Here is a 43,732-nt window from a genome sequence, read left to right as displayed (position 1 = left end):
TGATGCCAGCGGACAGCGCCCCCGTCCCCGTTGAGTCCGCGGGGGTTCCGTGCAGGGGCAGACCGTGACCGGACTGCCCGTCAGCTTCAGTGCCGGCGGGGGTAAATGGGCAATGGGCAGCGGCGGCCACGGTGTCCCCAACCACTCTGTGCCGGCTGCCCAAAGCCCATTTAACATAATGCAGGGAGATTATGCGAAATTCGCCGTGCCGCCCCGCTGTTCCGCCAACCGCCGAAGAGCGGCTCACATCGCATAATCTGCATTATGTCTTCGCCCCCACTTATCGGCCTCGCGGGGTGCACCGCACAAGGCTGGCGCCTTCTGCTGTCAGCTACTGAGCACCAGTCTTAAGCCGCGTGCCCCGTTCCGGCAAAAACAGCGTCTTCTTTAGCGGCCTTGAGTGGCTCAGGCAAAGACCCCTGTAGGCAGGTCGGCCTGCGGCCTCCGCTGGTTTACCTCCCCCGCCCCGACCCCGCTGCATTGTCTGCGCGCGGCTCGCAGTCGCTGCGCTCCTTGCTCCCCCAGGCTCCTGTGCCGCCCCGCACCCCGCAGAACGGCCGCCCGCCGCCCAAGCCAGTTGGGCGACGTTCGCCCGTTACCGTGAAAAATCGCACAAAATCAGGCTGTTCAGCCCATCACAGGGGAAAAAAGGGCGCTATACTGCACATCGGAGCAAGCGTAAAAACAGGCCAAAAGTGCACTTCGGCCTTTTAGGTTCGCGGGAATGGGCGGAACGGGTAAAAGGGGTTCTTTAACAAGCTGATAGTCAAGGAAAAAATCGCTTAAAACTGTATAACCGCACCGGAACCTGCCCTAAGACCCCATCGGGCTGATGGGCGGGTTTAACCCGTATTCGTATGTGCATAACCCATCGAAGTGGGTAGATCCGTATGGGCTGGCAGGCGGGGTAGGCAATAAAGGAGATGCTGGATTATCTAAAAATTCAGGAATCAAACCCAAAAAGGCACTTCCACATAAAGTTGTCAATGATCTGAGATCATTTAGGAGTAAAGATTATCATTTTGGCAACCAAACTTTTAAATTAGATAGAGCAGGAATGAAACATTTCCTTGAACGTCACCATCCTGAATACTGGGATGGTTCAATTAAAGCTAAGCAAAGTTTCTTCTCTCGTGATATGTCAATAAATGATATGTCTAATGCCATTGAAAGTGTAATGAAGCAAAACAGAGATACGATGGTAAGTAAAGGTACTATTGGTAAATATCAAATTACCGGTTCATATAATGGTCAAAATTATGTCGTTGGCTTTAATAAAGGAAGAATTGGTCAATTTTATCCGGGTAACTTATGATAAATGTAAACACGTATATTAAAATTAAAGAAGAATATATTGATTTCTTTCAATATGATGGAGATATTAAACGTATTGATTACATTGATGGCGCACTAGAGTTGACTATTAATGGTATCAACCTTATCGATAAATCAATGTATGACTATATAGATGATCTCTGGAGTTATCTTTCAGAAGGATTAGCGTTACTTTATGATAATAAAGAATTTAAATGTTATTTTCCTGACCAACCAATAGAGGTTAAGTTTATACCATCAAAAGGCAATAGAGTACTTGTTAGTGTCAATTGCCATTCAGAAGTGAAAACCTCTGTTGATAAAAATTATTTTTTAATTGCCATGCGTGATCATGCGAAAAAATTCTTTAAAAGATTAGAATATCTAAAGCCTAGCTCTATGGGGGAGTGCAAAGCAGCCATGAAATATTTAGAAGTAATTAAGTTATGATAATAAACATATTATTAATTAAATAAAAGCCAAAGCCGGAAATATCCCCGTGATCTTCCGGCTTTGTTCTTTTTAAGAGCTGCTCATTCCCTGCCCTTAGCGGCTTTTGTAGTCACCAATCAGTTCCCGCATTTTCAGCTTAATTTCGCTGATTTGCTCTCGCTGGCGCTGGTATTGCTGTTTGAGGCTGTTAGTCTCGTCACTGTCGGGGATCAGCACCAGACAGCCCTCCATAATCTTGACGGTGAGTGTGCCACCAATATCAAACCCCGCAGCCTTAAGCCACTGCCCCTTAAGATGGATTGCCGGCGGGGCACTGGCCTTGTCATTTTGCGGCACGTATCCCACGGTGTAATAACGCTCTGTTTTTGTGGCTTTATTTACTGCACGGTTTTGCTTAGAATGCGCCTTAGCCATCATTCAACTCCTAGATAGTTGGTTGTGGTGAGCGGCGTTGGTGTGTTGCTGCACATCAGCGCCGTGTTAAAAATGCTTTACCTTTTTTAGTTGCCCTTCTCCTGCTCAACCGGACGCATCGCAGACTCAACCCGATGCTTCATAATCACGGCATCAATCAGCTTAATCACGGTTTCCTGCTCTTCCGGCTGGCACTCCTCAAGTGCCTTAAATCGTTCGATTAACCGCGTATTACTCAGCGGTAATTGCTCGTCAGACGAGCCTAATAACAAATAATCAATCGAGGTGGTAAATAGCTCAGCCAGTTGGATTAATTTATCCGCGGGCGGAATGTGCATCCCGGACTCATATTTGTTGTACTGCGAAAGCTGCAAGCCAATCAGGCCAGCCACTTCCTTCTGGGTTCTTCGTTGTTGATTACGTAATACCTTGAGTCGTTTACCAAATGCCCGGCGCTGTTCTTCGGTCTGCATAATTTCATCTGTCATATCAGCCATAAAATGCTCCAGAGTATAAGGCGTATTCTTAAAACGACTTGCTTTACTATCGTGTTACGATTATATAATATATCGCATAGCGAAGCAAAATAAATCTTGACAGGTTTTTAAAGGAATACCGATATGGCTCGCATTCCCGACGCAGAATTACAGCACCTGAAAACCGCCGTGCCCTTAGTTGCCATCATCGAGCAGCAGGGGCGGCAACTTTTTAAACGCGGCAAAGACATGACCGTGCTGTGCCCGTTCCATGAGGAGAAAACGCCTTCGATGGTCATCACGCCAGCGAAAAATCTCTACCACTGTTTTGGCTGTGATGCGGGCGGGTCGGTGCTGGACTGGGTCATGCACACCGAGGGTCTGAGCCTGCGCCATGCCGTGGAGCGCCTGCGTGCCGTGCTGGGGCACAATCCGGCGGTTGAGCCACTGGTGCAGCCGGAAGAGCTGACCAGTGATGCCATCGGGCAACAGGTGTTGCTGTCACGGGTGGTTGCGTTTTATCACCATACACTTTTGAATGCCCCGGAAGCACAGGCCTATCTGGCGAAGCGGCGGCTCAACCATCCTGAATTAGTCGCGCAGTTTAAGCTGGGCTTTGCCAACCGCACGCTGGGCTACCGTCTGCCACCGAAAAAAGTCAAAGCCGGCGAGGAGATCCGCCGCCGCCTGATAGCGGCCGGGGTGTTGCGGGAGAACGGGCGTGAGCATCTGCGTGGCTCGCTGGTTATCCCTGTTATCAGCGCTGAGGGGCAAGTTCACGAACTGTACGGACGCAAAATCGGCGAGCGGCGGCGCGGTGATACGGTCTCGCATCTTTACCTGCCGGGCGCGCACCGCGGGGTCTGGAATGCGCAGGCACTGGGGGCTGCAAAATCGCTGATCCTGTGCGAATCGCTGATTGATGCGCTGTCGTTCTGGGTGACGGGGCAGCGCAATGTGACAGCCGCTTACGGGGTGAACGGCGTCACCGCGGATCACTGGCAGGCGTTCGAACAGCATGGCATTAAGCAGGTGCTGATCGCCTTTGATAATGATACCGCCGGCAATGATGCCGCCGTCAAACTGGCGGCAGCACTGGTTGCCAAAGGCATCACGCCGCTGCGTATAGTGTTCCCGCCAGATCAGGATGCCAACGGGTATCTGTGTCAGATGGCCGAACCCGAATCGGCCTTTGCCCTGCTGATTGAGAGTGCTGTACCGATGCAGGAGGCAGCGGATATGGTCGCCCTTGAGCGCCAGACGCCTGAGCCGGACACCGCGCCTGAGCCCGCTTCCCCTTTAGCCGCTGGACCCGTACCCCGCGTGACGCCGAATGTCGTCTGTGAATCCGGTGAGCATGGCGAGCGGCTTATCTCGATCGGCACACTGCAATGGTGCTTACGGGGCATGGGCGCAGTCAAAGCCGGCGCTGCCACGATGAAACTCAATGCGCAGGTGTTGGACACACAAAGCGGCGTCCTGTTCGCCGACGGGGTTGACCTGATGAGTGCCCGCAGCCGGAACAGCTATGCCAGACTGGCCGCCACCGAACTGGGGCTGGGAGAGGCTGAGTTGCGGCGTTCGCTGGGGCAGGTGTTACTGGCCGTCGAACAGGGGCAACAGCAACCCACCTCAGGCACCGAACCCCGCGTACCGGCGATGGGGATCGCTGAACGGGAAGCGGCACTGGCGTTACTGCAAGATCCCTACCTGACGGCACGTATTACCGCTGACTTAGCCGCCTGTGGCGTGGTTGGTGAATCCACCAATCTGCTTGCGGGCTATCTGGCAGCAGTGAGCCGAAAGTTACCCAAACCGTTAGCGGTACTTATCCAGAGCAGCAGCGCCGCCGGCAAATCCTCGCTGATGGAGGCGGTACTGAACCTGATCCCGGAGGAAGAGCGCATCCAGTACAGCGCTATGACCGGGCAAAGCCTGTTCTATCTCGGTGAAACTAATCTCCAGCACAAGATATTAGCTATCGCCGAAGAAGAAGGGGTACGGCAGGCCGCCTATGCGCTGAAGCTGTTGCAAAGTGATGGCGAACTGACGATGGCGAGCACGGGCAAGGATGAGGCAACCGGCAACCTCGTCACTAAAAGCTATACCGTGAAAGGCCCGGTGATGCTGATGCTCACCACGACCGCCATTGATGTGGATGAAGAGCTGCTCAACCGTTGTCTGGTGCTGACGGTCAACGAATCCCGCGAACAGACCGAAGCTATCCATGCGGTGCAGCGCCAGAAGCAGACGCTCGAAGGCTTGCTGGCCGGGAACGAGCGGGACTATCTGATGCAACTTCACCAGAACGCCCAGCGGCTGCTTAAGCCGTTGAATGTGGTCAATCCGTATGCGTCACAACTGACGTTCCTGTCAGACAAAACCCGTACCCGCCGTGACCATATGAAATACCTGACCCTCATTCAGAGCATAGCGTTGCTGCACCAGTACCAGCGGGACATCAAAACGGCAGAGCATCGCGGCAAGACACTGGAATACATCGAAGTGAGCAAAGACGATATCCGGCTCGCCAATCAGTTGGCGCATGAAATCTTAGGCCGGACACTGGACGAAATGCCGCCGCAGACGCGCAAGCTGTTATTGCTGATACAGGGCTGGGTAAAAGAAAGCGGCCAGCCCCGCCACGAAATGCGGTTTACCCGCAAACAGTTGAGGGATGCGGTGCAGTGGGGTGATACCCAGCTTAAGGTGCATCTCTCACGACTGGTCGAAATGGAATACCTGCTGTTGCACCGTCGTGGCCTGACGTTCATCTATGAACTGCTGTTCGACGGGGCAGACAGCGATACCGCCCACCTGAGTGGCCTTATTGTTCCCTGAGCGAGCAGTATAACGTTATCCGGTCGGGGTTAAAGCCCAGTTGGTCGCCTGTCAGTCGGCTTGTTGTCGGCAGGTAGTCGGGATGGTTAAATCCCGGCAAAGGCAGATACAGCAAGGCTTCCCCTCAAAGTGGTCGGCATCAGCCAAAAAACACTGTTCCGCCCGTACAGCTCTCTTCGCTACCCATACAACAAAAAAGAAGGAGAATCCGCATGACAAGCCCACCTAATCCCCTGCACGCCACCTTACGCCAGCAACTGGACGCGTACCTCGATACGCTGGCCGCACAGGGAAAAAGCCCGCGCACACGGGAAAGCTACCGGGAACGGCTGTTACCGTTCGTGGACTGGTGCGAACAGCGCACCGTGCAGTATCCGGCACAGGTGACGCTGGTATTGCTGGAAAGCTGGCAGCGCTATCTGCGGGCTTACCGCAAGGCCGATGGCCAGCCTTACAGCCATAACGGCCAGCGTGAACGGTTAATCGCCCTGCGCTTGTGGTTCCGCTGGCTACTGCAACGGCATCACATCCTCTACAACCCGGCCGAACAGGTGGTGTTGCCGAAAGAAGAGAAACGGCTGCCTGCCCAGATACTGAGTGAACGGGAAACCGCACAGGTGCTGGACAGCCTTGACGACCAGAGCGTGCTGGGGCTGCGCAATCGGGTGATGCTGGAAGTGCTGTGGAGCAGCGGCCTCCGGCGCATGGAGCTGCGCCAGCTCCGGCGGGGTGATATCGACTTCGAACGCGGGGCGGTTGTGGTTAATCAGGGCAAAGGCCATAAAGACCGGGTGGTGCCTATCGGCGAGCGGGCACTGGGCTGGCTGACACGCTATCTGGTGCAGGTTCGGCCACAGTTGGCAGACAGCCATGACAGCGGTTACCTGTTTATCTCGCAAAAAGGCAGGCCGCTCAGTCCGGGACACCTGACGCACATCGCCGCAAAGGCCATCCGTCATCAGGCTCGACTGGACAAACCGGGCGCCTGCCACCTGTTCCGGCATTCAATGGCGACGCAGATGCTGGACAACGGTGCCGATATCCGCCATATCCAGGCGATGCTGGGACATGAGAAGCTCAACACCACCCAGGTCTATACGCGGGTTGCCATCAAACAGCTCAAACAGGTGCACAGCCAGACCCATCCGGCCGAGCGGGCAGATAATCAGCCGCCAAACGCTGACACCGAACCCCCGAAGAGCCGCCCATGCCCTGAATCCGCGGAAAGTAGCGTGCCAGACAGCCACCCTGATGCCAGCGGACAGCGCCCCCGTCCCCGTTGAGTCCGCGGGGTTCCGTGCAGGGGCAGACCGTGACCGGACTGCCCGTCAGCTTCAGTGCCGGCGGGGGTAAATGGGCAATGGGCAGCGGCGGCCACGGTGTCCCCAACCACTCTGTGCCGGCTGCCCAAAGCCCATTTAACATAATGCAGGGAGATTATGCGAAATTCGCCGTGCCGCCCCGCTGTTCCGCCAACCGCCGAAGAGCGGCTCACATCGCATAATCTGCATTATGTCTTCGCCCCCACTTATCGGCCTCGCGGGGTGCACCGCACAAGGCTGGCGCCTTCTGCTGTCAGCTACTGAGCACCAGTCTTAAGCCGCGTGCCCCGTTCCGGCAAAAACAGCGTCTTCTTTAGCGGCCTTGAGTGGCTCAGGCAAAGACCCCTGTAGGCAGGTCGGCCTGCGGCCTCCGCTGGTTTACCTCCCCCGCCCCGACCCCGCTGCATTGTCTGCGCGCGGCTCGCAGTCGCTGCGCTCCTTGCTCGTTGCCGTGCTCGCCATCTCCGCCCCGTGCAGCCCCCTGAGGGGGCTTCCCTTGAGTAAAGTGCCCTCAGCAAAACCGAGCACAATCTTCGGCTTCCGTGCCTGGGAGCGTCGCAGGGCGCCGCTTGCGGGTTCTGTGCCACCCGCCCCCGCAGAACGGCCGCCCGCCGCCCAAGCAAGTTGGGCGACGTTCGCCCGTTGCCGTGAAAAATCGCACAAAATCAGGCTGTTCAGCCCATCACAGGGGAAAAAAGGGCGCTATACTGCACATCGGAGCAAGCGTAAAAACAGGGCAAAAGTGCACTTCGGCCTTTTAGGTTCGCGGGAATGGGCGGAACGGGTAAAAGGGGTTCTTTAACAAGGTGATAAATAAGGAAAAAATCGCTTAAAACTGTATAACCGCACCGGAACCTGCCCTAAGACCCGATTGGGCTGCTGGGCGGATTTAATCCGTATTCTTACGTCCATAATCCCACCAAATGGGTTGATCCGTTCGGGTTAGCGAGTTGTCCTGTCGATATATTAAAGAATGCCAGAAAAAATAATCATGCCATTTCAGCAGAACAAAGGCAGCAAATAATAGATTCAATAGAGAATCCTAAGCTGCAAAAAATGTTTGAAGAACTATATCGGCCAGGTGCAAATATTCCTGATGGAGGTACAGCAGCTTCTATTCTGCATACAAAGAATACTGGACAATTAGTCGGCGGTTCAGACCATGTAAATAAAGGTAAGGATTATTTAACAGCATTGAAAAATTTATCTAGTGGTAATGGAAGGTATAAAAATGAGGCTCTAAGCCCATCGGATAGAAGCTTAGCAAGCTACATGATAAATGATTTAAGGAACGCATTGGGGCATTTATGACGAATGATGAATTAATTGATAAACTAAACAATTTTTTTCCTGTGTTTCGAGAAATACATGGCGAGCATGATGGTATCTATCTAATATTTGGAGGTTTTGGTACGTTTTTTGCTGATCTGATAAATCTATATGGCTCTGGTAAAGTAGAGGAGAAAAGCTATTTTTCTCAAAACATCGCATCTATTTACAAAGATGAAGATATATTAATAAAAGAAATAAAGAACATATTTAGTTTTGTCGATGACTTATTTCTTTATCAAGGTGATGACGTAAAAGACATATTAAATACGTGTATCTTTGAAGCAATAATGGGAAGTGATTATAGTTACAATTTGGCTAGAAAATATCTTAGCAAAGAAACTTATAATCACTATTTGGAAATAACTAAAAGAGTTATTTAGTTCAAAGCCGGAAAGATCTCCATGATCTTCCGGCCTTATCTCTTTTTTAGAGCGGCTCACTCCCTGCCCTTAGCGGCTTGTGTAGTCGCCAAGCAGTTCCCGCATCTTGAGCTTAATCTCACTGAGCTGGTCTTGCTGGCGCTGGTACTGTTGCTTAATCGTGCGGGTCTCATCGCTGTCAGGGATTAACACCAGACAGCCATCCAGTATTTTGACGGTGAGTGTGCCACCAATATCAAATCCCGCAGCCTTAAGCCATCTTCCCGTTAAATTTATCGCGGGTCTGGGGTTCGGCCTGCCGTTTTGCGGCACGTATCCCACGGTGTAATAACGTTCTGTTTTTGTCGCTTTATTTACTGCACGGTTTTGCCTAGAATGCGCCTTAGCCATCATTCAACTCCTCTTTAGTTGCTTGTGGTGAGCAGGGTTTAAAGGTGCCAGCCTTTAAACCCTGCGTTATTTATCAGTCTGTTACTCTCGCCTGTGCTATCAGAGCACTTAACATCTCTGATATCATCTTCTGCTTTGTCTTAGGTAAATTATCAATCTCTTCAATCTGCTGCTGCCACTTAGGTGCTGGGCCTCGTTTACGGTTGCTTTTTTCCGATTCCTCACCAAACAAATTTTCCAATGAAACTGAAAATATTCCTGCCACAATAGGTAGTGAAGATACCTTTATCCTTCGTCGACCTGCTTCCCATGCCTGCACCGTCTGTTGTGAAACGTTGAGCTTCTGTGCCAGTTCAGCCTGAGTTATTCCACGCTCTTTACGTAGCAGGGTGATCCGTTCGCCTAATGCAATGAAAAAATCGCGCTCTTCGTTACTGATAGCCATAGCTGTTACCGTTTTTGAATGTAATAAGACAGCCATAACTTACCTCATGTTTTACTACTATATGTTGTATATACTACAATATGTGGTATATTGGTGTCGAGTTATTTTTATCCAAACCCTATTGACACGTTTTTGAAGGATTATCGTATGGCTCGCATCCCGGAAGCAGAATTACAGCACCTGAAAGCCGCTGTCTCTTTAGTTGCCATCATTGAGCAACAAGGCCGGCAGTTGTTTAAGCGCGGCAAAGACATGACCGTGCTGTGCCCGTTCCATGAGGAGAAAACGCCTTCGATGGTCATTACCCCGGCGAAAAATCTCTACCACTGTTTTGGCTGTGATGCGGGCGGGTCGGTGCTGGACTGGGTCATGCAAACCGAGGGCCTGAGCCTGCGCCATGCCGTGGAGCGCCTGCGTGCCGTGCTGGGGCACAATCCGGCGGTCGAGCCGCTGGTGCAGCCGGAAGAGCTGACCAGTGATGCCATCGGGCAACAGGTGTTGCTGTCACGGGTGGTTGCGTTTTATCACCATACACTTTTGAATGCGCCGGAAGCACAGGCCTATCTGGCGAAGCGGCGGCTCAATCATCCTGAATTAGTCGCGCAGTTTAAGCTGGGCTTTGCCAACCGCACGCTGGGCTACCGTCTGCCACCGAAAAAAGTCAAAGCCGGCGAGGAGATCCGCCGCCGCCTGATAGCGGCCGGGGTGTTGCGGGAGAACGGGCGTGAGCATCTGCGTGGCTCGCTGGTTATCCCTGTTATCAGCGCTGAGGGGCAGGTTCACGAACTGTACGGACGCAAAATCGGCGAGCGGCGGCGCGGTGATACGGTCTCGCATCTTTACCTGCCGGGCGCGCACCGCGGGGTCTGGAATGCGCAGGCACTGGGGGCTGCAAAATCGCTGATCCTGTGCGAATCGCTGATTGATGCGCTGTCGTTCTGGGTGACGGGGCAGCGCAATGTGACAGCCGCTTACGGGGTGAACGGCGTCACCGCGGATCACTGGCAGGCGTTCGAACAGCACGGCATTAAGCAGGTGCTGATCGCCTTTGATAATGATACCGCCGGCAATGATGCCGCCGTCAAACTGGCGGCAGCACTGGTTGCCAAAGGCATCACGCCGCTGCGTATAGTGTTCCCGCCAGATCAGGATGCCAACGGGTATCTGTGTCAGATGGCCGAACCCGAATCGGCCTTTGCCCTGCTGATTGAGAGTGCTGTACCGATGCAGGAGGCAGCGGATATGGTCGCCCTTGAGCGCCAGACGCCTGAGCCGGACACCGCGCCAGAGCCCGCTTCCCCTTTAGCCGCTGGACCCGTACCCCGCGTGACGCCGAATGTCGTCTGTGAATCCGGTGAGCATGGCGAACTGCTTATCTCGATCGGCACATTGCAATGGTGCTTACGGGGCATGGGCGCAGTCAAAGCCGGCGCTGCCACGATGAAACTCAATGCGCAGGTGCTGGACACACAAAGCGGCGTCCTGTTCGCCGACGGGGTTGACCTGATGAGTGCCCGCAGCCGGAACAGCTATGCCAGACTGGCCGCCACCGAACTGGGGCTGGGAGAGGCTGAGTTGCGGCGTTCGCTGGGGCAGGTGTTACTGGCCGTCGAACAGGGGCAACAGCACCCCACCTCAGGCACCGAACCCCGCGTACCGGCGATGGGGATCGCTGAACGGGAAGCGGCACTGGCGTTACTGCAAGATCCCTACCTGACGGCACGTATTACCGCTGACTTAGCCGCCTGTGGCGTGGTTGGTGAATCCACCAATCTGCTTGCGGGCTATCTGGCAGCAGTGAGCCGAAAGTTACCCAAACCGTTAGCGGTACTTATCCAGAGCAGCAGCGCCGCCGGAAAATCCTCGCTGATGGAGGCGGTACTGAACCTGATCCCGGAGGAAGAGCGCATCCAGTACAGCGCTATGACCGGGCAAAGCCTGTTCTATCTCGGTGAAACTAATCTCCAGCACAAGATATTAGCTATCGCCGAAGAAGAAGGGGTACGGCAGGCCGCCTATGCGCTGAAGCTGTTGCAAAGTGATGGCGAACTGACGATGGCGAGCACGGGCAAGGATGAGGCAACCGGCAACCTCGTCACTAAAAGCTATACCGTGAAAGGCCCGGTGATGCTGATGCTCACCACGACCGCCATTGATGTGGATGAAGAATTACTGAACCGTTGTCTGGTGCTGACGGTCAATGAATCCCGCGAACAAACGGAAGCCATCCATGCGTTGCAGCGCCAGAAGCAGACGCTCGAAGGCTTGCTGGCCGGGAACGAGCGGGACTCTCTGATGCAGCTTCACCAGAACGCCCAGCGGCTGCTTAAGCCGTTGAATGTGGTCAATCCGTATGCGTCGCAACTGACGTTCCTGTCAGACAAAACCCGCACGCGGCGAGACCATATGAAATACCTGACCCTCATTCAGAGCATAGCGTTGTTGCACCAGTACCAGCGGGACATCAAAACGGCAGAGCATCGCGGCAAGCGGCTTGAATATATCGAAGTGAGCAAAGACGATATCCGGCTCGCCAATCAGTTGGCGCATGAAATCTTAGGCCGGACACTGGACGAAATGCCGCCGCAGACGCGCAAGCTGTTATTGCTGATACAGGGCTGGGTAAAAGAAAGCGGCCAGCCCCGCCACGAAATGCGGTTTACCCGCAAACAGTTGAGGGATGCGGTGCAGTGGGGTGATACCCAGCTTAAGGTGCATCTCTCACGACTGGTCGAAATGGAATACCTGCTGTTGCACCGTCGTGGCCTGACGTTCATCTATGAACTGCTGTTCGACGGGGCAGACAGCGATACCGCCCACCTGAGTGGCCTTATTGTTCCCTGAGCGGGCAGTATAACGTTATCCGGTCGGGGTTAAAGCCCAGTTGGTCGCCTGTCAGTCGGCTTGTTGTCGGCAGGTAGTCGGGATGGTTAAATCCCGGCAAAGGCAGATACAGCAAGGCTTCCCCTCAAAGTGGTCGGCATCAGCCAAAAAACACTGTTCCGCCCGTACAGCTCTCTTCGCTACCCATACAACAAAAAAGAAGGAGAATCCGCATGACAAGCCCACCTAATCCCCTGCACGCCACCTTACGCCAGCAACTGGACGCGTACCTCGATACACAGGCTGCACAGGGAAAAAGCCCGCGCACGCGGGAAAGCTACCGGGAACGGCTGTTACCGTTCGTCGACTGGTGCGAGCAGCGCACCGTGCAGTATCCGGCACAGGTGACGCTGGTATTGCTGGAAAGCTGGCAGCGCTATCTGCGGGCTTACCGCAAGGCCGATGGCCAGCCTTACAGCCATAACGGCCAGCGTGAACGTCTGGGCACACTGCGGTTGTGGTTCCGCTGGTTACTGCAACGCCATCACATCCTCTACAACCCGGCCGAGCAGATGGTGTTGCCAAAAGAAGAGAAACGGTTGCCCGCCCAGATACTGAGTGAACGGGAAACCACTCAGGTGCTGGATAGCCTTGATGATCAGAGTGTGTTGGGACTGCGCAACCGGGTGATGCTGGAAATCCTCTGGAGCAGTGGCCTCCGGCGTATGGAGCTGCGCCAGCTCCGGCAGGGAGATATCGATGTCGAACGCGGGGCCGTGGTGGTCAATCAGGGCAAAGGCCATAAAGACCGGGTGGTGCCTATCGGCGAGCGGGCACTGGGCTGGCTGACACGCTATCTGGTGCAGGTCCGGCCACAGTTGGCAGACAGCCATGACAGCGGTTACCTGTTTATCTCGCAAAAGGGCAAGCCGCTCAGTCTGGGGCACCTGACCCAAATCGCGGGCAAGGCCATCCGCCATCAGGCGCAGCTAGACAAGCCGGGTGCCTGTCACCTGTTCCGGCATTCAATGGCGACGCAGATGCTGGACAATGGCGCGGATATCCGCCATATCCAGGCGATGCTGGGGCATGAGAAACTCAACACTACTCAGGTGTATACGCGGGTCGCCATCAAACAGCTCAAGCAGGTGCACAGCCAGACCCATCCGGCCGAGCGTGCCCCCCAAACCCAACCGGACGCAGACAACCATACCGAACCGCCAGAGAGCAGCTCAGGCGGTGCCCGCGGAGAACCTGGCACAGACCCGAAACCCCAGCGTACCGGACAGCCCGATAATCCCCGTTGAGTCCGCGGGGTTCCGTGCAGGGGCAGACCGTGACCGGCCTGCCCGTCAGCTTCAGTACCGGCGGGGGTAAATGGGCAATGGGCAGCGGCGGCCACGGTGTCCCCAACCACTCTGTGCCGGCTGCCCAAAGCCCATTTAACATAATGCAGGGAGATTGTGCGAAATTCGCCGTGCGGCCCTGCCGTCGCGCCCAGCCCCGAAGAGCGGCTCACATCGCACAATCTGCATTATGTCTGGCGCCCCCGCTATCAGCATCGCGGGGTGCACCGCACAAGGCTGACGCCTTCTGCTGTCAGCGACTGAGCACCTGCCTGGCAAACTCAGCGCCAATCTTAAGCAGCGTGCCCCGTTCCGGTAAAAACAGTTTCTTCTTTAGCGGCCTTGCCCCCGTCCGGCAACCCCCCTGAAAGCAGGTCGGCCTGCGGCCTCCGCGGTTTTACCTCCCCCGCCCCGACCCTGCTGCATTGTCTGCGCGCGGCTCGCAGGCCTGCGGTTTGGCTTTGACGTGATGACAGGAATGTGCACAGGGGAATAAGTGCTCTTTTTTTCAACGTAAGCATACGGGTATAACTGACTACCCCCGGGAATTCCTTGTGCAGATAAAGGGATAAAGGGTGACATGCTCAAGATAAAAGCCTTTAAAATTCCGGTAATGGCTCATATGAAATAAAATGAGGATCGTCATGACCTCGCTGAGAGAAAGGGAAGAGGAGCGCTTACGTTGACGTCATCCATTCTCGATAAGTTGTTGATGCCAGAGAGGGATAAATTTTTGGCAGAAGTCATCGACACAGCAATAAAGTTCTTCTAAGTTACCTTTACCGTGCTGTGGATTCAGACGGCGATGCGTCAGCATGGACAACCCGACGTGGTGACGATGGATAAAAGTGGCGCCAATAAAGCCGCAGTGGACGAGTAAAATCAGGGAAAACCTAAGGATAACGACATCATTATCCGGCAAAACAAATACCTTAATAATCTGATTGAACAGGATCACCGCAACATCAAACGGCGAACACGTCCTATGCTGGGGTTCAAAAACTTCAGACGGACCCAGACCGTGTTGGCAGGGATTGAATTGGTCTGTATGTTGCGCAAAGGACAATACCGACAAAAAGAAGGGTGTCCGATTTCACCCGCGGCATTTTCCTATCAATTAGCTGAGTAAAAATCAATCACCTCATCTTCAATCGTACTTTCTTTGTTAATGCGACAGAACCAGATAGTCTTTATATAGTCACTCAATCAGGATGAAGTGACTAAATCTGATGTTTGTTTAGGAAGTGTTGATGTTTTGTGAGGGATTATTAGACAGCATGATGATTTGGTATAATTACTTTCGCCAAAAAACAACCAGACCTCACCATCATGCCACGAACTATGTTAACAGATCCCCAATGGAATAAGCGATCTGCGTTAATGCAACATGCGGGTTGGATTTATCACAAACCTGAACACCGTTTGACCTTTGAAGGCATTCTTTACCGAATGAGAACGAGCGTTCCCTGGCGCGATTTACCGCCAGAATTCGGCAAAGGGAATAGCATCTTTCAACGTTTCAATGCTTGGTCAAAGAAAGGGGTTTTACAGCTCATTTTCAAGTGGTTATCTGTGTTTGCTGATAGGGAATGATTTATTGATGGCAGTATTGTTCGAGCGCATCAGCACAGTGCCGGAGCGGCTTCAGATGATGATGAGGCTATTGGCAAAAGTTGTGGTGGACGTTCAACCAAAATCCATTTGGCCGTCGATAGTTACGGCTTACCTGTTCATTTTGAATTGTCCAGGGGACAAGTGCATGACATTGTTCATGCTAAAAGTTTAGTCGAACAATCGCCCCCTTCGGACTTTGTGATAGCTGACAAAGGGTACGACAGTCAGGTTTTCAGAAATCATATTGAACAACAAGGAACAACGCCGATTATTCCCTACCGAAAAAATAGCCGAAAATCGGATAAACAGATTGATAAATGTTTATATCGTTATCGTCATTTGGTGAAGAATGCGTTCGCCAGAGTTAAACATTTTCGTGCAATAGCAACAAGATACGATAAGCTTAAACGGAATTACGCCAGTATGTTGGCTCTGGTGTTTATCATTGTCTGGTTGCCCATGTGGGCTGATGAATTATGACCTTAAAACATCAACAGCCCCTAAATGCGACACCAAACCCCAGCTATACAAGCAAGGGGTTTTTCTAAAAACACTGTATTTAATCTTGTATGCTTCAGATATTACCTTAGATAATTTTTATTGAACAATTAGGAGAGTGAAAATGCCTTTTAATCAAGGGTTTGTGCTATAAATCTGAATAAATGTTAATGTTATCTAGTGGTTACTTATGCATACTTATGTCGAAAATAAGCTGAAAGAAGCACTGGAACACTACTATTTTTTCTGCTGAATAAGCTTCCCCTATGTGGATATCGACTTAGTGTGGTTGTGTAATATTTTGCATGGCGTTCAAGGTATGATGTGAAGCTGTCCTGATAGAAATGTCTTGACTTCCTTTGCGGCGTTATAGGTTGGGTATATCGCTTCTCGCTCACCTTGAACGACAAACTCATCTATGGTGTGAGGTCTGACTTTGTACTTAATCCTGCTAAGCTCAACTAATGTAAATGGCCCATTTTCCATTCCAGTGTATTTTATCCTGGCGCCATCTAACCCATAAATGATGTCATCAAGAGCAACTTTTTCCCTAAAAGGTTCCTATAATATAAAAATAATCAGAAATTATTAAATTTAAATCACTAGACCTACTGAAGGGAGAAATATCACATTAACTCAGCATAAAACACCAACATAATTAAAATTTAATCATAAAAAACAACATAATGATATAAGGATAAAAAAATGCCATTCAATGCACCGTTTAGGCAAAAAATTCATCCCAATGATCTTATTTATGGACTAAAGGATCAAAGAATAAACTACACTAAAGAATTTCCTGAATTTAAACTCCTTGAACTAGAAATGAGTAAGTACAGAGTACGACCTCGAATAATAGATGAATATGTGATTCCCGTAGATGCTGAGATGAGGAGTGACGGTCAGGAACGAAAAAACAGAATGACCTTAGGGAGAAAACAGCGTTTCCAAAGTAACTTTATGTCATATCTTAGTCAGCATCCTAAATATTACACTACCCAAAAATCCTTGGCAGACATAAAAAAAGAAGAAGAAAGGGAAAAAACAAATGTTGACATAATGTCACAATTTGGTAGGAAATGCAAGGGAGGATTATCTTGGATAACCAGAAACGATGACGAAATGACCAAAGATATGCATGTACATTTTATTCTTGATAAGATAGACATGGAATATATAGTGCAAAAAAAAGAATATCCTGGTTCTCGGGGCTCGTCAGATATAACTGCGCGTGAGTTAAGATGGATTTATAGAAATAGACATTTTTTTCGGGTTCAACAAAAAATACAATTTTGGTTGAACGGTAAACCTACTACTCCACCTTGGGAGAGTAAGGAAGGCGAGGCATTATGGAATCAATACATACCCCAAAATGAGCCATTTTGATGGTCAGTCTCCCCCAAATAGGCTTAACCATTATATGGGAGTATGGCATTCCTATACATGACTACCAACGCTAGCTGTTTATTGAGAAATTATAGTTCCCCTCTATACTGCCATGAAATACACAGAATGAGGTTATTTTATGGCAGATACTCTCGCTTCGGTTCTGTCGCATTAACAAAGAAAGTACGAGTGAAGATGAGATGATTGATTGTTCGCCGGGTGCTCCTGTTCAATCAGATTATTAAGGTATTTGTTTTGCCGGATAATGATGTCGCTATCCTTAGGTTTTCCCTGATTTTACTCGTCCACTGTGGCTTTATTGGCGCCACTTTTATCCATCGTCACCACGTCGGGTTGTCCATGCTGACGCATCGCCTTTTTAAAGATTTCCCTTTGATTTTGATATAGGTTTCGTCCATTCGCCACCGACGCCCAACAGCAGGCTTGCTCCGCCGATAGCGTTTGACCCTCAACGGGATCAGACGATGAACCCAGCGGGAGAGCGTGGAATGATCGACGGTTATCCCCCGCTCAGCTAGCATTTCCTCCAGGTCACGCAGGCTCAGTGCATAGGCCAGATACCAGCGAACACACTGAGCGATGATATCAACAGGATAGTGCAGGCGTTTGAATGCTTTTCGGATAAGGGACATCGGTGAATCACTCAACAAAAAAACGGCATGATACCCGGACACTGCTTAATACGACAGAACCCATCTATCTCCATCCGATAGATACAAATCTAGTTTGGAATAATAATTCCATTTTTTATGTATGAAAACAGATCTATGTTTAGTCTATTTTTCTAAATTTCTTATATCTATCAGACATTAATGTTCCAATATGCACTATTGCCCCATTGCGGAAAAATATTCGTTTATCCATGTCGTCCATAATAGGTTCAGAACTCATTATATTTTTATTAAAAGATTTGTTCATTTTATCAATTAAATTTTTTTCTTTTTCTTTCCCATGAAAATACATTTTAGTGACGGTAGTGGGTTCATGGCTGGCTTTCAAGATCCTTTTTTTCTTTTTATTAGGATAATTAGGATGTTCTTCACTATCATTTTCTCTTTCTTCTTTGCGATCTTTTTTATATTTCTCATAATTAAAAGGCCTAGAAGCAATATTTGTTATAAAAGCCTCAACGATAACATACTCATTATAATAAGAGGAATATTTCAATTTTCGAGAAAATTCAGCCGCAAAAGATTTTTCGATTTCACCGTATTCAAATCCCGCTGACTGGCAAAAAAACAAACGAATAACCCGATATTTTTTTAAGAAAGTCCCAAAAAATAACGTCAAAATACGTACTAATCTTTCTGGTTCTATATGAGAATATTCCTTTTTGTTGTCAGCAAAAAATTTGTCACCACCAAAAAGCGATGCTAGGAATCCATCATCATTTCCATGCCCCGATATAGTCAGACGTAAATAATGGGGGTATTCAGGCATTTTATCTTCATAAACGTGAAACCCCTCTGGGAAGAACTTAAGAAATTTCAACATAATAAAAACCCTATATCAGTAATTAACATTAAATAGATAATTATCATCTATATGAACTTATATAATAACAATCGGTAATTTTGATTATCATCGTAACTATTTTAGCCATATAAAAAAAAATAAAGTAAATATTTGTTCAATAACTCAAGTTTTGTTTCCTGTACTTTATGGGGTTTATGCTGAAATTTTGGTTCTGTCGTATTAAGCAGTGTCCGGGTATCATGCCGTTTTTTTGTTGAGTGATTCACCGATGTCCCTTATCCGAAAAGCATTCAAACGCCTGCACTATCCTGTTGATATCATCGCTCAGTGTGTTCGCTGGTATCTGGCCTATGCACTGAGCCTGCGTGACCTGGAGGAAATGCTAGCTGAGCGGGGGATAACCGTCGATCATTCCACGCTCTCCCGCTGGGTTCATCGTCTGATCCCGTTGAGGGTCAAACGCTATCGGCGGAGCAAGCCTGCTGTTGGGCGTCGGTGGCGAATGGACGAAACCTATATCAAAATCAAAGGGAAATCTTTAAAAAGGCGATGCGTCAGCATGGACAACCCGACGTGGTGACGATGGATAAAAGTGGCGCCAATAAAGCCACAGTGGACGAGTAAAATCAGGGAAAACCTAAGGATAGCGACATCATTATCCGGCAAAACAAATACCTTAATAATCTGATTGAACAGGAGCACCCGGCGAACAATCAATCACCTCATCTTCACTCGTACTTTCTTTGTTAATGCGACAGAACCGTATTCAAAGCTTTATATCACAAAGCAGGTTTTTCTGACACCAGTACTGTTGCCAGACACTTATAAACGAAAAAACCCAGACAACGATGGCTGGGTCTTTAAAATAGTTTCTTTAGCTTATTATTTACAAAACGCTTTTCGCCAGCTGAACAATATCAATCAGCGGTTGTGGCCAAATACCAAGGATCAACACCAGTAACGCACTGAGCAACACCACAATCCCGCCAGAGGTAAACGCCCAATTGCTTGGTGTATCACGATTCAGTGCTTTCGGTGCCGGCAGGTATAAGCTCACCATCACTCGTAGATAATAGTAAAGACCAATGGCACTACCCACGACAACTGCACCAGTCAGCCACCATAATCTTGCTTCAACACCTGTCGCGATAACATAGAATTTGCCAATGAAGCCAAATGTTAATGGTATTCCCGCCAATGACAACATCATAATAGTCATAACCGCTGACAGAATTGGTTTATGCCAGAACAAGCCACGATATGAGAACAGTGAATCCGCATCTGGCCCTCTGTACGGGCTAGACATCAAACTGACCACGCCAAATGCCCCGATGCTGGCAAGCAAATAACCGACCAGATAAATACCTGCCGTCTCTTCTGCCAAAGTATGATCTTTGATAGCCACCAATACCACCAGCAAATATCCCAAATGAGCAATGGATGAGTAACCCAGTAGTCGTTTGATATTGCTTTGTGTCAATGCCAACAAGTTACCAAATAGAATAGAGGCAATGGCAATCACAGTTAGCAGAATACGCAAGGTTGTGCTTTCAGCCACTGGCGCTTCAATGAATAAGCGCATGATCACCGCAAAGATCGCAACCTTACTTGCCGTTGCCAGAAAAGTTGATACCGGTGCTGGTGCGCCTTGATAAACATCCGGTGTCCACAGTTGGAAAGGCACGAGGGAAAGTTTAAAGCCCAGCCCTACGATCATCATCCCCAAACCAGCCAGCACTAACGGTTCATGCAGTTTGCTATCGCTCAAACTCTTGCCGAGTGATGCGAAAGACAAATCACCGGATTCTGCATACAGCAGTGCAATACCGAACAGCAAGAATGAAGACGCAGCCGCAGACAGCAACATATATTTGATGCCCGCTTCCAACGAACGTTTCTGACGATATGCATAACCCACTAAACCAAATAGCGGCAGGGTGATCAATTCAATTCCGATAAACAGTGATGCCATGTGGTTGGCAGAAGAGAGCAGAATTCCCCCAACCGCCGCAATCATCACCAACAGATAAAATTCTTCTTTATTATCGGGATAATTTTCCAACCATGAGTAGGCAAATGTCGTTGTTGCAAGGCTCGCAATCAGCACAAGGCCAGTATAGAACATTGCAAAACGATCTACATGAATCAATGGCGTGACATCCATTGGCTCCTGCTGTCCCACAAAATAGAGAGAGAACAGAGCCAGGTTTAGGCCAATCACCGTCAAGGTGACATTGGTGAAATGATCGCGTCGCCACGCAATGGACAGCATCACAACCACCACCGTCAATCCGACGATCAATAGCGGCAACAGTGCGATCAATTGTTCAGAAGTTATTGTCATGGCGAATTACGGCCTTGTAGTTAAAAGTGAAGCTGAATACCAATTCTGGATGTTACTCATTGCTGCGGCTGAGGTATCAAGAATTGGCTGCGGGTACACACCCAAAATCACCAATAAGACGACCAACAACAGCAAAATGGAAATTTCACGCACATCCATTCTCTGTAAGGGCTTATCCGTTTTTGGCGTACCGTAATGCGCTTTCTGCATCAAGTACAGTGCATAAACAGAGGCAAAAACCAAACCGAACACGGATACCGTAGTAACCAAGGTAAATTTACTGAAGCTGCCAAACAGGATCATAAATTCCCCAACAAAGTTACCGGTTCCTGGCATACCCAATGTTGCTACCGCAAAAAACAGGGATATCGCAGGCAAGAGTTGAATTCTTCCCCATAATCCACCCATTTGGCGCATGTCTCGGGTATGCAGGCGTTCATAGAGCTGACCACACAAAATAAACAAACCCGCTGCTGACAGGCCATGTGCAATCATCTGGATCACCGCTCCCTGATAAGCTAATTGGCTACCTGTGTAAATGGCGATAAGTACAAAGCCCATGTGGGAAACACTGGTATAGGCAATCAAACGCTTGATATCAGTCTGGCTGAATGCCATCCACGCACCGTAGAAAATACCAATGACGCCCAGCCACATCGCAATCGGAGCAAATTCCGCAGAGGCTTGTGGGAACAGGGGCAAACTGAAACGTAACAAACCATACGCCGCTGTTTTCAGCAAAATCCCCGCAAGGTCAACTGAACCTGCTGTTGGTGCCTGACTATGAGCATCTGGTAGCCAGCCGTGTAAAGGAACAACCGGCATCTTCACTGCGAATGCAATGAAGAAACCCAGCATTAGCAAATATTGAACGGTGTATGACATCGGCGTGTGCAACAGTTTTTCATAGTTGAATGTCCATTCGCCGGTTGCATCATGGTGAATGAAAGCCAATGCCAGAATCGAAATCAGCATCACCAAACCACTGGCCTGGGTATAGATGAAGAATTTCGTTGCCGCAGTAATACGAGTTTTACCTTCCGAGCCTCTGTGTCCCCATAGTGCAATCAGGAAGTACATCGGTACCAACATCACTTCCCAGAAGAAGAAGAACAAGAACAGGTCAATGGCAAGGAAGACCCCCATCACACCGCCCAATATCCACAACAGATTCAGGTGGAAGAAACCCTGGTATGGCTGGTTTTCATTCCACGAACAGAGGATTGCCATCAAACCCAGTAATGCAGTCAGCACCACCATTAGCAAGGACAAACCATCCAGTGCCAAATGAATGCTAATGCCAAAACGTGGGATCCACTGAAGCAAAAACTCGGATTGCCACTGTGGTATGCCCTGTGGGTTGGTGAGTGTATAACCTCCCTGTAACCACAGGTACAGGGAGAGTAACAGCGTCAGTCCCATCGCCAGAAGCGCTATCCAACGCGGCATACGGGTGCCGAAGCGCTCTGCCTGCCAACACAGCAGGCCTCCGATGAAGGGCAGAAGAATTAGCCAAGGTAGTAGCATGGCGCAATATGTCCCTTAATTAAACCAAAAGCAGCAGAGCTAAAACCAGCACTGCACCCAACCCCATAGAGGTAGCGTACCAACGGACTTGTCCGTTCTCACTCCAACGAAGCCCTTTATTGCCCCAACGTGACAATATAGCTGGAATGTTCATCAGTGAGTTCAAAGGATCACTCTGCAACAAACGAGTGATATTTTTGAATGGTTTCACAAATACCCAGTCATACAGTGCGTCAAATCCCCAGGCATGGAACCACCATGTGGAGAAGAAGCGACCTAATGCACTGTTCGCCGTAGCATTAACCACACTACGTTTGCCCAGATACAACGCAGCTGCCAGCAAGATACCGACAACAGCAATCACACCAGAAACGATTTCTAATGTCATTTTGCCATCATGCCCCACCACACTGTTTCCTGATAGAACGCTATCGGGTAAGACTCCCGCCAGCGGTGGCACAATCAGCGCGCCAACAAAAGTGGACAGCACCAGCAACACGGACAATGGCAAGGTATGGGTAATACCCTTGACTGGATGAGCATGGGTATTTTCTTCACCGTGGAACACGATAAAGATCATGCGGAAGGTATACAGTGATGTCATCAATGCTCCAATCAGCCCTGCCAGCATCAGGTTCATATGACCATTTGCCAATGCGCCCCACAGGATTTCATCTTTACTGTAGAAACCTGCTGTCAACAATGGCAGTGCTGACAACGCAGACCCACCCACCAGGAAGCAGAGATAAACAAATGGGATACGCTTGCTTAGGCCACCCATTTTGAAGATGTTTTGCTCATGATGGCAGGCCAGAATCACCGAACCAGAAGCCAGGAACAGTAACGCTTTAAAGAATGCATGGGTCATGAGATGAAAGATCGCGGCATCCCACGCCTGTACGCCCAATGCCAGAAACATGTAGCCAATCTGGCTCATGGTGGAGTAAGCCAGCACTCGCTTGATATCTGTCTGTACCAGTGCTGCGAAACCTGCCAACAGCAAGGTGATCGCACCAATAATACCGACCAAATGCAAAATATCAGGCGCCATCAAGAACAAAGCATGACTGCGGGCAATTAGATAAACCCCAGCGGTAACCATCGTAGCGGCGTGGATCAGAGCAGAAACCGGTGTTGGGCCGGCCATCGCATCCGCCAGCCATGTTTGCAATGGTAATTGAGCTGATTTACCTACAGCGCCCCCCAGAATCATCAAGGTTGCCCAATTGATCGCGCTAGAACCTGCTTCAATATGTTGTGGCGCCAATACCGCTAATTCGCGGAAACTCAATGTACCAAGCTGGTCGTAAAGGATAAACATGCCAATGGCAAGGAATACATCACCAACTCGAGTCACAATGAAGGCTTTCATTGCCGCCGCGCCATTGGCAGGGGTTTTGTAGTAGAAACCGATCAACAGGTAACTACACAGGCCTACACCTTCCCAACCGAGGTACATCAGCAGGATGTTATCTGCCAGCACCAATACCACCATACTGGCGATAAATAGGTTGGTATAGGCGAAAAAGCGGGAGTATCCCTCTTCACCACGCATATACCAAGAAGCATAGATGTGGATCAGAAAACCAACGCCGGTCACAACACTAAGCATCGTCAGCGACAGACCATCCAGTACCAGATTAATGGGGATGCTGAAATTATCTACCGCCATCCAGTTCCACAATGTTTGACTGTAAACCAGCCCCCCTGCTCCATCCTGAGTAAGAAAATCAATCGCAGCCCAGAATGTGACCAAAGCTGCCAACCCAACAGAACCAATCCCAATAGTGGCTGACAAATTTTCAGACCAGCGGCCACGGGAAAATGCCAATAGCAAAAATCCCAGCAGTGGCAACAGAATTGTTAAATAGAGTAAGTTCATCCGCGCATCTCACTGACTGTATCAATATTCAGGTTTTGGCGACGACGGTGCAACTGTAATAACAGTGCCAAACCGATGCTCGCCTCGGCTGCTGCCAGAGTAATGGCCAGAATGTACATCACCTGACCATCAGGCTGGAGCCAATAGCTGCCAGCAACGACAAACGCCAGCGCTGAAGCATTGATCATGATTTCCAACCCGATCAGCATAAATAATAGATTGCGGCGGATAATCAGGCAGGTGAAGCCCAATGTAAACAGAATAGCCGCCAGAATGAGGCCATGGTGTAACGCTATCATTATTGTTGATCCTCCGCACGATTGCTGATCACTTCCCCTTGTCGGTTTTCACGGCCGATGTGGTAAGCCACTACCAATCCTGCCAACAGCAGCAAAGATGCCAGTTCAACAGCTAATACATAAGGCCCAAACAGGCTAATGCCCACTTCTTTGGCACTGACCACTTCACCACTGATTTCAGCGGATGACAGAGTACTGATGGCATAAACCAACACAATCAACAGGACGATAGACAAGATTGACGGGCCAATCCAAACTCGGGGCTGTAACCATAGCCGCTCCTGCTCGATAACTGATTTTCCCAGATTCAGCATCATCACGACGAAGACGAACAACACCATAATTGCGCCCGCGTAAACGATGATCTCCAAAGCACCAGCAAAATAGGCACCCATTGAAAAAAACACAACGGACAGTGCCAACAAGGAAATAATCAGATACAACAGTGCATGCACTGGGTTCGTATGGGTTATTACCCTGAGTGTTGCGAGAATAGCAACCAGCCCTGCGACATAAAATGTAAATTCCATGAATATCGCTCCTTACGGCAACAGACTTTTAACGTCGATAGGCTTGGCCTCATTGTCGGCTTCGCCTTTATCCTTGCCGTCAATTGCCATACCTGTCTTACGGTAAAAGTTATAGTCAGGATATTTACCTGGCCCTGAAATCAGCAGATCTTCTTTCTCGTACACCAGATCCTGACGCTTGTATTCACCCAGTTCAAAATCCGGTGTCAACTGAATCGCGGTAGTTGGGCACGCTTCTTCACACAGGCCGCAGAAAATGCAACGCGAAAAGTTGACGCGGAAGAATTCAGGATACCAGCGACCATCCTTATGCTCGGCTTTTTGCAGTGCGATACATCCCACTGGACATACCGCTGCACACAAGTTACACGCAACACAACGCTCTTCACCGTCAGGATCACGCGTCAGAACGATGCGCCCACGGTAACGGGGTGGCAGATAAACTGGCTCTTCCGGATACATTTTTGTTTCGCGTTTATGGAAGGCATGAAGCCCTATCATCCAAATACTGCGTACCTGGGTGGCGAAACCGACCACTAATTCTTTCAATGTCATGGTTCAATCCCCCCTTTATTGAGCGTTGTATAAAATAACTGCTGCTGTCGCTAGCATATTAAGTAACGTTAACGGCAGACAAACTTTCCAGCCAAACGACATTACCTGGTCATAACGAGGACGCGGCAATGCAGCACGGATCAAGATGAACATCATCATGAAAAATGCTGTTTTCAGCGCAAACCAGACGAATGGAGGCAAGAAAGGCCCATTCCAGCCACCAAAGAACAGCGTGACGATCAAAGCAGATACCGTCACAATCGCGATATATTCCCCGACAAAAAACAGACCGAATTTCATACCGGAATATTCAATGTGATAGCCGTCAGCCAGTTCTTGCTCTGCTTCCGGTTGGTCAAAGGGATGGCGGTGGCATACCGCTACCCCCGCAATGGCAAAGGTCAGGAAGCCAAAGAATTGAGGAATGACATTCCACACATGTTGCTGTGAGTTGACGATATCCACCATGTTAAAGGAGCCAGCTTGTGCCACAACGCCCATCATGGACATACCGAGGAAAACTTCATAACTCAATGTCTGTGCGGATGCACGCATCGCACCCAGCAAGGCATATTTGTTGTTACTCGCCCAACCAGCAAACAGCACGGAATAAACCGCCAAACCCGCCATCATCATGAAGAATAAGATACCAATATTCAGGTCTGCGACCATCCATGTCGGGCTTACCGGCACAATAACAAAGGCCAGCAGCATTGAGCAGAAGGCAATAACTGGGGCCAAAGTGAAAATGGCTCTGTCAGAAAAGCGCGGTGCCCAGTCTTCTTTAAAGAACATTTTGATCATGTCTGCGACAAGCTGCAATGAACCGCCCCAACCGACTCGGTTTGGCCCATAACGGTTTTGAAACAGGCCAAGAATGCGGCGTTCAAAGAAACTCATGAATGCCCCGCAGATAACCACGACCAGTAGAATGGCAACAGCTTTCAATACAGCAATCAGGATTTCAATGACCTCGGGAGTAAACCAGCTCATTATGCAACCTCCCGTAAGTTATGGACTGATTTGCCTGCCAGAACCGGCGGTATACCCGACATTCCCAGTGGCAAGCCGATTTGCCCTTGTGCCAGATTGCCGCTCAAACGCACGGCTAAACGCAGTTTCTGCCCTTCACAATCAAATGCCATCACAGCACCTTCTTTCACATTCAAATGCTCCGCATCTTTATGATTGATCATCACATACGGCTCAGGCATACGTGCCTGTATTACATCAGAACGTTGTGACAGTTCTTCACTGCCGAACAAATGGAAATAAGGCGCCACATGCCATTGATCTTTTTGCGCAGTGAATGCTGTCGGGATAGCGTCAAAGTAGTTCAACCCACCATCAACCGTTTCAATCAAACGAACGCCCGGATCGCCGAAACGCAGCTTGCCACCGATTTCAGCCTGAAATTTATTCCACGCTTGTGGTGAGTTCCAGCCTGGTGCCCATGCAAACGGGATTTGCTGACGTGGGGCATATGGGCTGTTGTTCCCTTCCATTGAGAAAGCAAATGCGGTATCGATATCCTGTGGTTGGCGCTGCTCATGGACACTGACATCAGCCAACATCGCTGTACGGCCACTGTAACGATGAGGTGAACGTGCCAATTTTTGGCCACGAATACGGAATGTCGCATCTGGTGCCGCATTGATGATGCCTTTGAATTGCGGCATCACTTTGACACAAGCTGCAATCACATGATCAAGTTGTGTCCAGTCCGTTTCACACTGCGTATAGGTGGTATACAAGGAATGCATCCAGCGCCAGCTTTCTAACATAACGATGGATTTATCATAAAATGCGGGTTCGTAAACCTGGAAATAGCGTTGGGCACGACCTTCCTGATTCACCAACGTACCATCGCTTTCAGCAAAACTGGAGGCCGACAGAATCAAATGCGCCTTATCCATGATAGCAGTACGTTGGTGATCCACGACGATCAGATTTTTCAGACTATCCAGTGCGCGATCAATTTTATCCGCCGGTGCATGACGATAGAGATCGTTTTCCATCACGATGGCGGTATCTGAATCCCCTTTAGCAATACGCTGTAAAGCAGAATCCAATGGCTGCGCCTCCATCATTGCCAGTCCCAGGCTATTGGCATATACAGCAACATAGGAAAGACCCACATCCGAACCTTTATCTTTCAGGGCCCATGCGATATTGGCAGCAGCCTGAATCAAAGCATCACTGCCTGGATTGCTGCCACTGATAATCAATGGTTTTTTCGCATCACGCAATGCATGCGCAATGATTTCTACTTTCGATTTCAGCTCATCCGGCAGATCATTAACGGCAGGTGCGATATTGTTCAAGGCATGTGCCACGGCAAAACCTAAGCGAGCCTGATCATCAACAGGTGCACGGTAGCTCCATGCTGCAATATCATCCAATCGGGTTTCATCGACACTGGTCAAGAAGAGAGGATACTTGGCATGTTGACCAATATTCATAACCGCCGCAATCTGCCAGTCTGCCACTTTCTGGGCGGCAGCCATTTCACGCGCTTTGCCTTTCACTGCCTGGCGTACAGATAACGCCATACGGGCAGCCGTTTGGGTCAGGTCTTCCCCTAACACCAACACCGCATCATAATCTTCAATTTCACGCAGGGATGGCGTATAGACTCCACCTTGCTGGAGAATTTCTAACATCATATCAAGGCGTTGCTGTTCTTCCGCTGAAATGCCGCTGTAGAAGTTTTCCGCACCCACCAATTCACGCAAGGCAAAGTTACTTTCAATGCTGGCACGCGGTGAACCGATGCCAATAGCATTTTTCGCCTGACGCAAAATGTCTGCACCCCCTTGCATAACCTGCTCAGCATTCAATGAAATCCACTGATCACCACGCAACTGTTGGGGCTGGCGAGGACGGTCGTCACGGTTGACATAACCATAACCGAAACGCCCGCGATCACACATGAAGTAGTGGTTAACCGTGCCGTTATAACGGTTTTCTATCCGGCGCAATTCACCATAACGTTCACCAGGGCTGGTGTTACAGCCAATGCTGCACTGTTGGCAGATACTTGGCGCAAACTGCATGTCCCATTTACGGTTATAACGTTCTGAATGTGTTTTATCGGTAAATACCCCTGTTGGGCAAATTTCAACAAGGTTACCGGAAAATTCACTTTCCAATGTGCCACTTTCAGGACGACCAAAATAAACGTTGTCATGAGCGCCATAAACGCCAAAATCTGTTCCATCCGCATAATCTTTGTAGTAACGGACACAACGATAACAGGCGATACAACGGTTCATTTCATGAGCAATGAATGGCCCCAACGCCTGATTTTTGTGAGTACGTTTGGTAAAACGGTATTTTCGGAATGAATGCCCCGTCATCACTGTCATATCTTGCAAATGACAGTTACCCCCTTCCTCACAAACTGGACAGTCGTGGGGATGGTTGGTCATTAACCATTCCACAACATTGGCACGGAACTGTTTAGCTTCTTCATCATCAATGGAGATATACGTGCCATCTGACGCCGGCGTCATACAAGACATCACCAGACGACCGCGCGTATCTTCCGCATTTTGATATTGCTTCACCGCACACTGGCGGCAAGCGCCAACGCTTCCCAGCGCTGGATGCCAGCAAAAATAAGGTATATCAAGCCCCAATGAGAGGCAGGCTTGTAACAGGTTATCAGCCCCGTTTACATCATATTCTTTGCCGTCTACATGTATCGTAGCCATAGTCAGCATGCTTCCCAATGGCCTGCCGTGGCAGGCGTTAATCAAAAATTAGCACTGTTTGTTACCAACGCTGGTTGAGCAGGTTTGGTTGAATACCCGCAATCAGGTTGGTATTGCCATAATCTTTGGTGACAATTCCCGCTTCAAACTCTTCACGGAAATATTTAATAGCACTCTGCAAAGGTTCCACAGCACCTGGCGCATGAGCACAAAACGTTTTGCCCGGGCCAAGAAAACGACAGAGTTGTTCTAATGTTTCAATATCACCTGGCTGGCCTTTGCCACTCTCAATAGCCCTGAGGATTTTGACACTCCACGGCAAACCATCACGGCATGGTGTACACCAGCCACAAGATTCACGAGCGAAGAATTCTTCAAGATTGCGGGTCAGGGAAACCATATTGATCTCATGATCCACCGCCATTGCCAGTGCGGTTCCCAATCGGCTACCCGCTTTGGCGATATGCTCAAAATCCATCGGCAGATCTAAATGGTCTGCTGTCAGGAAATCGGTTCCTGCCCCTCCGGGTTGCCATGCCTTGAATTTCAGGCCATCACGCATTCCTCCCGCATACTCTTCAAGAATTTCACGGGCTGTTGTGCCAAAAGGTAATTCCCAAAGACCTGGATTTTTGACCCGACCAGAAAAGCCCATCAGTTTGGTACCGGCATCTGTACTTTTGCCGGCACTCAAACCGATATACCACTCTTTCCCATGTTCAAGAATTGCAGGAACGTTGCACAATGTTTCGACGTTGTTGACGCACGTAGGTTTGCCCCATACGCCAGCTGTCGCAGGAAATGGGGGTTTTGAACGAGGGTTTGCCCGGCGTCCTTCAAGGGAGTTAATCAAAGCGGTTTCTTCACCACAGATATAACGACCTGCGCCAGTATGAACAAACAGTTCAAAATCAAAACCACTGCCCAAAATGTTCTTGCCAAGCAATCCAGCAGCTTTAGCTTCCTCTATTGCTTTGCGTAAATGGACAGCCGCTTCAACATACTCACCACGTAGGAAGATGTAGCCGCGATAGGCTTTCAATGCAAAGGCACTGATTAACATGCCTTCCACCAACAAATGAGGCAGTTGCTCCATCAATAGGCGGTCTTTGTAAGTGCCCGGCTCCATCTCATCCGCATTACACAACAAATAGCGGATATTCATACTTTCGTCTTTCGGCATCAGACTCCATTTCAAGCCGGTTGAGAAGCCTGCACCACCACGACCTTTTAAGCCAGCATCTTTAACTAATGCGGTAATTTCATCAGGAGCCATGCCCTTCAGTGCTTTTTCGGCTCCTTTGTAACCATTTTGGCTTCGGTATTCATCCAGCCAGACAGGTTGTTGGTCATCACGCAACCGCCATGTCAGGGGATGAGTTTCCGCTGTGCGGATAATTTCTTTCACTCCTGAATGCGTTGTCATGGATATTGCTCCAGTAATTTTTCAATTTCTTCGGGTTTCACGTAACTGTGGGTGTCCTCATCAATCATCATCGTTGGTCCCTTGTCACAGTTACCCAAGCAGCAAGTGGGTAACAATGTGAAACGCCCATCTGCCGTGGTTTGCCCCGGACGAATGTTCAAACACGATTCTATCGCTGCCTGAACACCCTGATAGCCCGTGATGTGACATACAACACTGTCACAGTAACGGATAATGTGGCGTCCCACTGGCTGCCGATAAATCTGGCTGTAAAACGTCGCTACACCTTCCACGTCACTGGCCGGGATATCCAATACCTCAGCAATGGCATAAATGGCACCATCAGGCACCCAGCCACGCTGCTTTTGTACAATTTTCAGTGCTTCGATTGACGCAGCACGCGGATCTTCGTAGTGGTGTTTTTCCTGCTCAATAGCATTACGTTCGTCAGCACTCAATACAAACTTATCCAGTGTCTGAGCGTCCGTTACGTTAACCACATCAAGGCGTGCTTGCTTGTTTGCGTTAAATTCACTTTGCATCGTTAGCGATCCACATCAGACATAACAAAATCGATACTGCCCAGATAGACGATAAGGTCAGAAACCAGACTGCCGCGGATCACCGATGGAATTTGCTGTAAGTGAGCAAAACTTGGTGTACGGATGCGGGTACGGTAGCTCATAGTGCTACCATCACTGGTCAGGTAATAACTGTTGATACCCTTAGTCGCTTCGATCATCTGGAATGATTCATTAGCAGGCATGACCGGCCCCCATGAGACTTGCAGGAAGTGGTTAATCATGGTTTCGATGTGCTGCAAAGTCCGTTCCCTCGGTGGCGGCGTAGTCAGTGGATGATCCGCCTTAAATGGTCCTTCCGGCATATTTTTCAGGCACTGCTCAAGGATGCGCAGACTCTGACGGATTTCTTCCACTTTCAACATTACCCGGTCATAGCAATCACCGTTGTAGCCTGTTGGTACTTCAAAATCGAAGTTTTCATAACCGGAATAAGGGCGCCATTTACGTACGTCAAAACTAATGCCAGTGGCACGCAGCCCCGCACCAGTAACCCCCCAGTCCAAAGCCTGTTTAGCATTATAGGCCGCTACCCCAACAGAACGCCCTTTCAGGACACTGTTTTTCAGCGCTGCCTTGACATAGGAATTCAAACGTTTCGGCAGCCAGTCCAACAATTCACGCAAGAGTTTGTCCCAACCACGCGGCAAATCATGAGCAACACCACCGATTCGGAACCATGCCGGATGCATACGAAATCCAGTAATCGCCTCGACGACATCGTAAACTTTCTGTCGGTCAGTAAAAGCAAAGAAGACAGGCGTCATCGCACCAACGTCTTGGATAAATGTACTGATATAAAGCAGATGGCTATTAATGCGGAATAGTTCGGACAACATGACACGAATTGTTTTCACTCGGTCGGGGACTTCAATGCCTGCTAGTTTCTCAACCGCCAGCACATAAGGCATTTCGTTAACACATCCCCCCAAATATTCGATGCGATCGGTATAAGGGATATAGCTGTGCCATGACTGACGTTCCCCCATCTTTTCGGCACCACGATGGTGATAGCCGATATCGGGAACACAATCGACGATTTCTTCACCATCAAGTTGCAAAATAATGCGGAACGCACCGTGAGCAGAAGGATGGTTTGGGCCGAGGTTAAGGAACATGAAGTCCTCATTATCGGTGCCGCGCTTCATGCCCCACTCTTCTGGTTTGAAAGTCAGCGCTTCCATTTCCAGATCTTCTTTCTGCTTAGTCAATACGAAAGGATCAAATTCCGTGGCACGCGCAGAATATTCCTTGCGCAACGGATGACCTTCCCATGTCGGTGGCATCAAGATACGACGCAAATTTGGATGGCCGTTAAATGTAATGCCAAACATTTCCCACGTTTCACGCTCATACCAATTGGCATTTGGGAAAATCGATGTAGTTGTGGGGATATTCAGGTCTTGTTCAGTGAGCGCGACTTTCAGCATGATGTCACGGTTACGCTCAATGGAAAGGAGGTGATAAAACACCGAAAAATCCGCCGCCGGTAAGCCTTCTCGGTGAGAGCGCTGACGCTCATCAACACCATGCAAGTCAAACAGCATGACATAGGGTTTGGGCAATTTTCTCAGAAATGTTATTACTTTCAGTAACTGCTCCCGCTTAACCCAAACAACTGGCATACCTGTACGGGTCGGCTGGATGGTAAAGGCATCCGGGCCAAATTGACGGTTAAGCTCGCTGACAACAGGATCATCAAGATGATCGCGTGTTGTCCAAGCAGGCCGGGCGCTTTCTTGCGCTATCTGATCTGTCATCATTCTTCACCACAACGCTTGATCAGGTTTTTGTGATCGCAACACATTGCTCTGGTTACGCTATATGGCTAAAAGCCTTAAATTTCGTCTGGAGTACGCAGATTTTTCACTGCAATCCGTTCACCGCGTTTTCTTTCTCTTTCTGATTGCATATTGGCACGGTAAACTCCCTGATCGCCAACCACCCATGACAGTGGGCGTCGTTCTTTGCCTATGGACTCCTGCAACAGCAGAAGCGCCTGCATATAGGCTTCTGGGCGAGGAGGGCAGCCAGGAATATAAACATCGACAGGGATAAACTTATCAACCCCTTGAACTACGGAGTAAATATCGTACATACCTCCGGAGTTTGCACAGGCTCCCATTGAAATGACCCATTTCGGTTCCAGCAATTGGTCGTACAGGCGTTGAATGACGGGCGCCATTTTGACGAAACAGGTTCCGGAAATCACCATGAAATCAGCCTGACGGGGAGATGCTCGCAATACTTCTGCACCAAAACGCGCAACATCGTGAACAGCGGTAAATGACGTCACCATTTCCACGTAGCAGCAAGAAAGCCCGAAGTTATAGGGCCACAAGGAATTTTTCCTCCCCCAATTCACCATATTATGCAGAGCATGTTCCAATTTCCCCATATAGACACTTCGGTGAACATGTTGCTCCAAGGGGTCGCTGACAGTTTCCTGTTTTTGCAGGGGATAACGGTCATTCTCACCGTTCGGATCTATGCGGGTGAGCGTATAATCCATCTTTATACCTCGCTATTACTGCATGTGACTGTTGTTGGTATGATTGCCAGTAGTGTTGATATAAGTATCCGCACTCGGTTTACTGACCTGACGTTTTGAACGTGCTGGCGTCCAATCCAACGCCCCAATGCGCGCCAGATAAACCAAACCTGCCAATAACACCAAAATGAAAATGCTTGCTTCGGCAAAGCCTAGCCAACCGCTCTCTTTGATTGAGACGGCCCATGCATACAAGTAAAGGACTTCAATGTCGAAGATAACAAAGAACATGGCAACCAGATAAAACTTCGCCGACAAACGTAAACGTGCACTGCCGACAGAATCGATACCTGATTCATAAGGTATGTGTTTTGCCCTGGCTTTCGCCCTGCCCCCCATGAAGTACCCACCCAGTAACATGAATGCGCACAAACCAAGAGCACCTATTAGAAAAACCGCGAATGCCCAGTGATGGGCTAAAATTCCAGTGGATGTAGACATACTCGTTGCTTACTCATCAAAAGTGGTGTCAAGGTGTCTGCTCTTTTTGCCGGCAGTGTTGCACCACATCGATTCATGGGAAGGGATAATAACCAAATCTGAAACAACGCTAATCAATGCATCTTATAGCTTGAATCATCTTGGTTTTTATTCCTCTCAACAAAATTTGCCATAACGGCAAAACCACTTGCATATTTGTTTACAAACCACAAACCATTAATTAACGGATTGTGCTGATATGCCGCTAAAACGTGTCAGTCGTACAAAAAACAATCTTCCTGACATAACTAGTCTAACCGATAACTCGACTTTACTACACCATTATCGCAGGAAAAACCTGTCTTTCCACTGTACTGCTCGGAGTATTTTTATGATCAAGTGCACAATTTCATTGAAAAACATTCAACACTTGAATGTAATTTATTCAACCCTTAATGAATTGTTTCTAGAAAGAACGATTAAAGTGTAATAAGCGAGCTATTTCTGAAAATGGTTTTATTTTATCAAGTTAGGAAAATGAAATTTGTTAACAGAGCAACATTCTTTTAACTAAAATTCGAAAGGTATAGGAAAATTAGTAGGGTATATTTCTTATTAGAAATATCAGAAATAGAAATGAAAACTTGGGAGGATTATTAATAAGTAATTAACAACAGGCTAATATTTCCATAAATAAAATGGAAATATTAGCCTATAAAACACATAATACTTATTCGTCTATATTTTCAACGGAATTTTCATCAACTGTTTCAGTTGATTTGATAGGTTCAATCGTGTCGATAGATTCATCCATTTCGTCGGATTCATCAGATTCAACTGCTGTTACAGTATAAGGTGTTTTCTTATTTTCTATTGCATCAAAAACAGTCAGAACAGATTCATTCTGTTCATTACTATTACGATATAAGAAGAATTGGATTTCCGGCAGACGTGGTAATCCTTCAATTTCACCTAAAATTCTCAGGTCCGCATTCTGCATTTCCAGAGGGCGAGCGGTAATACCGACTTCTGCATTCACAGCCGCGCGAACAGCGGACAAGGAAGCAGCTTCATACGCAATACGCCATGAAATACCTGACATATCCAACGTTTCCTGAGCGATCTGGCGGAAAGGGTTGGTTTCATCCATCACTACCAACGGTACAGGTTCATTCGTCTGTAATTGGAAATCTGGTGCACAGTGCCATAAAACAGGCGAAGAACGTAAGAGCGTTTTAGGATGGTGGTTGATTTTTGCTGTGGTTACTGCCAAATCAATCTCATGGTTATCCAACATGCTTTCGATAAACTGAGCGCGCTTAATACGCACATCAACAGCCACACGTGGATAGACAGAGGCAATACGGTTCAATAAGAAAGGAAGCAGTGTATCAACAGCGTCATCTGATACACCTATTCTCAATTCACCGTCTGCATCATTGTAAGTTAATGATGCTGTTGCATCGTCATTGGCACGCAGAATTTGGCGTGCGTAACCAAGAAGTTGAAGACCATGTTCGGTCAGAAGCTTATTGCGGCCGTGACGAGCAAACAACTCTCTCCCCACGAGATGTTCCAACCGCTGCATTTGCTGACTCACAGCTGACTGCGTTCTAGAAACAGCTGCCGCTGCTGCTGCAAAAGTATTTAAGTCAGCAACAGCAACAAAAGTTCTTAGCAGATCGAGATCGAGGTTTATTATCTGACGATTTGCATTTATCATTGTTTATTCATCACTTTTTTTTGATTTTAATTACTAACTAACCTGGTGTTTTTACTTCAGCAGTATCAAATAATACCAATTGTGACATTACTCTACTCTATTAAATAGGGCAAAGGTTTACTGCATTTTTTTACTATTTAAATCATCATGGGTTTTATTTTCTCCTTTCTTAACAAAAATTATGCAATCCCAAAATAAGTCAGAGATAAAACCCTATTTACATCACATAATCACGAATTTCCAGTACAAATATCCTTTTTCTGACTTGCTTCAAAGAATAACCTAATCTGAATCAGGAACACTTAACATTATCAGATAGTATTAGAATTTTTAATAAATTAACATTTTTATTGAATAGGCCCAAAAATGCTATGGGTAAAAACTCAAAAAATTTGTCAAAGTATCCTATGATAAAAACCTAAATTAACTTTAGGTCAATAAAGATAAATTATAAGAATACATTATACAAATCTTCTTACTTTTATTGACAATTTGGGGTTCCTGAAAAAAACGACAAATGAACCCAAAAACCGCGTCAAAATGTCATCTCCTGTCTCTCTTGCCAACTAAAAACCCGTCATTATGAAAAATTTAATTCTAACCTAACACACATAAGTGAAATAAAACACCAATAAAATACAATAATTCAGAGAGCAAACTTATTCATTTATTCTTAAAACAACCATTTTAACCAAAGATATCAAAGCCTCTTCAAAATATAGACTGAGAAGAGTACATTGATCATCATACTTTTTATGCCGGGTAGTATCCATTTTACCAAAGAGGTCAAGGCGCCCTATGTTTTCCATTAATAAATCCAGTAAATTAGATAATGTCTGCTATGACATTCGAGGAAATACCCTCAAAGAAGCTAAACGACTCGAAGAAGAAGGTAATAAGGTACTGAAATTAAACATTGGCAATCCGGCGCCATTCGGATTTGAAGCACCTGATGAAATTTTAGTCGATGTTATCCGTAATCTGCCAACAGCCCAGGGTTACTCTGATTCAAAAGGATTGTATTCAGCGCGTAAGGCAATCATGCAGCATTATCAAGCCAGAAATATGCTGGATGTTACCGTTGAAGATATCTTTATTGGTAATGGTGTTTCTGAACTTATCGTTCAATCCATGCAGGCCCTGTTGAATACCGGGGACGAAATGTTGGTTCCTGCGCCTGACTACCCTCTTTGGACTGCGGCAGTATCACTTTCCAGCGGCAATGCCGTCCACTATCTATGTGATGAGCAACAGGGCTGGTTTCCTGACTTAGACGATATACGCCGTAAAATTACCCCACGTACCCGTGGTATCGTTATTATTAACCCGAATAACCCAACCGGCGCGGTATATAGCAAAGAGTTGTTGCTGGAAATAGTAGAAATCGCCCGCCAGCATAATCTGATTATTTTTGCTGACGAGATTTACGACAAAATCCTGTACGATGATGCCCAGCACCACTCCATCGCAGCATTAGCGCCTGATCTCTTTACTGTTACTTTTAATGGTCTGTCCAAAACCTATCGCGTTGCCGGTTTCCGTCAAGGCTGGATGGTACTGAATGGTCCTAAAAAGCAGGCCAAGGATTATATTGAAGGATTAGAAATGCTGGCATCAATGCGCCTTTGTGCCAATGTGCCAATGCAGCACGCAATCCAAACAGCATTAGGTGGTTATCAAAGCATCAGTGAATTTATTTTTCCAGGTGGCAGACTTTATGAACAACGCAACCGTGCATGGGAACTAATTAACCAGATCCCTGGGATTTCCTGTGTGAAACCCATGGGTGCTCTCTATATGTTCCCGAAAATAGACACCAAACGTTTCAATATTTATGATGATCAAAAAATGGTACTAGATCTCTTACTACAGGAAAAAGTTTTACTGGTTCAGGGCACCGCATTTAACTGGCCAGATCCAGACCATTTCCGTATTGTCACCCTGCCACATGTCACTGACTTGCAAATGGCAATTGAAAAATTTGCCCGTTTTATTGGTAACTATCGCCAATAAGCATAATCTTCCTTATTAAAGCCAATCCCATTAAATATTAATAGATTAATGGGATGGCTCTTCTCCAAAGTAAATAGTTATTTCTTCACTTGCCACTATTTTTTCTATAAATGCATTTTCCAGGAGTGAATATTCCCGTTGTTTTTCAAGTTATAGATACTCCGCTCACAATTAATCATATTATTCCGCTACAATTTTGCTACAAATTAATTGGCTACAAGAGGAAACTATGAGTCATTTTTTCGCCCAATTATCCCGCCTAAAATTAATTAGCCGTTGGCCTCTTATGCGAAATGTGCGTACAGAAAATGTTTCAGAGCACAGTTTACAGGTTGCTTTTGTCGCACACGCTTTGGCAATAATCAAAAACCGTAAATTCAACGGCAATGTCAATTCTGAACGGATCGCCCTGTTGGCAATGTATCACGATGCCAGCGAAGTCATCACCGGTGATTTGCCAACGCCAATTAAGTACTACAATCCCCAAATTGCCCATGAATATAAGAAAATAGAAAAAATAGCCCAACAAAAATTATTGGATATGTTGCCGATTGAATTACAGGGTGATTTTCGTACCATCCTGGATGAGCATCACCATAGTGAAGAAGAAATCCATATTATCAAGCAAGCTGATGCATTATGCGCTTACTTGAAATGCCTGGAGGAACTCTCAGCAGGTAATACTGAGTTTAATCAAGCCAAAAAACGATTGGATAAGACACTGGCAGAACGTCGCAGTGAAGAAATGGATTATTTTATGGATGTGTTTGTACCAAGTTTCAGCCTCTCCCTCGATGAAATTAGCTTATAGATTATTATCCGACCCTAATCATTTGGAGTTATAATCATTACTTATAGAAATATTCAATAATATTAAACTATAATCATAACGCAGCTCCCTGCCATGCGGAGCTGCCCGATAAAAACATTAGAATGGAAAAAGTATTGGGATCACCGCGACACTAATCCCCATTACAATTAACGTAAAAGGCACGCCAAGTTTCACGAAATCGGCAAACCGATATCCCCCTGGCCCCAGCACCAATGTATTAACGGGAGATGAAACCGGTGTCATAAATGCTGCCGAAGCCGCCACACCAATAATCATTGCAAAAGGCAAAGGAGAAACAGCCATCTCATTCGCTGCCGCAATCGCAATCGGAGCCATTAACACGGCCGTCGCAGTATTAGAAATAAACAACCCTATCATGGCGCAAAGTACAAACAGGCACACCAACATCACCCGTGGCCCCATATTACCTGCGATATCTATCAATCCCTGGACAATGAGATCGATTCCTCCCGTCTTCTGCAATGCCAGTGCAAAAGGCATCATGCCAACAATTAAAATAATGCTCGGCCAGTGAATGGAACGATAAGCACTTTCCATATCAATACAGCGGAATTTCCCCATTAGCAGGCAGGCAATTAACGCAGCAATAAAATTCGGGATTTCATTGGTCAGCATCATAGCAACCATCAGTGCAAGGCAAAATAAGGCATGAGGTGCCTGAGAAGCCGCAGGAGCCGCACTTTCCACCTCAACAGGCAGATTTAGCACAATAAAGTCAGGGGTTTTTGTTTTTAACGCGTGGATCAATTTCCAATCGCCAATCAACAACAGTGTATCACCAAGCAACAAAGGTTCATCCACTAACTTCCCTTCTAACGCTTTTCCCCCGCGCCGGATCCCCACTACATTGAGACCATAACGTGTGCGAAATTTCATATCACGCAATGATTGCCCCAAAAGTTCGGATTCAGGGAGCACTGAAACCTCAGCCATACCAACATTACGGGAGTGTTCGGAAAAATATTCCCCACGCAATACCATCGGTTCTAGCTGTTGCTCACGGCAAAATTCCCGCAAATCAATATCACTATCCGACATATCTACCAGCAAGACATCCTGCCCTTGCAATTCCATATCCCCAGTGGCAGCCACCATTACTCGACGGAATTTACGCCAACGTTCAATACCAATGACATTGGCACCATAACGGGCACGCAGCCCTAATTCATCCAATGTGTGTCCTACCAAAGGTGAACCTTGACGGATAGTCAGACGGCGAGCACGACCAGACAATTTATAGTCACGTATCAAATCACGAAATGTCCGATGATAACGCTTGTCCGCTGCCTGGTAGTTTGTCCCCCCTAACCAACGACGAGCAACTAACATGTAAACCACGCCAGCCATCAACACTAATATGCCGATCGGTGTAATGGAGAAGAAGTCAAAACCGCGCAAACCTTCACGCACTAACTCACTATTGACGACCATATTAGGTGGCGTTGCCACCAGGGTCATCATGCCACTAATCAAACCCGCAAACCCTAATGGCATCATCAATCGCCCCGGAGAGGTTTTCATTCTGGCGGCCACGCTCAGGACAACAGGAATAAATATTGCCACAACGCCCGTAGAACTCATGAACGCTCCCAATCCGGCAACTGATACCATTAACCAAACCAACATCTTGGTTTCACTGTTACCTGCGACACGAACCAACCAGTCGCCCATCTGATAAGCAACCCCAGTTCTCACCAACCCTTCGCCAATGACAAATAGGGCAGCAATCAACAATACATTGGGATCACTAAAACCGACAGTGGCTTCACTTAACGTCAGTGTGCCACTCAAGACAAATGTGATGATCAGTAATAAAGCCACAACATCCATTCTGACTTTATTGGTGGTGAAAAGCACAATGGCTATCAATAGCAGGGTTAATACCCACAATAGTTCGCTACTCAATTTGGCCTCTATCAACGATACCTTGCAAATATGACTATCCGCACGACCAATCTGCCAATTAGCAGATTGGCTATATATCAAAAGACTACATATCAAAAGACTACAGGTACAAACGTTAACAAAGTAAGTAGACCATGTTTCTCAGAGAAAATCCCTCGTTCTGATCAAGGAACCTCCTGATTTAGGGGGTCTCAATCGGTATAGATCGATACGTAACTGCCAGATTTGACAATCTCAATATCTTCCAGGTTATTAACCGTCAAATGGATTTCATCGCGGCGTGGAATATCCGGTGAATCGTGGACGACAACAACCTGACAACCCGCATCCAGTCCGGCATTTATTCCCGCAGCAGCATCTTCAAATACCACACACTCTTCTGGCAATAATCCCAGCTTTTTAGCTCCCAACAAATAAGGCTCAGGGTTTGGTTTTCCATTTGTGACAGATTCTGCCGTCACCCAATGGGCAGGTTCCGGTAACTCCGCCACTTTATGACGCGCAGAAGCAAGCGGAACCGTTCCCGATGTCACAATGGCCCACGGAATATCCAACGCGTTCAACTTATCAATCAGGGCTATAGCACCAGGCAAAGCGGTAATCCCTTCCGTATCTTCTGTTTCAATTTTTTCAATCCATTTGAAAGTGCCGGCGATCTCCTCTTCACTCGCATCTGGCATAAAATGCCGGAGTGATAAGATCGCCGGCGTGCCATGAACATAATTCAGCACTTCATCTCTCTCGATACCCATTTTATCGGCAAACTGAATCCATGCTCGCTCAACCGCAGGCAATGAATCAACCAGAGTACCATCCAAATCGAATAAAAAGCCTCTACATTTCAGAACCAAACCCGACTCCTTCAAACGTCACTATTTGTTAATCATCATATGGTAATAAGATACTTACCCCACATGACTCCTGGGGATTAAATATCATCAAGAAAAGAGTTGTCTAATTGCTTAAAAGCCCGTTTAAGCAATTCAGCCAGTGAAAAGTAGGTCGGGGCACTTTCCACTGGTGCCATGGCAATGCCTGCCTGGGCAAATTTTTCCCGAATTTCATAAAACCAATGCAATAATTTTTCCGGCAATGGTGTCGCCGCCCGTTTTCCCAACCACCATAATCCCTGCAACGGCAAACTACAGGCAAACAGTGCTGTTGCCACCGATGGCCCCAATTGACCACCCAGAGCGAGTTGCCATGTCAAAGTAAAAATTGCCAACGGCGGCATAAACCGAATACCAAAGCGAGTTGCCTTAATCACACGATTTTCAGGAAAAACAGGCGCAAGTTGCTTTTCCAGTGGCCAGGTTTTCAAATATTGCTGTCCTAATTGCATACGCTTGAACCAACCCTGGCTAACAGGCGGTGTCGTGTTCATCATGACCTCAATCAATTAAAGGTATAGTTTTTAAAAAATCCCTACAAAAGATAAAATCTTTTTTGTAGTATTAATACTATTAAGTATATTTTGTCTTTATTGCTAGCAAACGGTATCCTACACAGACTTTTATGTTGTTGCAGTAGCAAAACAGGAATTTTGCCCTTTTTCGCAACAATTGGGTTCGGTTTGTTAACAAATTATTTTATTTTTAACATTGTTCTTATTTAAGATTAGATCACAACAAGATAATAGGTATTTCCATGTCAAGTAAGCTGGTACTGGTTCTTAATTGCGGTAGCTCCTCCCTGAAATTCGCTATCATCGATCCTGCCAATGGTGAAGAATATCTTTCTGGTTTAGCAGAGTGCTTTGGCCTGCCTGAAGCCCGTATTAAATGGAAAATGGATGGCGCGAAAAACGAAGCTGCTTTAGGTGCCGGCGCAGCACACAGCGAAGCACTGAACTTCATTGTTAATACTCTCCTGGCTGAAAAACCAGAACTTTCTGCACAAATCTCAGCCATCGGTCACCGCATTGTTCATGGTGGTGAGAAGTTCACTTCTTCCGTGGTTATCACCGATGAAGTTATCGCAGGCATTGAAGCGGCTATTCCATTCGCACCACTGCACAACCCAGCTCACCTGATCGGTATTGCTGAAGCGAAAAAAGCCTTCCCTCATCTACTTGAGAAAAACATTGCCGTATTTGACACCGCGTTCCACCAGACTATGCCTGAAGAAGCATACCTGTACGCACTGCCTTACAACCTGTACAAAGAGCATGGCATCCGTCGTTACGGTGCACATGGTACCAGCCATTTCTATGTTTCCCGTGAAGCAGCCAAAATGCTGAACAAATCCGTTGAAGAACTGAATGTCATCACTTGCCACCTGGGCAACGGTGGTTCTGTTTCTGCCATTGTCAACGGTCAGTGTGTTGATACTTCTATGGGCCTGACCCCACTGGAAGGTCTGGTCATGGGAACCCGCAGTGGTGATATCGATCCCGCTATCGTATTCCATCTGCACGATGCAATGGGCATGAGCATTGCTCAGATCAACACCCTGCTGACCAAAGAGTCTGGTTTCTTAGGTCTGACCGAAGTCACCAGCGATTGCCGTTACGTAGAAGACAACTACGAAACCAAAGCTGATGCTAAACGTGCTATGGATGTTTACTGTCACCGTCTGGCTAAATACATCGGCGCATACAGCGCGCTGATGGAAGGCCGTCTGGACGCAATTATCTTCACTGGTGGCATCGGAGAAAACTCTGCGCTGGTTCGTGAACTGACCATGAAGAAAGTCGCTCTGCTCGGCTTCGAATATGATCACGAGCGTAACCTTGCCGCTCGCTTCGGCAAATCAGGCGTTATCACTACAGATAACAGCCGTCCTGCTCTGGTTATCCCAACCAATGAAGAATTGGTTATTGCTCAGGATTCAGCACGTCTGACTGCGTAATCAGCATGATTTTAGAGCCGCCAGCA

At 47.8% G+C, this 43,732-nt stretch carries 38 protein-coding genes and 6 pseudogenes; 20 read left to right on the top strand and 24 right to left on the bottom strand.

Annotated elements, in window-relative coordinates:
* Window positions 1-64 precede the first annotated feature (64 nt).
* From BDE27_RS19545 to BDE27_RS17580, 4 genes and pseudogenes are all read left to right on the top strand, one after another.
* Window positions 65-256 (top strand): hypothetical protein, encoded by a 192-nt coding sequence (locus BDE27_RS19545; protein WP_167450626.1) that lies wholly within the window; start codon window positions 65-67, stop codon window positions 254-256.
* 561 nt (window positions 257-817) lie between these two features.
* Window positions 818-904 (top strand): annotated as a pseudogene (locus BDE27_RS20630) (RHS repeat-associated core domain-containing protein); the annotation flags it as partial.
* Window positions 905-1,057: 153 nt separating this feature from the next.
* Window positions 1,058-1,315 carry an EndoU domain-containing protein gene (locus BDE27_RS20580; RefSeq protein ID WP_420882910.1) on the top strand — a complete coding sequence of 86 codons (258 nt, stop codon included), beginning with the start codon at window positions 1,058-1,060 and terminating at the stop codon, window positions 1,313-1,315.
* On the top strand, window positions 1,312-1,764 hold the full coding sequence (locus BDE27_RS17580; RefSeq protein WP_099134112.1) for a hypothetical protein: 453 nt from the start codon (window positions 1,312-1,314) through the stop codon (window positions 1,762-1,764). The genes BDE27_RS20580 and BDE27_RS17580 overlap by 4 nt, the downstream gene beginning before the upstream one ends.
* Before the next feature lie 96 nt (window positions 1,765-1,860).
* On the opposite strand, the gene BDE27_RS17575 is transcribed toward BDE27_RS17580, so the two are convergent.
* The gene (locus BDE27_RS17575) at window positions 1,861-2,181 is read right to left on the bottom strand and encodes a SymE family type I addiction module toxin (RefSeq protein ID WP_099134113.1); all 321 of its coding nucleotides are present in this window, start codon (window positions 2,179-2,181) and stop codon (window positions 1,861-1,863) included.
* Between the two features lie 86 nt (window positions 2,182-2,267).
* Window positions 2,268-2,678, bottom strand: a complete 411-nt coding sequence (locus BDE27_RS17570) for a helix-turn-helix domain-containing protein (RefSeq protein ID WP_099134114.1) — start codon at window positions 2,676-2,678, stop codon at window positions 2,268-2,270.
* 123 nt (window positions 2,679-2,801) lie between these two features.
* Between BDE27_RS17570 and BDE27_RS17565 the strand changes: the two genes are divergently transcribed.
* The 6 genes from BDE27_RS17565 (at window position 2,802) to BDE27_RS17550 (ending at window position 8,532) form a co-directional block, all read left to right on the top strand.
* A complete protein-coding gene (locus BDE27_RS17565) occupies window positions 2,802-5,498 on the top strand; it encodes a CHC2 zinc finger domain-containing protein (protein ID WP_120211389.1) in 2,697 nt (898 codons plus the stop codon).
* A gap of 212 nt (window positions 5,499-5,710) precedes the next feature.
* Window positions 5,711-6,781 carry a site-specific tyrosine recombinase XerC gene (xerC, locus tag BDE27_RS17560; protein WP_120211388.1) on the top strand — a complete coding sequence of 357 codons (1,071 nt, stop codon included), beginning with the start codon at window positions 5,711-5,713 and terminating at the stop codon, window positions 6,779-6,781.
* 29 nt (window positions 6,782-6,810) lie between these two features.
* Entirely contained in the window at window positions 6,811-7,002 is a 192-nt protein-coding gene (locus tag BDE27_RS19540) for a hypothetical protein (RefSeq protein WP_167450626.1), read from the top strand.
* Window positions 7,003-7,316: 314 nt separating this feature from the next.
* On the top strand, window positions 7,317-7,622 hold the full coding sequence (locus BDE27_RS19535; protein WP_208638612.1) for a hypothetical protein: 306 nt from the start codon (window positions 7,317-7,319) through the stop codon (window positions 7,620-7,622).
* A 254-nt stretch (window positions 7,623-7,876) separates the two neighbouring features.
* Entirely contained in the window at window positions 7,877-8,131 is a 255-nt protein-coding gene (locus BDE27_RS17555; protein WP_099134107.1) for a type IV secretion protein Rhs, read from the top strand.
* A complete protein-coding gene (locus tag BDE27_RS17550; RefSeq protein ID WP_074024866.1) occupies window positions 8,128-8,532 on the top strand; it encodes a DUF7674 family protein in 405 nt (134 codons plus the stop codon). Before BDE27_RS17555 ends, BDE27_RS17550 begins: the two co-directional genes overlap by 4 nt.
* A 69-nt stretch (window positions 8,533-8,601) precedes the next feature.
* Here BDE27_RS17550 and BDE27_RS17545 read toward each other — a convergent pair whose 3' ends face one another.
* Together BDE27_RS17545 and BDE27_RS17540 are read right to left on the bottom strand one after the other, a co-directional pair.
* On the bottom strand, window positions 8,602-8,922 hold the full coding sequence (locus tag BDE27_RS17545) for a SymE family type I addiction module toxin (protein ID WP_099134108.1): 321 nt from the start codon (window positions 8,920-8,922) through the stop codon (window positions 8,602-8,604).
* Window positions 8,923-8,995: 73 nt separating this feature from the next.
* Complete coding sequence (locus BDE27_RS17540; RefSeq protein WP_099134109.1) at window positions 8,996-9,403, bottom strand: helix-turn-helix domain-containing protein; 408 nt, start codon at window positions 9,401-9,403, stop codon at window positions 8,996-8,998.
* Between the two features lie 111 nt (window positions 9,404-9,514).
* Between BDE27_RS17540 and BDE27_RS17535 the strand changes: the two genes are divergently transcribed.
* The 3 genes from BDE27_RS17535 to BDE27_RS19665 all read left to right on the top strand — a co-directional run bounded on the left by BDE27_RS17535 (window position 9,515) and on the right by BDE27_RS19665 (window position 13,904).
* Window positions 9,515-12,211 (top strand): CHC2 zinc finger domain-containing protein, encoded by a 2,697-nt coding sequence (locus tag BDE27_RS17535; protein WP_120211387.1) that lies wholly within the window; start codon window positions 9,515-9,517, stop codon window positions 12,209-12,211.
* 212 nt (window positions 12,212-12,423) lie between these two features.
* On the top strand, window positions 12,424-13,497 hold the full coding sequence (gene xerC, locus BDE27_RS17530) for a site-specific tyrosine recombinase XerC (RefSeq protein ID WP_120211386.1): 1,074 nt from the start codon (window positions 12,424-12,426) through the stop codon (window positions 13,495-13,497).
* Window positions 13,498-13,526: 29 nt separating this feature from the next.
* A complete protein-coding gene (locus tag BDE27_RS19665; RefSeq protein ID WP_208638608.1) occupies window positions 13,527-13,904 on the top strand; it encodes a hypothetical protein in 378 nt (125 codons plus the stop codon).
* 75 nt (window positions 13,905-13,979) lie between these two features.
* On the opposite strand, the pseudogene BDE27_RS20575 reads toward BDE27_RS19665, so the two are convergent.
* A pseudogene (locus BDE27_RS20575) lies at window positions 13,980-14,353 on the bottom strand (hypothetical protein); the annotation flags it as partial.
* On the opposite strand from BDE27_RS20575, the pseudogene BDE27_RS17515 reads away from it, so the two are divergent.
* The 3 genes and pseudogenes from BDE27_RS17515 to BDE27_RS17505 form a co-directional block, all read left to right on the top strand.
* Window positions 14,327-14,665: pseudogene (locus BDE27_RS17515) on the top strand (DDE-type integrase/transposase/recombinase); the annotation flags it as partial. The pseudogenes BDE27_RS20575 and BDE27_RS17515 overlap by 27 nt on opposite strands.
* 200 nt (window positions 14,666-14,865) lie before the next feature.
* A pseudogene (locus BDE27_RS17510) lies at window positions 14,866-15,630 on the top strand (IS5 family transposase).
* 723 nt (window positions 15,631-16,353) lie between these two features.
* Window positions 16,354-17,034: a hypothetical protein gene (locus BDE27_RS17505; protein ID WP_099131982.1), complete on the top strand. Its 681-nt coding sequence runs from the start codon at window positions 16,354-16,356 to the stop codon at window positions 17,032-17,034.
* 219 nt (window positions 17,035-17,253) lie between these two features.
* Here the strand turns inward: BDE27_RS17505 and BDE27_RS17500 are convergent.
* Window positions 17,254-17,687, bottom strand: a pseudogene (locus BDE27_RS17500) (IS6 family transposase); the annotation flags it as partial.
* Window positions 17,688-17,826: 139 nt separating this feature from the next.
* Complete coding sequence (locus BDE27_RS17495; RefSeq protein ID WP_099131983.1) at window positions 17,827-18,549, bottom strand: hypothetical protein; 723 nt, start codon at window positions 18,547-18,549, stop codon at window positions 17,827-17,829.
* Window positions 18,550-18,799: 250 nt separating this feature from the next.
* Between BDE27_RS17495 and BDE27_RS17490 the strand changes: the two are divergent.
* Window positions 18,800-19,233 (top strand): annotated as a pseudogene (locus BDE27_RS17490) (IS6 family transposase); the annotation flags it as partial.
* Window positions 19,234-19,417: 184 nt separating this feature from the next.
* On the opposite strand, the gene nuoN reads toward BDE27_RS17490, so the two are convergent.
* The 14 genes from nuoN to hexA all read right to left on the bottom strand — a co-directional run bounded on the left by nuoN (window position 19,418) and on the right by hexA (window position 36,085).
* Window positions 19,418-20,875, bottom strand: a complete 1,458-nt coding sequence (nuoN, locus tag BDE27_RS17485; RefSeq protein WP_099131984.1) for an NADH-quinone oxidoreductase subunit NuoN — start codon at window positions 20,873-20,875, stop codon at window positions 19,418-19,420.
* 6 nt (window positions 20,876-20,881) lie between these two features.
* Window positions 20,882-22,402, bottom strand: coding sequence for an NADH-quinone oxidoreductase subunit M (gene nuoM, locus BDE27_RS17480; protein ID WP_099131985.1), 1,521 nt, complete (start codon window positions 22,400-22,402; stop codon window positions 20,882-20,884).
* A 19-nt stretch (window positions 22,403-22,421) separates the two neighbouring features.
* Window positions 22,422-24,284 carry an NADH-quinone oxidoreductase subunit L gene (nuoL, locus tag BDE27_RS17475; RefSeq protein WP_099131986.1) on the bottom strand — a complete coding sequence of 621 codons (1,863 nt, stop codon included), beginning with the start codon at window positions 24,282-24,284 and terminating at the stop codon, window positions 22,422-22,424.
* The gene (nuoK, locus tag BDE27_RS17470) at window positions 24,281-24,583 is read right to left on the bottom strand and encodes an NADH-quinone oxidoreductase subunit NuoK (protein ID WP_074018590.1); all 303 of its coding nucleotides are present in this window, start codon (window positions 24,581-24,583) and stop codon (window positions 24,281-24,283) included. Before nuoK ends, nuoL begins: the two co-directional genes overlap by 4 nt.
* Complete coding sequence (gene nuoJ, locus BDE27_RS17465; protein WP_099131987.1) at window positions 24,583-25,113, bottom strand: NADH-quinone oxidoreductase subunit J; 531 nt, start codon at window positions 25,111-25,113, stop codon at window positions 24,583-24,585. Before nuoJ ends, nuoK begins: the two co-directional genes overlap by 1 nt.
* A 12-nt stretch (window positions 25,114-25,125) precedes the next feature.
* A complete protein-coding gene (gene nuoI / locus BDE27_RS17460; protein ID WP_099131988.1) occupies window positions 25,126-25,668 on the bottom strand; it encodes an NADH-quinone oxidoreductase subunit NuoI in 543 nt (180 codons plus the stop codon).
* 15 nt (window positions 25,669-25,683) lie between these two features.
* Window positions 25,684-26,661, bottom strand: a complete 978-nt coding sequence (nuoH, locus tag BDE27_RS17455; protein ID WP_099131989.1) for an NADH-quinone oxidoreductase subunit NuoH — start codon at window positions 26,659-26,661, stop codon at window positions 25,684-25,686.
* On the bottom strand, window positions 26,661-29,384 hold the full coding sequence (gene nuoG / locus BDE27_RS17450; protein WP_099132147.1) for an NADH-quinone oxidoreductase subunit NuoG: 2,724 nt from the start codon (window positions 29,382-29,384) through the stop codon (window positions 26,661-26,663). Before nuoG ends, nuoH begins: the two co-directional genes overlap by 1 nt.
* Before the next feature lie 61 nt (window positions 29,385-29,445).
* Window positions 29,446-30,810, bottom strand: coding sequence for an NADH-quinone oxidoreductase subunit NuoF (gene nuoF / locus BDE27_RS17445; RefSeq protein WP_099131990.1), 1,365 nt, complete (start codon window positions 30,808-30,810; stop codon window positions 29,446-29,448).
* Complete coding sequence (gene nuoE, locus BDE27_RS17440; RefSeq protein ID WP_099131991.1) at window positions 30,807-31,352, bottom strand: NADH-quinone oxidoreductase subunit NuoE; 546 nt, start codon at window positions 31,350-31,352, stop codon at window positions 30,807-30,809. Before nuoE ends, nuoF begins: the two co-directional genes overlap by 4 nt.
* A 2-nt stretch (window positions 31,353-31,354) precedes the next feature.
* A complete protein-coding gene (gene nuoC / locus BDE27_RS17435) occupies window positions 31,355-33,154 on the bottom strand; it encodes an NADH-quinone oxidoreductase subunit C/D (protein ID WP_208638607.1) in 1,800 nt (599 codons plus the stop codon).
* A 74-nt stretch (window positions 33,155-33,228) separates the two neighbouring features.
* Entirely contained in the window at window positions 33,229-33,903 is a 675-nt protein-coding gene (locus BDE27_RS17430; protein ID WP_047769419.1) for a NuoB/complex I 20 kDa subunit family protein, read from the bottom strand.
* A 15-nt stretch (window positions 33,904-33,918) separates the two neighbouring features.
* On the bottom strand, window positions 33,919-34,383 hold the full coding sequence (locus tag BDE27_RS17425) for an NADH-quinone oxidoreductase subunit A (RefSeq protein ID WP_074018583.1): 465 nt from the start codon (window positions 34,381-34,383) through the stop codon (window positions 33,919-33,921).
* Window positions 34,384-35,092: 709 nt separating this feature from the next.
* Complete coding sequence (gene hexA, locus BDE27_RS17420; RefSeq protein ID WP_099131994.1) at window positions 35,093-36,085, bottom strand: transcriptional regulator HexA; 993 nt, start codon at window positions 36,083-36,085, stop codon at window positions 35,093-35,095.
* A gap of 798 nt (window positions 36,086-36,883) precedes the next feature.
* Between hexA and BDE27_RS17415 the strand changes: the two genes are divergently transcribed.
* On the top strand, window positions 36,884-38,098 hold the full coding sequence (locus tag BDE27_RS17415; RefSeq protein ID WP_099131995.1) for a pyridoxal phosphate-dependent aminotransferase: 1,215 nt from the start codon (window positions 36,884-36,886) through the stop codon (window positions 38,096-38,098).
* Between the two features lie 229 nt (window positions 38,099-38,327).
* Window positions 38,328-38,909, top strand: a complete 582-nt coding sequence (gene yfbR, locus BDE27_RS17410; protein WP_099131996.1) for a 5'-deoxynucleotidase — start codon at window positions 38,328-38,330, stop codon at window positions 38,907-38,909.
* A gap of 117 nt (window positions 38,910-39,026) precedes the next feature.
* On the opposite strand, the gene BDE27_RS17405 is transcribed toward yfbR, so the two are convergent.
* The 3 genes from BDE27_RS17405 to yfbV all read right to left on the bottom strand — a co-directional run bounded on the left by BDE27_RS17405 (window position 39,027) and on the right by yfbV (window position 42,240).
* A complete protein-coding gene (locus BDE27_RS17405) occupies window positions 39,027-40,856 on the bottom strand; it encodes an SLC13 family permease (RefSeq protein WP_099132148.1) in 1,830 nt (609 codons plus the stop codon).
* Window positions 40,857-41,047: 191 nt separating this feature from the next.
* On the bottom strand, window positions 41,048-41,707 hold the full coding sequence (locus tag BDE27_RS17400) for a sugar phosphatase (RefSeq protein ID WP_099131997.1): 660 nt from the start codon (window positions 41,705-41,707) through the stop codon (window positions 41,048-41,050).
* A gap of 77 nt (window positions 41,708-41,784) precedes the next feature.
* Window positions 41,785-42,240, bottom strand: a complete 456-nt coding sequence (yfbV, locus tag BDE27_RS17395; RefSeq protein WP_099131998.1) for a terminus macrodomain insulation protein YfbV — start codon at window positions 42,238-42,240, stop codon at window positions 41,785-41,787.
* A 263-nt stretch (window positions 42,241-42,503) separates the two neighbouring features.
* Here yfbV and ackA point away from each other — a divergent pair, with 263 nt between their 5' ends.
* Window positions 42,504-43,706, top strand: a complete 1,203-nt coding sequence (ackA, locus tag BDE27_RS17390; RefSeq protein WP_099131999.1) for an acetate kinase — start codon at window positions 42,504-42,506, stop codon at window positions 43,704-43,706.
* The last annotated feature ends 26 nt before the right edge of the window (window positions 43,707-43,732 follow it).

It is taken from the genome of Xenorhabdus ehlersii (assembly GCF_003610465.1).
Taxonomy (GTDB): Bacteria; Pseudomonadota; Gammaproteobacteria; order Enterobacterales; family Enterobacteriaceae; genus Xenorhabdus; species Xenorhabdus ehlersii.
The sequence above is the reverse complement of the archived record's forward strand: the minus strand, read 5'-3'. Positions and strand labels throughout refer to the sequence as shown.

Excerpts from the sequence above, each read along its gene's own strand:
- yfbV (WP_099131998.1), bottom strand. The coding sequence starts at position 42,240 with ATGAACACGACACCGCCTGTTAGCCAGGGTTGGTTCAAGCGTATGCAA.
- BDE27_RS17540 (WP_099134109.1), bottom strand. The coding sequence starts at position 9,403 with ATGGCTGTCTTATTACATTCAAAAACGGTAACAGCTATGGCTATCAGT.
- BDE27_RS17580 (WP_099134112.1), top strand. The coding sequence starts at position 1,312 with ATGATAAATGTAAACACGTATATTAAAATTAAAGAAGAATATATTGAT.
- nuoF (WP_099131990.1), bottom strand. The coding sequence starts at position 30,810 with ATGACAACGCATTCAGGAGTGAAAGAAATTATCCGCACAGCGGAAACT.
- yfbR (WP_099131996.1), top strand. The coding sequence starts at position 38,328 with ATGAGTCATTTTTTCGCCCAATTATCCCGCCTAAAATTAATTAGCCGT.
- nuoI (WP_099131988.1), bottom strand. The coding sequence starts at position 25,668 with ATGACATTGAAAGAATTAGTGGTCGGTTTCGCCACCCAGGTACGCAGT.
- BDE27_RS17495 (WP_099131983.1), bottom strand. The coding sequence starts at position 18,549 with ATGTTGAAATTTCTTAAGTTCTTCCCAGAGGGGTTTCACGTTTATGAA.
- BDE27_RS17505 (WP_099131982.1), top strand. The coding sequence starts at position 16,354 with ATGCCATTCAATGCACCGTTTAGGCAAAAAATTCATCCCAATGATCTT.
- nuoE (WP_099131991.1), bottom strand. The coding sequence starts at position 31,352 with ATGCAAAGTGAATTTAACGCAAACAAGCAAGCACGCCTTGATGTGGTT.
- nuoJ (WP_099131987.1), bottom strand. The coding sequence starts at position 25,113 with ATGGAATTTACATTTTATGTCGCAGGGCTGGTTGCTATTCTCGCAACA.
- BDE27_RS17535 (WP_120211387.1), top strand. The coding sequence starts at position 9,515 with ATGGCTCGCATCCCGGAAGCAGAATTACAGCACCTGAAAGCCGCTGTC.
- nuoM (WP_099131985.1), bottom strand. The coding sequence starts at position 22,402 with ATGCTACTACCTTGGCTAATTCTTCTGCCCTTCATCGGAGGCCTGCTG.
- BDE27_RS17425 (WP_074018583.1), bottom strand. The coding sequence starts at position 34,383 with ATGTCTACATCCACTGGAATTTTAGCCCATCACTGGGCATTCGCGGTT.
- nuoN (WP_099131984.1), bottom strand. The coding sequence starts at position 20,875 with ATGACAATAACTTCTGAACAATTGATCGCACTGTTGCCGCTATTGATC.
- BDE27_RS17415 (WP_099131995.1), top strand. The coding sequence starts at position 36,884 with ATGTTTTCCATTAATAAATCCAGTAAATTAGATAATGTCTGCTATGAC.
- BDE27_RS17550 (WP_074024866.1), top strand. The coding sequence starts at position 8,128 with ATGACGAATGATGAATTAATTGATAAACTAAACAATTTTTTTCCTGTG.
- hexA (WP_099131994.1), bottom strand. The coding sequence starts at position 36,085 with ATGATAAATGCAAATCGTCAGATAATAAACCTCGATCTCGATCTGCTA.
- nuoL (WP_099131986.1), bottom strand. The coding sequence starts at position 24,284 with ATGAACTTACTCTATTTAACAATTCTGTTGCCACTGCTGGGATTTTTG.
- ackA (WP_099131999.1), top strand. The coding sequence starts at position 42,504 with ATGTCAAGTAAGCTGGTACTGGTTCTTAATTGCGGTAGCTCCTCCCTG.
- BDE27_RS17555 (WP_099134107.1), top strand. The coding sequence starts at position 7,877 with ATGTTTGAAGAACTATATCGGCCAGGTGCAAATATTCCTGATGGAGGT.
- nuoC (WP_208638607.1), bottom strand. The coding sequence starts at position 33,154 with ATGATGACAGATCAGATAGCGCAAGAAAGCGCCCGGCCTGCTTGGACA.
- BDE27_RS17430 (WP_047769419.1), bottom strand. The coding sequence starts at position 33,903 with ATGGATTATACGCTCACCCGCATAGATCCGAACGGTGAGAATGACCGT.
- BDE27_RS17575 (WP_099134113.1), bottom strand. The coding sequence starts at position 2,181 with ATGGCTAAGGCGCATTCTAAGCAAAACCGTGCAGTAAATAAAGCCACA.
- BDE27_RS17565 (WP_120211389.1), top strand. The coding sequence starts at position 2,802 with ATGGCTCGCATTCCCGACGCAGAATTACAGCACCTGAAAACCGCCGTG.
- xerC (WP_120211386.1), top strand. The coding sequence starts at position 12,424 with ATGACAAGCCCACCTAATCCCCTGCACGCCACCTTACGCCAGCAACTG.
- BDE27_RS20580 (WP_420882910.1), top strand. The coding sequence starts at position 1,058 with ATGAAACATTTCCTTGAACGTCACCATCCTGAATACTGGGATGGTTCA.
- nuoH (WP_099131989.1), bottom strand. The coding sequence starts at position 26,661 with ATGAGCTGGTTTACTCCCGAGGTCATTGAAATCCTGATTGCTGTATTG.
- BDE27_RS17545 (WP_099134108.1), bottom strand. The coding sequence starts at position 8,922 with ATGGCTAAGGCGCATTCTAGGCAAAACCGTGCAGTAAATAAAGCGACA.
- BDE27_RS17570 (WP_099134114.1), bottom strand. The coding sequence starts at position 2,678 with ATGGCTGATATGACAGATGAAATTATGCAGACCGAAGAACAGCGCCGG.
- nuoG (WP_099132147.1), bottom strand. The coding sequence starts at position 29,384 with ATGGCTACGATACATGTAGACGGCAAAGAATATGATGTAAACGGGGCT.
- nuoK (WP_074018590.1), bottom strand. The coding sequence starts at position 24,583 with ATGATAGCGTTACACCATGGCCTCATTCTGGCGGCTATTCTGTTTACA.
- xerC (WP_120211388.1), top strand. The coding sequence starts at position 5,711 with ATGACAAGCCCACCTAATCCCCTGCACGCCACCTTACGCCAGCAACTG.